The sequence below is a fragment of the Stenotrophomonas sp. YJH_SMC_36 genome (genome assembly GCF_059369935.1).
This window is the reverse complement of sequence record NZ_JCAFTD010000001.1, coordinates 574,544-631,717: the sequence shown is the minus strand read 5'-3', so window position 1 is coordinate 631,717 and position 57,174 is coordinate 574,544. Positions and strand designations below refer to the sequence as shown.

Here is a 57,174-nt window from a genome sequence, read left to right as displayed (position 1 = left end):
CAACTATGGCTCGACCGTGGTCGTGCTGCTGCCGCCGGGCGTGGCGGAGTTCGCTCCACACCTGGCTGCGGAGTCACCGGTGCAGCTGGGCCAGGCCCTGGCCACGCTGCGCTGACAATCCCGCCACCGGGTTGCTGCGCAGCGCCGGGCACGCGCCCGGCACTACGCACAGTCCCCTACTGCAGGGTGGGGGCCGGGCCGACGTCCATGCCGTCGTAGTCTTCCACACCCATCTGCGCTGCCAGCGCTGCCAGCTCCTGGTTGCGGCGATCCAGCGACGCTTCGTCGTGGACCTCCACGCGCTCCACATGCAGCACGTGGAACGGCGCGTCCCCCTCGTCCGGCTCCTGCTCGAACACCTCCACCAGGGTGTAGCCCTGCGCCTGCAGATGCGCGGCCAGTGCCTGCAGCGGCTCGGCAGTGGAATGCACGAAGAAATAGCCCCACAGCAGCGGGCCGCTGATGTCCCAGTCGGTGTTTTCGCGCAGATTGGCGAACAGGTTGCGGGTTGCTTCAAGGTCCATGGCAGTTCCAGAGGTCGTGGAGATTACTTTTCGCAGCCCTGCAGCTTCAGCACCTGGCCGTGGCGCAGGCTGTAGGCCGGTGCCTTCAGACCGTTGGCGCGTGCCAGCGTCGGCACGTCGCACTGGAACTTGGCCGCGATGCGGCCCAGCGTCTCGCCGCGGCCGACCTTGTAGCTGCGTGCCGGCTTCGGTCGCGCGGCCGGTGCCGGCCGAGGCGCGGCCACTGCCGCCACCGGTGCGGTCGGTACGCTGGTCGAACTGGCTGCATCGGCCACCGGCACCACGCCGCCCACCGCCACGCTGCCGGTGTAGCTGGCAGCGCTTGGCCGCACGATGGCGGCGTTGAGGTCGGCCGTGATCAGGGTGCGCGCCAGGTCGGCACGCGGTCCGCTCACGCAGTTGCGCTGATACAGGCTCGCGATGCGGGTGGTTGCGTTGATCAGGGTGCCGGCCGGAATCCAGCCATCGGCCTCATAACGCGGATTGAGGTTGCGCAGCGCACGCATGTAGCCATCACGGGTGCCGTGGCTGCCCAGGCAGATGGTCAGCTCGTAGATGGTGGTCGAGCGCGCCAGGCGCAGGGTGGCCGGCTGCGCGCTGATCTTCGGGAACTCCACGCCGTACTGCTGGGGGTGCAGGAAGATCCACGCCGCAGCGATCACCATCGGCACGTAATCCTTGGTTTCACCGGGGAACTGGTTGTAGACACGGTCGACCCAGAAGCTCTGCCCCGGATTCTCGCGCGCCACGCGCAGGGCGCGCCCTTCACCCCCGTTGTACCCGGCCAGCGACAACTCGATGTTGTTGTTGAGCTCGCGCATGCGCTCGTTGAGATAGGTCGCACTGGCTTCAGCAGCGCTGTGGGCATCGAAGCGGGTATCGAACCCGGTGCCGTCCGGACCGAGGCCGAAACGCCGCCCGGTGGCCGGCATGAACTGCATCAGGCCGGCGGCGCCAGCGCGCGAGGACGCATGCACGCGGCCATTGGATTCCTTGGCCATGATGCCGAACAGGAGCGCTTCGGGCAGGCCGCGCTTTTCCCACTCCGGCCACATCACGGCACGCAGGTTCTGGTAGTTCTCGTAGCTGGTCAGCAGCGCCGGACGCATGTCGGTCAGCCAGCGGCGGATGCCGGCCTGGACGGCCGGGTTGTACTCGACCATGTTGTCGAAGGCGTGCCGCTTGTCGTTGAGCAGTGCCGCTGCGCGTGCGGCTTCCGGCACGTCGGCGGTCAACGGACCGATATGGTCGGGGTCGGCTTCCAGCCGCTCGGCGGGCAGTTCACCGCCCTCGTCTTCCGCGGCCGCATCGGCATCGCGCTTGAGCAGGCGCTTGTAGGTGGCCAGCATGTTGCTCATCTGACAACCCTTCTGCTTCACGCACTCACTGATGACATCCTCCATGTCCTCCAGCGCCGCGTCGGCCTCGTTGCTGCCCTTGGGGTCGGCGTTGGCCACCAGCAGCAGCGCATCGCTGTAACGCTTCTCGGCAGCCGTCATGCGCTGCTGCAGGGCATCTACCTTCACTTTGTCCCGGGCGGAAACCCGCTGGGCGTGGGCATCGGGGGCCAGGGAAACCAGGCCAGCCAGGGCCAGCAACGGCCAGGTGCGGGAAATCAGGACAGGAACGGGCATTTTTGGCACTGTGTGCGAAACAGGCAGGCAGAGTAGCGGCGCCGCCAAGGTCGGGGCAAGCCGACCTTCGGGCCGTCATCGCTGCCGGTTAACATTGGGCGCATTCACCACAAGGGCTGGACCATGGATCCGATTCTGCTCGGCAAAGGCATCACCGACGATGTGGCCGTCACCCTGCTGCCGAAACTCGGCAACCGCCACGGGCTGGTGGCGGGCGCCACCGGCACCGGCAAGACCGTGACCCTGATGACCCTGGCCGAAGGATTCTCGCGGCTCGGGGTTCCGGTGTTCCTCGCCGATGTAAAGGGCGATGTGTCCGGCCTGGCCGTGCCCGGCACGGGCAGCGAAGCGCTGCTGAAGCGCGCTGCGGACATCGGCGTGGCCGACTATGCGCCGGCGGGCAGCCCGGCCATCTTCTGGGACCTGTACGGAAAACTCGGCCACCCGGTGCGCACCACCGTCAGCGAGATGGGGCCGACCCTGCTCGCGCGCATCCTCGAATTGAACGACACCCAGGCCGGCGTGCTGGACATCGTGTTCAAGCTGGCCGACGACCGCGGCCTGCTGTTGCTGGACATGGATGATCTGCGCGCCCTGCTCGGCCTGGTCGCCGAAGAGCGCAAGGACATTTCCACCGAGTACGGACTGGTCAGCGCGCAGTCGATCGCAGCGATCCAGCGTGCCGTGCTGCGGCTGGCGCAGGACGGCGGTGAGAATTTCTTCGGCGAGCCGGCACTGGAACTGGCCGACATCATGCGGGTCAATCACGACGGCCGCGGTGTGATCGGCATCCTCGCCGCCGACCAGCTGGTGCTCAAGCCCAAGCTGTACTCGACCTTCCTGCTCTGGCTGCTGTCGGAACTGTTCGAACAGCTGCCGGAAGTGGGCGACCTCGACAAGCCCAAGCTGGTGTTCATCTTCGACGAGGCCCACCTGCTGTTCGACGATGCGCCTTCCTCGCTGGTGCAGCGCATCGAGCAGGTGGTGCGGCTGATCCGCTCCAAGGGCGTGGGCGTGTACTTCTGCTCGCAGTTCCCCGACGACGTGCCCTCCAACATCCTGGGCCAGCTCGGCAACCGCGTGCAGCACGCGCTGCGGGCCTTCACGCCGCGCGACCAGAAGGCGGTCAGGACCGCCGCCGAAACCTTCGTGCCGAACCCGAAGCTGGATGTCGCCAAGGTGCTGAGCCAGCTCGGCACCGGTGAAGCACTGGTTTCCACGTTGCAGGACAAGGGCGTGCCGATGCCGGTCCAGCAGACGATGATCGCGCCGCCCCGCTGCCGGATGGGGCCGGTCACCGAGGCCGAGCGCGCACAGGTGCGTGCCGGCAGCCCGGTCGGCAGCCGCTACGACACGGCGGTCAACCGTGAATCGGCCGCCGAGCTGCTGGCCCAGCGGGCGCAGAAGAGCGTGGAGCAGGCCCAGACCCCGGCCGCGCGCAGCCGCGAGCAGGACGAGGCACAGGAAGGTGGATTCGGCCAGGCGATCAAGGATGCGATCTTCGGCACCAAGCGTCGCCAGGGCATGATTGAAACCATGGCCAAGCAGACCACGCGCACGGTCGGGACCAAGCTGGGCAACCAGATCGTGCGCGGCATCCTGGGCGGCATCTTCGGCGGCAAGCGCTGAGGCCCTTTCGTATTCCTGAGAAGAAGCTGTATTACATGTCCCGTTGGCGTCCGCCCGCAGAGAAAAGCACCGCCCTGATCACCGCCGCCGGCCACGCCCGGCTGAAAGCCGAGCTGGACGACCTGTGGCGGGTACGCCGGCCCGAGGTGGTGAAGGCGCTGGCCGCTGCCGCCGCCGAGGGCGACCGCTCGGAGAACGCCGAGTACACCTACCGCAAGAAGCAGCTGGGTGAAATCGACCGCCGCGTGCGCTACCTGACCAAGCGGCTCGAATCGCTGCGCGTGGTCGATACCACGCCGACCGATCCACAAGCGGTGTTCTTCGGTGCATGGATCGAACTGGAGAACATCGACAGTGGTGAGACCAGCCGTTACCGCATCGTTGGGCCGGATGAAACCGACGCCGGCCTGGGCTGGATCAGCATCGACTCGCCACTGGCGCGGGCCGTGCTGAAGAAGCGCCTGGACGATGAATTCTCGGTGGAACTGCCGGGCGGCCGGTTCACTTTCGCGGTGATCAGCGTCGAGTACCCGTCTTCGTAACACCGAGCCCTCCCCGCGTTGCTGTCAATCCAGCGCCGGGCATGGCCCGGCGCTACCGGGGCAAGAGCGGCGGCGGGTACAGGCGGCCCTGCCGCAGCGGGCGGAAGTAGTCGGCGTTGCCATGGAAGGCGGCGTCCTGCTGCGGGTGCCAGCCGGGGATTCCGGCCAGTGGCAGCGGGCGCAGCTGCAGCGGATCGGTCACCGTCGCGCCCTGCTCGATCGCCCGGGCCACGGTCTCGATGCAGGCACCCTCATCATCGCCGCGCACCACCACGCACTTGCCGACCAGCAGGCGCCCCGGCAGCAACGCCTGTTCCATCAGTGCATGGCCGAACACCGCGGCGATGGTGATGCGACCGGCCTGCCAGTGCGGCGGCGCGAACAGCATCGGCCAGTCGTGGGCGTCCCACGCAGCGATCAGCGCATCGTCCTGGACGCACACGATCACGCCGGTCTCGTCGAACTGGGTCAGCGCCGCCTGCGCGCGATTACGTTGACCCGTTGGCATCGTGGCGACGTGCAGGCATTGCCGCCTGTTGAGCGCGTGCTTCAGCTGCGGGTGACACGCCCACATCAATGCATTGAACAGATCGTGCCAGCTCGCCGCACGGGTGGCGATACGCCCCTGCGCGATGCGCGTTTCGTAGTGCAGGCCATCGGCCAGCAACGCCGCATCCTGCTCGACCAGTCGCCGCCCGCGCAACGCCAGCCGCGCATCCAGCTCGGCAACGGTCGGCCAGCGGTCGCCGGACAGAAGATCGCGGAAGGCACGCACCCGGGCAAACAGCGGATGATCGAACACCGCCGGGTCCACCGCCGCGCGCGGCGGCGGCACGAATCGCCGAGGGCTGCCAGCGTGGCCGGCAGCACCCTCGGCCATGATCAGAGCACCTTCAGGTCGAAGGCCGGGCGCGTGGTCGGCGGCAGCGCGTCGCCATACAGATCGTGTTCGTCGCTCTCGGTGATTTCCACGTTGATGAATTCGCCTACGCGCAGCGGCACCTGGTCGGCATTCTGGATATGCACCAGTCCATCGATTTCCGGTGCATCGGCCCTGGAACGGGCCACGGCGATGTCACCTTCGATGGCATCGACCAGGCACTGCTGCACCGTGCCGATCTTGGCCTCCAGACGTGCGGCCGAGATCTGTGCCTGCTTTTCCATGAAGCGCGCCAGGCGCTCCTGCTTCACCTCTTCCGGGACAGGGTCCGGAAGAGCGTTGGCGGTAGCACCCTCGACCGGCGAATACGCGAACGCACCCACGCGGTCCAGCTGCGCCTCATCGAGGAACGACAACAGCTCCTCGAACTCCGCTTCGGTCTCGCCCGGGAAACCGACGATGAAGGTCGAACGCACGGTGATGTCCGGCGCGATGCGACGCCAGTTCTGCACGCGCTCCAGCGTCTTCTCCACCGCACCGGGGCGCTTCATCAGTCGCAGGATACGCGGGCTGGCGTGCTGGAACGGAATGTCCAGGTACGGCAGGATGCGGTTCTCGGCCATCAACGGCACCACGTCATCCACGTGCGGGTACGGGTACACGTAGTGCATGCGCACCCACGCGTCCAGTTCGGACAGGCCCTCGCACAGCGCTTTCAGGCGGGTCTGGTAGGCCTTGTCGCGCCACATCTTCTCGGCGTACTTCACGTCCACGCCGTAGGCGGAGGTGTCCTGCGATACCACCAGCAGCTCACGCACACCGCCCCGGACCAGGCGCTCGGCTTCGCGCAGCACTTCATCGACCGGGCGCGAGACCAGCTTGCCGCGCATCGACGGAATGATGCAGAAACTGCACGCGTGGTTGCAGCCTTCGGAAATCTTCAGATAGGCGTAGTGGCGCGGGGTCAGCTTGATGCCGTAGTCGGGCACCAGGTCCACGAACGGATCATGCCGGGGCGGTAGCGCCTCATGCACCGCCTCCATCACGCTCTGGTAGTCCTGCGGGCCGGACACCGCCAGCACGTTCGGGTACGCCTCACGGATCTGTTCGGGGCGCTTGCCCAGGCAGCCGGTGACGATGACCTTGCCGTTCTGGTTCATCGCCTCGCCGATGGCGTCCAGCGACTCCGTCACCGCCGAATCGATGAAGCCACAGGTGTTGACCACCACCACGTCGGCCGAGTCATAGGACGGGACGATGTCGTATCCCTCCGACCGCAGCTGGGTCAGGATGCGCTCGGAATCGACAAGGGCCTTCGGGCAGCCAAGGCTGACGAAGCCGACTTTGGGGTTCAGCTGGGACATGGAATCGCGGGACTCTGGGGGCCTGGGCCCCTGCCGGAGTGGCAGGGGTTCCTGGGGGCCGGGGCCTGAAAGGGCGCCAGTATACCGGGGTTGAGGGCCGCGCTCTGAACGGCCCCGGGGTGTACTGAGGGGAGCGTCCCGGATTCGGCCCCACGTGCCATCTCCATCAGCGGGGTACCCGTGAACGCGTCAAGGCCCCCGGCGGCTTGAGCTGGAGCTCCGGCTCGACCCGGCGGAACACGCTCCGACGGCTCGACGCTCACGGAGCGGCAATCGTCTCACGGCCCACCGTCGCAACGGACGCACAGAAGCGTTGGTTGCGACATCAATAGACGATGATTGGTCCGTTGTTTGTTGAGCAAACCCGCGGAATGCATGCTGACGCAGCAGTTGGGATAACGCCTCGCCTCACACCAATACACACCACCTGAAGGGTGTAAGAACCCGTGAATGGGCCCGCGTATTCATCACTCGCGGAGGTCATGCAGCGCCCATTATCAAGCGAGAGAGCTCCTGTAGATTTCCCTGCCAATGAACTCTGGAAACGAGCAGTTCCTACCGAATTGAAGTTGACTCCGATTGGCGCACTCCCACTGGGCGCCAATGCAAAGACGTAGTACCCCGCCTTGGGCTGCGTCATGTCGCTGGAGGCTGGATTCGAATCCTCCGCCGGATCTGAATCACCCTCACAGGACCAACCAACGACGGCCGACTCGCCAGATATCACGGTTTCGCCACGGCGCGCCTTGGAGTTCATGACTTCGCAGGCGGCCTGGTGGTAGAGCTTTGTGGCTTCATTCTGATCATCGTAACGATATACAAAACCGCCCTTTCCATTCTTGAAAAGGCGCACCTGGACAGCCACGTCGCCGCCTTCGAAATCAGAGAGGCGCACCGTCCGCTCAACCCACTGCCTGCCATCCGATGACGCCATCTGGCGGTCCTGGTACGACGATTGGTTGGCCATAGCCACCGTGTGCATTGTTGCCATCCCCAATGCACACAGAAGGCGAAATTCCTTTTTCATTTCATGAAACTCCATTTATCGGGCGCCTGCGCCTTCACGCCGCGCCCCGGAAACATGCCGAGATATGATCAGCCCCACATCGCCCCTCCAGACTGGAGTTCCGCGAACGAAACGCTATCTGCTCGCCCTCTTGGCTTCAGCAGGTGCTTTACTGAATCTACTGTCAGAGCCAGGCCGGATCAGATGTCAGAATCCCTGGCAGGATCGTCCGCGACGCATTCGGTCAAGTCGCGATCCGACGTCGCTCGATGCATCAGCCGCCCGATCACGCACAGCCGCAGACGCCGCGCTAACCCGCCCAGCGCCGACAATGCAGGCCTGTCCACTGCTATGAGGAACCCGACGATGTCCGAATGGATCACCCTGGATACGCATCATGGCCCGGTCCGGGCCTGGCAGGCCCTGCCGGCGGGCACGCCGCGTGGCGGCCTGGTGGTCGTGCAGGAGATCTTCGGCGCCAATCCGCACATCCGTGGCGTGGCCGAGCGCTTCGCCGCCGAAGGCTATGCCGTGCTGGCGCCGTCGTTCTTCGACCTGGTCGATGGCCCGGACGCCGACCCCGACGCCCTGCCCTATGACCCTGAAGGGGTGAAACAGGGCCTGGAACGGGTAAGTGCGCTGGGCATTGAACGGGCACTGGAAGTGGTGCGCGCCGCAGCAACCCGGCTTGCCCCCTTCGGCAAGGTCGGCACGGTCGGCTACTGCTGGGGTGGAACGGTGGCGATGCTGTCCGCGCTGCGCCTCGGCCTGCCCTCGGTGAGCTATTACGGCGCACGCAACGTGCAGTATCTGGACGAGACACCGAAGGCGCCGGTGATCTTCCACTTCGGCGCGCAGGACCGCAGCATCCCACCTGAGGCCGTGGAGGCACATCGCCAGAAGCTGCCGCAGATGGCGACCTATGTCTACCCGGCCGACCATGCCTTCAACCGCGAGGTCGGACATGCGTATGATCCAGACAGCGCCACCCTGGCGCTGCAACGCACCCTGGACTTCTTCACGGAGCATCTTGGATGAGCGATTTCGAACTTGATTCCCGCCTGGCCACCGACAGCGTTCTGGTGGCGCAAGGCCCGCTGTCGCAAGTGCGGTTGATGAACGACGAACGGTTTCCCTGGCTGATCCTGGTGCCGCGTCTGGCCGGGGTAACGGAGTGGATCGAACTGGACGGCGACCAGCAGGACAAGCTGCGCACCGAACTCAACCGCGCCTGCAAGGCCCTGAAGGGCTCCGACGGGGTGGAGAAGATCAACATCGGCGCATTGGGCAACATCGTGCGCCAGCTGCATTTCCACGTGATCGGCCGCCACGACGGCGATCCGGCGTGGCCGGGACCGGTGTGGGGCAGCGGTCCTGCGCACCGCTACGAACCGGACGCGCTGCAGCAGCATGTCGCCTACTGGAAGGAACGGCTAGGATATCCGGCCCACTCCTGAGACCGTGCCGACACGATGCGATTCAACCTCGTCGCCGCCATCCTGCTGATCCTGATCGGGCTGTTCATGCTTGCCAGCAACCTGGGCTGGACGCACCTGAACCTGTCCAAGCTGCTGCTGACCTGGTGGCCGGTGGCCCTGGTCGGCGTCGGCATCGCCATGCTGTTCGGCCGCGGCAAATAAGCGAAGGCGGCGCAAGCGCCGCCTTCGATCGAGCGACGCCGGGCATGACCCGGCGCTACCGGTCCGTCAGGTGCGCGGCAGGGTGACGCCGGTCTGGCCCTGGTACTTGCCACCACGGTCCTTGTAGGACGTTTCGCAGATATCATCGGCCGCCGCCTGGAAGAACAGCATCTGGGCCACGCCTTCGTTGGCGTAGATGCGCGCCGGCAGCGGCGTGGTGTTGCTGAACTCCAGGGTCACATGGCCTTCCCACTCCGGCTCGAGCGGAGTGACGTTGACGATGATGCCGCAACGCGCGTAGGTGCTCTTGCCCAGGCACACCACGAGGGTGTCGCGCGGAATGCGGAAATACTCCACGGTACGCGCCAGCGCGAAGCTGTTGGGCGGGATGATGCATTCGTCGGCGGTGATGTCGACGAAGCTGCCCGAATCGAAGTGCTTCGGGTCCACGATGGTCGAGTTGATGTTGGTGAACACCTTGAACTCGCGCGAGCAACGCACGTCGTAGCCGTAGCTCGAGGTACCGTAGCTGACGATGCGCTGGCCGTTGACCTGCTTCACCTGCCCGGCCTCGAACGGCTCGATCATGCCGTGCTGTTCGGACATGCGGCGGATCCAACGGTCACTCTTGATGCTCATGCTCTGTCCTGGGTGCGAGGGGGCGCGAGGATTCTAGCAGGGGGCCGGGCGCCACCGCCCTCCCCGCCCGGTCCCTACAGCAGCGACGACAGGATCGGGATCGAGGCACGCGGGCGCTTGCCCACTTCCTCGATGAGCCGCTGCGCGGCGTGGCGATAGGCCTGGGCCGGCAGGGAATCCGGCTGCGCGGCGGTGATCGGTGTGCCTGCGTCACCCTGCTCACGGATGCCGATCTGCAACGGCAGCGATCCCAGCAGCGGCACGCCGTACTGCGCCGCCATGCGCTCCCCGCCCCCCTCGCCGAACAGGTGCTCGACGTGGCCGCACTGGCTGCAGGTATGTACCGCCATGTTCTCGACGATGCCCAGCACCGGCACTTCGACCTTCTCGAACATCTTCAGTGCCTTCTTCGCATCCAGCGTGGCGATGTCCTGCGGCGTGGTGACGATCACCGCACCGGCCAGCGGAATCTTCTGGGTCAGCGTCAGCTGGATGTCACCGGTGCCGGGCGGCAGGTCGATCAACAGGAAGTCGAGGTCGTCCCACAGGGTGTCGTTGAACAGTTGGGTCATTGCCGAGGTCGCCATCGGCCCACGCCAGATCATCGGCGTGTCTTCCTCGATCAGGTAACCGATCGACATGGTGTCCACGCCGAAGGCACGCAGCGGTTCGATGCTCTTGTTGTCCGGGCTTTCCGGGCGGCCGGACAGGCCCAGCATGGCGGGAACGCTGGGGCCATAGATGTCCGCATCGAGCACGCCCACCCGCGCGCCCAGCTGCTGCAGCGCCACCGCCAGGTTGACGGCCGTGGTGGACTTGCCGACACCGCCCTTGCCCGAGCCGACCGCGATCACGTTGCGGATGCGCGCGTGCGGTGCCAGCCCCTTCTGCACCTGGCTTGCATGGGGACGACGGGTCGGACTGTTCACTGCGGGCTCCGGCGGAAAGTCAGGAAGGAGAACCCGACATCATACCGCCGGAGCCTCAAGGACCGGCGCGCAGGATCGCGTTGGTCGAAGATGTGGGCGCCGCGGAGAATTTTCGCTCCCTGTTCACCCCAGCCCCCCCGTTAAGGAAGCAGACACGATTTGCGAAGGAACAGAAAAACCAGTTGAATCAATACACTGCGCGGTTTTCGACACGCCTTGATACGTTCCGACAGGAAATCGACCACAGAAAGATGACTGTGTTGTGAACGTTTGACACGCTTGGTTAATGGCGTGTTAATCTCGAGTCACTGGCTTGTGAAGCCGGTACCAAAACCGGGCGGCGGCACGCTGCCGATACCGGGGTAGGGGCACACGGAGACGCCCGCAAGGTCATGTCCCCGGTGTACGACGCAATCATTCGATTCAAGGGGATTTCAGATGATCAATCGCAAGTCGCTCGGCAGGAACCCGCTGAGCTTCGCCCTCGCCTCTGCCGTGCTGCTCGCCGCAGCCGCCCCGGCGATTGCCCAGGATGCGTCGGGCTCGACGCAGACGACACAGGACACGCCGCAGGAAGCGCCGAAGTCCAAGGCGACCAATCTGGACACAGTGACCGTCACCGGTTCGCGCATCAGTCGCGACGTGTTCAACTCGGTTTCGCCGGTGCAGGTCGTGACCCGTGAGGAGACCACCCTGGCGGGCTTCAACTCGACGGCCGCCGCGCTGCAGAGCAACAGCGTCACTGCCGGCAGCGCACAGATCAACAACTCCTTCGGCGGATACGTCACCAATGGCGGCCCGGGTGCCAACACCCTGTCGCTGCGTGGCCTGGGCGCTACCCGCACCCTGATCCTGCTCAACGGCCGCCGCGTTGCACCGGCGGGCTCGCGCGGCTCGGTCGGCTCGGCCGACCTGAACGTGCTGCCCAGCGCGATGGTCGACCGCGTGGAAATCCTGAAGGACGGTGCTTCGTCCATCTATGGTTCCGACGCCGTGGCCGGCGTGGTCAACATCATCACCCGCAAGAACGTGGACGGTGTTGAAGCCGAGTTCCAGCACAACGCCACCGAGGGCGGCGGCGGCGACGAAACCCGGTACTCGATCGTGTTCGGCAGCACCGGTGAGCGCTCGCACTTCTCTGGTTCGTACGAGAACTACCGTCGCAATGAGATGACCATTGGCGATCGCAGCTGGGCCAGCTGCCCGACCGATAACCTGCGCGACATGGACGTGGGCAACTACTTCGGCAGCGGCGACTACATCGATCCGACCACCGGTAAGCCGAAGTGCTTCACCCTCGATTCCGGCGGCGTGACCATCAACACCCTGGGCACCGCCACCTTTGGCGGGTTCAACCGCTGGCGTCCGAATCCGGCCGTCACCACCGGCCGCCTGCCGGGCTATGAGTCCGTCGGCTACTACGACCGCGACACCTACGATCCGGGCCTGCTGAAGGAATCGCTGGTGTCCCCGGCCGAAACCCACACCCTGTTCTTCCAGGGTGGCGTGGATCTGGGCGTGATGGGCGACGCCGAGTTCTACTACGAGTTCCTCGGCAACAAGCGCGACTCCACCCAGACCGGCTACCGCCAGCTGTCGTATGACTACTCGGTCGGCAATCCGCTGCTCGGTAACCTGTCCAACCTGCCGGCCTTCGCCCTGCCGACGGAAACGTCCAATGGCAAGAACGTAGCGGCCCGCACCTTCATCGGCTTCGGCAACGACCGCAGCAAGCAGTCGGTGGACTTCTTCCGCGCCACCGCTGGCGTGCGCGGCAGGCTCGGTTCGGAGTGGAACTATGACTTCATGGTCAGCCACGCCGACTCGGATGCCGATTACACCTTCAACTCGTTCCTGACCGACCGCCTGGCACAGAGCCTGGATGTTGTGTCCGACGGCGCAGGCGGCTTCAACTGCGTGAACCCGGCCAATGGCTGCGTTGCCGCACCGATGCTCAACGCACAGACCCTGGCCGGCAATCTGCCGTACGAGTGGAAGAACTTCGTCTATACCCCGGTCACCGGCAACACCAGCTACCAGGAATCGACCGCGAACCTGAACGTCAATGGTCCGCTGTTCGATCTGCCGGGCGGTACCGCCGCAGGCGCCTTTGGTGTCGAGTACCGCAAGGCCAAGATCGACGATACCCCGAGCATCCACTCGATCAACCGCAACCTGTACAACCTGACCAGCTCCGACCCGACCCGCGGCAGCGACTCGGTGTGGGAAGCCTACGGCGAAATCGAACTGCCGCTGCTGTCCGGCGTCACCGCTGCCGAAGAGCTGACCTTCAACGCCTCGGCCCGCTACACCGACTACCAGTCCTACGGATCGGACACCACCTGGAAGCTGGGTGGCCTGTGGACGCCGGTCAAGTGGCTGTCGCTGCGTGCGTCCTACGGCACCTCGTATCGTGCTCCGGCGCTGTTCGAACAGTTCCTGGGTGCCACCAGCGGCTTCCTGAACGCCTCCAGCGATCCCTGCAACAACTACGGCTCGCGCAATCCGACCAGCCCACGCTACATCAATTGCGCTTCTGAGGGCCTGCCCACCAGCTTCACCGCGACCAACTCGGTACGCGTGGACTCCATCGGTGGCGGCCTGGTCGGTGCCAACCTGAAGGCTGAAACCTCCGACGCGTTCACCGTTGGCCTGGTGTTCCAGCCGGAGTTCGGCAGCGGCTTCGGTGATCTGTCCTTCGCCGTCGATTATTACGACATCGAAGTGGAGAACGGCGTTGCCCAGATGGGTGCCACCTACATCCTGAGCACCTGCTACAACGGCACCACCGGCGACTTCGCCGCCAACAACGGTCTGTGCCGTCTGATCAGCCGTTCGCCCAACAACACGCTGACGGTCCAGAACGGCTATGCCAACCTGGCCACCGACAAGGTGCGCGGCCTCGACTTCACGACCCGCTACGTGCGCGACATCGGTCCGGGCGAGTTCCGCGCCAATGTGCAGGTCTCGCGGTTCCTGGAGCAGTCCGGCAAGGTGTTCGAGGACGATCCGCTGGTTGACTCCAACGGCCTGATCAACAACCCGAAGTTCACCGGCCAGCTCGACCTGACCTATCGTGTCAAGGAATGGCGCGTGCGCTATGGCCTGAACTGGGTGGACAACATGTCCAGCTACGCGTACTACGAGGAAGATCCCGCAACCTCGGCGTACAAGCTGGCCGTGCCGAACTACATCACCCAGGACTTCTCGGTGCAGTACACCGCCGACAAGTGGCAGGCCACTGCCGGCGTGCGCAACTTCGCCGACAAGGAACCGCCGACCATCAGCCCGGGCGCCGGCATCTACAACACCGTCGGCAACGCCCCGCTGTACAGTGGCTACGACTACTTCGGCCGTACGTTCTTCGTGAACCTCAGCAAGAAGTTCTGAGCCATGCGTCAACAGCCGCCGCCCGCAAGGGCGGCGGCTGCTTTTGGGGTGGGTGCAATGCCCGCCTTCCCATTGCACGGACACAGTGAGACGTCGCATGAAGCACTACCTGCTGCTGGCCGCGCTGGCCGTCGCCGCGCCGCTGCATCTCAACGCCAAACCCGCGGTCCCCACGATCGAACAACTGGCCGCCTTCCCGGATATTTCAAGCCTTTCCGTGTCGCCTGACGGCACGCAGATCGCCGGTCTGCAGGCCCGCGGCGAAGAGCGCGTGATCCTGGTCTGGAAGACCGATGATCTCAGCGCAGCACCGACCACGATCGGTGCGGGCCGCATGAAGTTCCAGAGCGTGGGCTTCATCAAGAACGGGCTGCTGGCAGTCACGCTGTGGCAGCCCTTCGACCTGCGCACCGACCGGGTCAACAAGACCTTCATCAGCAAGTTCTTCATCACCGATACCGAAGGCAAGCAGTGGAAGGAACCGATCAGCGTTCCGCGCGCCACCAGCCGCAACGAAGAACTGGAACAGGCGCTGTCCAATGCCACGGTGCTGGACACGCTGCCCAACGACCCCGACCACATCCTGGTGGTCAACGGCTCGGGCAGCAATTCCGGTGACGTCTACAAGGTCAACCTGCGCAGCTTCACGTCCCAGCGCATCCAGAAGACCGAAGAACGTGTCGCTGGCTACCTCACCGATCTGAACAGCGAACTGCGCGCACGCCTGCGCCAGGACGTGGACGGTACCGGCGCCTACGTCGCCACCGAGTTCCGCAACCCTGCCACCAACGCGTGGGAAGAACATTTCCGCTCGCACGTGAAGGACCGCGATATCACCCAGGTCGTCGGTTTCGCCGATGACCCGAACATCGCCTTCATCCAGAGCAACGTCGGACGCGACAAGACCATCATCTATGAGTACGACATTACGGCCCGCAAACAGAGGGAAGTACTGTTCGAGCACAAATTCTTCAATGCAGGCACCGTTCATGTGAACCGTTACAAGGACGTCGAGGGCGTGCCGTTCGGCGCACTGCTCGGCGTGACCTACAGTGGTCCGCGCGAGAACGAGGTTGAATGGACCCATCCGGTGTTCAAGGGCCTCAACCAGGGCGTCCGACAGGCCCTGGGCATCCAGTCCAGCGACGTCACCCTTGTCGATCCCGCAACGGGCCAGCGCGCGACCACCCAGGCCGACACCGGCCGCGCGGTGCGCGTGATCGACTACAGCAAGGACCTGAAGACCTTTGTGCTGGCCGTCTCCGGGCCGGCGAACCCGCCGGAATACCACCTGTTGCGCAACGGCAAGCTGACCCTGCTGGCCAAGTCCTATCCGAAGATCGATCCGGCTGCGCTGGGCGATACCAGGCTGGTCTATTACAAGGCCCGCGATGGTCTGGATATTCCGGCGTTCCTGACCACACCGAACACCGGACTATGCGGTGCCGGCCCGTGGAAGGCGGTGGTGCATCCCCATGGAGGGCCGTGGGCGCGCGATGGCATGGACTTCGACGGTTCGATGTGGGTACCGCTGATGGCCTCACGCTGCATGGCGGTCCTGCGCCCGCAGTTCCGCGGTTCGGCCGACTGGAGCCGCAAGCTGTGGATGGCCGGTGACGCCGAGTGGGGCCAGAAGATGCAGGATGACAAGGACGACGGCGCCAAGTGGATGATCGAGCAGAAGATCGCCCAGCCTGGCCACATCGCCATGTTCGGCTTCTCCTACGGTGGTTATTCCGCGTTCGCCGCCTCGGTCCGCCCCAATGGGTTGTACAAATGTGCCATCGCCGGTGCTGGCGTCTCGGACATCAAGAAGATCTGGGCACGCTTCTATACCAACCCGTTCTTCCGCCAGGCGCAGTCCAAGACCGTTGACGGCCTGAATCCACTGGACAAGGCCGGCGAGATGAAGATCCCGCTGATGGTCTACCACGGTGACCGCGACCGTACGGTGCCGATCGAGCAGTCGGAGTGGTTCGTTAATAAGGCCAAGAATTCAGGACAGCCGATCGAATTCCACGCCATCGCCGACTACGCGCATGGCCCCGCGTGGACCCGAGCGATCATGGGCGACCAGCTCAAGTTGATCGACGACTACCTGACCAAAGGCTGCGGCGGCGGCGGCCTGTAAGCCCCGTCGCTGCCAGGCAAGGGCGCCCACGGGCGCCCTTGCCCGTTCTGGCCCTTGCACCCGCCCATGACCTTCGACACCCTTGCGGGGTAGGCTGGCGGCGTATCGTTCGGCCCACGGCCGTCCCCGCGGCTCTTCCCTGACTCACTCGGCCTGGAGGCCAAACATAGTGATCACGCGTACTCCCAAGATCGTGCTGCTCAGCCTGGCCGTGTCGGCCGTGCTGGCCGGCTGTGGCAAGAACGAAACCCCGGCCAAGGAGGCCGCTGCGCCTGCCCCGGCCGCCGCCGAAGCCACCACCTACACCCTGGATGAGAGCAAGCTGCCGGCCTATAACGCCTTCCAGCCCAGCGATCTGGACACCAACCTGGACGCCTGCACCGCATTCGGCGACTACGTCAACAGCAAGTGGCTGGCCGCCAACGAGATTCCCGGCGACCGCACCAGCTGGGGCGCGTTCACCATCCTCGACGAGCGTTCGGTGGCAGTGCAGCACCAGCTGGCCGAGCAGGTCGCGCAGGTCAAGAACCCGAGCCACATCGAGAAGATCGTCGGCGACCTGTGGGCCACCGGCATGGATGAGGCCAAGATCAACGCCCAGGGCATCGAGCCGCTGAAGGCCGACCTGGCCGCCATCGACGGCCTGCAGGACAAGGCCGCCATCGCCGACTACCTGCGCACCAGCGCAGCCAAGGGCGAGAACGTGCTGTTCGGCTTCGGCGCCGAGGCCGACTTCAAGAACTCGACCATGAACCTGGCCTATGCCAGCCAGGGCGGCCTGGGCCTGCCTGACAGCACGTACTACACCGACGCCAAGAACGCCGACAAGCTCAAGGCCTACCAGGCGCACGTCGCCAAGGTGCTGGAACTGTCCGGCGTGCCGGCAGCCGACGCCGCCAAGCAGGCTGAGGACGTGGTCAAGTTCGAGACCCGCCTGGCCAAGGCGTCCAAGTCGCGCGTCGAACTGTCGCGCAATGTGGAGCTGTACTACAACCCGGTCACCCTGGCTGACGCCGACAAGCTGACCCCGAACTTCAGCTGGACCGAGTTCTTCAAGTCGCAGGGCGTTGCTGCGCCGGAGAAGTTCTCGCTGGCGATGCCGGCCTTCCATGAGGAAGTGAGCAAGGCGCTGGGCGACACCGACCCGTCGGTCTGGCGCGCCTACCTGCGCTTCCACACCGTCGATGGCGCCTCGCCGTACCTGGCCGATGCCTTCGTCCAGGAGAACTACGCGTTCTACGGCAAGACCCTCAACGGCCAGAAGGAACAGAAGCCGCGTTGGAAGCGCGTGCTGGGCACCATCGAGAACGATGCCGGCGAAGCGTTCGGCCAGCTGTACGTGAAGGTTGCCTTCTCGCCGGAAGCCAAGGCGAAGATGGAAGAACTGGTGAAGAACCTGGCTGCCTCGCTGAAGGAACGCATCCAGGGCCTGAGCTGGATGAGCGAGGAAACCAAGGCCAAGGCCATCGCGAAGTGGGAAACCTTCACTCCGAAGATCGGCTACCCGGACAAGTGGCGTGACTGGTCGGGCCTGCAGACCCAGCGCGACAGCTACCTGGCCAACGTGCGTGCGGCCAACGAGTTCAACTACAAGTTCAATCTGTCCAAGATCGGCAAGCCGGTGGACAAGACCGAGTGGGGCATGACCCCGCAGACGGTCAACGCCTACTACAACCCGCTGCAGAACGAGATCGTGTTCCCGGCCGCCATCCTGCAGCCGCCGTTCTTCGATCCGAAGGCAGACGATGCGCTGAACTACGGTGGCATCGGTGCGGTGATCGGCCATGAGATGACCCATGGCTACGACGATCAGGGCGCGCGCTTCGGGCCGACCGGCAACATGGAAGACTGGTGGACGCCGGCCGACAAGAAGAACTTCGAAGGCCTGACCGGCAAGCTGGTCAAGCAGTTCGACCAGTACAAGGTTGACGGCCAGGCCGTGAACGGCCACCTGACCCTGGGCGAGAACATCGCCGACCTGGGTGGCCTGGCCACGGCCTACGATGCGCTGCAGAAGGCCTCGGCCGGCAAGGAAGATCCGAAGGTCGACGGCTTCACCCGCGATCAGCGCTTCTTCTTCAACTGGGCCACCGTGTGGCGTACCAAGTACACCCCGGAAAACGCCAAGGTCCGCCTGGCCACCGATCCGCACGCCCCGGCGCAGTTCCGCGCGATGGGCGCGCCCTCGAACCTGCCGACCTTCGCGGCCGCGTTCCAGTGCAAGGCCGGTGCACCGATGGCGCGCAGCGGCGAGCAGCAGGTGGTGATCTGGTAAGCCACGGCTGACGCCAAGGCAGACCTGCAAGGGCCCGGGATCTCCCGGGCCCTTGTTTTTGCGCGACCCGCCACGGCCGCCAGGCATACCGTGATACGTGCATGCTGCGCCCATGCGCGGCTTGCTATAGTGCGCCCGCCCTCAATCCATCATGGATTCGTTCTACATGCCCAATTTCCGTCCGCTTGCCATCGCCCTGGGCATCAGCCTGGCGACCCTGGTCCCGAGCCATGATGCGTTCGCCGCAAAGAAAAAGGCCGCCCGCGCCCCGGCCGTCAGTGCCCAGTGCAGCGACTTCTACGGCGCCACCAACGCTGGCTGGCTGAAGGCCAACCCGGTACCGCAGACCGGAGCCACCACCGCGCTGGGCCAGCTGGTCGAGCGCAGCAGGCAGCAACAGCGCGAACTGCTCGATGCGGCCATGACGTCGCCGCAGGGCAACGTGCAGAAGCTGCTGGGCGACTTCTGGGCCAGCGGCCTGGACGAGGCGGCGGTGGAAGCCGATGGCTCCAATCCGATCGCGCCGCTGCTGACCCGCATCAATGCGATCAAGAAATCCAAGGATGTGCCGGCGTCGATCGCTGCACTGCATCAGGTCGGCATCCCGGTCGCCTTCAACTTCGGTCCGGACGTCGACCTGAAGGCACTGGACCGTCATATCGGCTACTTCATGCAGGGCGGCATGGGCCTGCCGGATCCGGCGTTCTATACCCGCACCGATGCCGATACCGTGGCGCTGATGGGCCGCTACCGCACCTACGTCAAGCAGATCCTGGCGCTGACCGGTACGCCGGCAGCCAAGCTCGATGCGGAGTCGCAGGCGGTGATCGCGCTGGAAACCGAGCTGGCGCGCAATGCACAGTCGCTGGCCGGCATCAACAACCCGTTCAACAACTACGCGCCGATCTCCACCAAGGAACTCAACAGCCGCTACCGCAACCTGCAGCTGGAGGCGTTCCTGAAAGTACAGGGTGTGAACGACGATCTGGTATCGCTGGCCGACCCGGGCCTGTTCCAGCAGCTGGATGGCATGGTCACCAAGCTCAAGCCGGACCAGTGGAAGGCCTACCTGCGCTGGCGCGTGGGCGACTCGATGGCGCCGTACCTGTCCAAGGCCTACCGGGACGCCGAGTTTGAGTTCCGCGGCCGCGTACTGCGCGGGCAGACGCTGCCGCCGCAGCGCTGGGAAGCGGTGCTCGATGCCATCAATGTGGCGGCCGGTCCGATGGTCGGCCGCGAGTACGCTGCCCGCCATCTCTCGGCCGAAGACCGCCGGCAGGCGGCATGGATCGTCGACAAGGTCCGCGAGGTGCAGATCGAGGCCGTCAGGAACAGCACGTGGATGAGTGCCGAAGCCAAGGCTGAAGCACAGGCCAAGCTGGCGGCGCTGAAGATCGAGATCGGCACCCCGCTGCGCGACCTCGACTACACCGTGCAGCCGATGGGCCGGGGCTCGTTCGGTGGCAACATGCTGATCGCCTCGACCTGGCGCCATCGCGAGGAGATGAAGCGCATCGGCAAGGGCAATGCCGACCGTCGCTGGGACGTGCTGCCGCAACAGCCGTCGCTGGCCTATGACCTGGCGCAGAACCGCCTGATCGTCACCGCGGCCATCCTGCAGGGCCCGGTGTTCAACGCCAAGGCCGACAGCGCCGACAAGTTCGGCAGCTTCGGCGGCCTGGTCGGCCACGAGCTGACCCGTGCCATCGATGCCAAGGGCGCGCTGGTCGATGCCAAGGGCGAACTGCGCAGCTGGTGGACGCCGGCCGACAAGACGGCCTGGACCCTGCTCGGCAGCCGCGTGGCCGCCCAGTACGGCGCCTATGAGTTCCCGGGCGTGAAGGGCGCCAAGGTCAATGGCACGTTGACCCAGGAAGAGAACCTGGCCGACATCGCCGGCCTGGAACTGGCCTGGGCGGCCTACACCGCACAGGAGCCGAAGGCCAAGCCGGCCCAGCAGCAGGGCTTCTTCCGTGCCTGGGCCGCGTTGTGGGCGCAGCAGCTGTCGCCCAACGAAGCCGCACGCCGCCTGACCGCCGACATCCGCGCGCCGGGCATGTGGCGCACCAACGGCACGCTGGCCAACCTCCCGGCGTTCGGCGCCACCTTCAGCTGCAAGGCCGGCCAGCCGATGCAGCGCAGCGATGCCGAGCAGATCAAGGTCTGGCGCTGAGCCAGCCGTCCGTGACACGAAGGGCGCCCTCGGGCGCCCTTTTTTTTGCGCATGCAGCACGATCCGCCATTAACACGCGGCATGCTATCGCTGCGCCTTCGTCCTGCAGCGGAGCCCGACCATGGCCCACAAGAACACGATCTGCATCTGGTACGACAGCGAAGCACTCGAGGCCGCCACGTTCTACGCCGGGATCCTGCCCGACAGCGCGGTAACGGCCGTGCATCACGCACCGGGTGACTATCCGGACGGCAAGGAGGGCAACGTGCTGACGGTCGAGTTCACCGTCTGCGGCATTCCCTGCGTCGGGCTCAACGGCGGCACCGCGTTCAGGCACAGCGAAGCGTTCTCGTTCCAGATCCAGACCGAGGACCAGGCCGAGACCGACCGCCTGTGGAACGCGATCGTCGGCAACGGTGGGCAGGAGAGCCAGTGCGGCTGGTGCAAGGACCGCTGGGGCATCTCATGGCAGATCAGTCCGCGCATGCTGATCGAAGCGGTGACCAGCCCGGACAAGGCCTTGGCCAAGCGCGCCTTCAACGCGATGATGCCGATGAAGAAGATCGACATCGCGACCATCGAAGCGGCGATCCGCACCGCATGACCGCGTGGGATGCAGTCATCGTCGGCGGCGGCCACAATGGCCTGGTCTGCGCGGCCTATCTTGCCCGTGCCGGCAGGAAAGTACTGGTGCTCGAACGCCGTGGCGTGCTCGGCGGCGCAGCGGTCACCGAGGAGTTCCATCCGGGCTTCCGCAACTCGGTCGCCTCCTACACCGTCTCGCTGCTGCAGCCTAAGGTGATCGACGAACTGCAGCTGCACGCGCATGGGCTGCGCGTCGTCGCCCGCCCGGCCAACAATTTCCTGCCGTTGCCTGACGGCCGCTATCTGCTGTCGGCACCCGGCCGTACCCAGGCCGAGGTGGCGAAGTTCTCCGAACGGGATGCGCAGCGCCTGCCAGCCTATGAGGCGAGGCTGGAGGTCTTCGCCGACGTGCTGCGCGCCTGGGCCCTGCGCGCGCCGCCGGACCTCGGCGTCGCAGGCGGCTGGCGCGCATTGCCCGCACTGTGGCGGATGGGCCGGCTCGGCCGGGAACTGGCAGCACTGTCCCCTGCCCTGCGCCAGGAGCTGCTTGATCTGTTCACGCTGTCGGCCGCCGACTATCTGGACCGCTGGTTTGAAAGCGAGCCGATCAAGGCCCTGTTCGGATTCGATGGCATCGTCGGCAACTACGCCAGTCCGTACACGCCCGGCAGCGCCTATGTCCTGCTGCACCACGTGTTCGGCCAGTGCAACGGGGTGAAGGGTGCCTGGGGCCATGCAATCGGTGGCATGGGCGCGATCAGCCAGGCCATCGCTGCATCGGCGCGCGCAGCCGGCGCAGAACTGCGCGTGGATGCCGGCGTGAAGCGGCTGCTGGTCGAGCACGGACGCGCGGTGGGCGTTGAGCTGGCCGGCGGGGACGTACTGCGCGCGCGCGTGGTGGTGGCCAACGTCAATCCAAAACTGCTCTACGAGCAGTTGCTGGAGCCGGAGCAGGTGCCCGCGGCGACGCGCGAACGCATGGCGCAGTGGCGCTGCGGTTCGGGCACCTTCCGGATGAACGTGGCGCTGTCGCGGCTGCCGGACTTCCACGCCCTGCCCGGCGCCGGTGAGCACCTCAATGCCGGCATCATCATGGCGCCCAGCCTCGACTACATGGACCGCGCGTGGCTGGATGCGCGGCGCGACGGCTGGTCGCGCGAGCCGATCGTGGAGATGCTGATTCCCAGCACGCTGGACGATTCGCTGGCGCCGCCGGACCAGCACGTCGCCAGCCTGTTCTGCCAGCATGTGGCACCGGTCCTGCCCGACGGTGGGCATTGGGACACGCATCGCGATACCGTCGCCGACCTGATGATCGCCACCGTCGATCGGTACGCGCCCGGCTTCGCCGACAGCGTGCTCGGTCGGCAAGTGCTGTCACCGCTGGATCTGGAGCGGACGTTCGGCCTGGTGGGCGGCGATATCTTCCACGGTGCGCTCAGTCCCAACCAGCTGTTCTCGGCGCGGCCGATGATCGGCCAGGCCGGCTACCGCGGTGCCCTGCCCGGGCTTTACCTGTGTGGTTCAGGCACGCATCCCGGCGGCGGCGTGACCGGCGCGCCGGGCCACAATGCCGCGCAGGTGATCCTGCAGGATCTGTAGGGGTGTGCCAACCACGGTTGGCACCTGCTGCATCAAATGACCCTGCGGATCATTTGACGCTGCGCAGATGATTCGGACGGTTCGGCGGGCCGGGGGGACGGCGCTTGTTGAACGGTGGCTGGCCGCGCCAGTAGCGGATCAGCAGCCAGCCGAACAACATGCCACCCAGGTGCGCGAAGTGCGCCACGCCCGGCTGCCAGCCGGTCATGCCCAGCACCAGTTCACCGACACCGAACAGGATCACGAACGTGCGCGCCTTCATCGGAATCGGTGGGAACAGCAGCATCACCCGCTGGTTCGGGAACAACATGCCGTACGCCAGCAGCAGGCCGAACACACCACCGGACGCGCCCAGCACCGTGGCCGGATTCTCCAGCAGCGTCCCCACCAGCAGCTGGCAGACGCCGGCGCCCGCCACGCATACCAGGTAGTAGAGCAGGAAGCGCTTCTCGCCCCAGGTCTGTTCCAGCGGCGCACCGAACATGAAAACGGCCAGCATGTTGAAGAACAGGTGGCCGAAGCTGCCGTGCAGGAAGCCGTAGGTCAGCAGCTGCCACGGCTGGAAGTTGCCACCCGGGGAGAACGCATCGAAGCCCTGCTGCAGCGGCTGCAGCATGAACGGCTCGAAGGTCTGGTTGCCGAGCAGGAACGGCTGCTGCAACAGGAACAGGATCGCGTTGGCGATCAGCAGGGCCTTGGTGACGGTTGGCAGTCGCGGGAACATGGGGACACCGGCATGGAACGGTCTCCATCATAGCCGCACCATCGTGTCGTGTCGGCGTCTGCCGCGTGCGGCCCGTTCAGACCCCGGTCGCGCTCAGCCCGGTCCCCACACGGCGGCATCCAGCGCCGCCGCCGGGTCGGACGCCGGCATCCGCACCCGGCCGTTCTCCACCACCACGCCTTCCGCGCGCAGCCGCTGCGACTGTTCCCGCCAGCCCGCCGACCCCTCCGCCATGGCGATGCGTCCGTCAGAACGCAGCACGCGGTGCCAGGGCAGTGTCGGGTCATCGTTCTGGCCGAGAATGCGTGCCGTCAAGCGTGCCCGCCCCGGCAGGCCCGCGCGCATCGCCACCTGTCCATAGCCCATCACGTGTCCCGGCGGGATCGCGTGGATCACCGCCAGGATGCGCGCGCGCGCCTGGTCCGGCGTCAGCGGCGCAGACGCGTCACCAGCAGCACGCCGAGCAGGACCAGCACGGTGCCGGCGATCTGCGCCGGCCCCATCGGTTCGTCGAGCAGCCATAGGCTCATCACGATGGTGGAAACAGGCCCCAGCATACCGACCTGCGCTGCCAGCGAGGAACCCACGCGCTGCACCGCCAGCATGATCGCCAGCACCGGCAGCACGGTGCAGACCGTGGCGTTGACCAGCGACAGCCACTGCACCGGTGCAGGTGCCTGCCACAGCAGTGGCAGCGGATGGGTGATGGCGAAATGCAGCAGCACCAGACCGCTGGCCACGCAGCTGGCATAGGCGGTCAGGCGCACCGCGCCGATCCGTGCCACCACCTGGCCGCTGCCGAACAGGTACAGCGCATAGCTGAGCGCGCTGCCCAGCACCAGCAGGCTGCCGACGATGATCTGCCCGCCCTCCCGCTGCAGATCGTGGCCGAACGCCAGCAGCACCCCCAGGTAGCTCAGCACCAGCGCGGCGACCTGCCAGCGCCCTGGCCGCTGCCGCGCCAGCAGCACGTTGATCAGCAGCACCAGCGTCGGGTTGAGGTAGAGGATCAATCGTTCCAGCGTGACGCTGATGTACTGCAGACCCTGGAAATCCAGCAGGCTGGACAGGTAGTAGCCGGTGAACCCCAGCCACAGCACGCGCGCCCGGTCTGCCCACGACAGCGGCTCGACACGGCGCGAAGCCCACACCGCCATCAGTGCGAACAGGGGCAGTGCCATCAGCATGCGCAGCGCCAGCAGCGTGGTCGCATCGACACCGTGGCGCAGGCCGAGCTTGACGATCACCGCCTTGCCGGATGCGGCAACGGCGCCGATCGCCGCCAGGCCGATTCCCCCCAGGGCGATGCGTGGGGATGCGGTGGCGATGCGCGGGGAGGAGCTTGACATGGGAACAGCGGCGGGCCGCGCAGGGCGGCCCGGGGGTGCGTGTGGACGCCCATTGTCGCATGGCCCGACGCGGCAACCGCAGCGTCAGCGCATCAGCACCACTTCCTCTGCGGAGGTCGGGTGGATCGCCACCGTGTCATCGAACTGGGCCTTGGTCGCTCCCATCTTCACCGCCACCGCGAAGCCCTGCAGGATCTCGTCCGCGGCCTCGCCCAGCAGGTGCACTCCCACCACGCGCTCTTCCGGCCCGGCGCAGACCATCTTGAACAGGCTGCGCTGGGTACCGTTGGCCAGTGCCTGCAGCATCGGCCGGAAACGGCTGTGATAGACCGTCACCTGCTTGAAGCAGGCACGCGCCTCCTCCTCACCCATGCCCACCGCCCCCAGCGGCGGATGCGAAAACACCACGCTGGCCACATTCTCATAGTCCATCTTCGACTGTGGGCGGCCACCGAACAGACGGTCCATCAACCGACGCGATGCAGCCACCGCCACCGGGGTCAGGCCCACCTTGCCCGCGATATCCCCCACGGCATGGATGCTGGGTACCGCCGTGGTCTGCCATTCATCCACCTGCACCTGCTCGTGCTCGCCGATGTCGATGCCCAGCGCCTCCAGGCCCAGGCCCCGGCTGTTGCCACGGCGGCCGGTGGCGAAGAACACCGCGTCGAACACGCTGTCCATGGGGCCATCATGGCCGAAGGCGCGGACGCGCTCACCGTCGCGCTGCAGTTCGCGCAGGCGGTAATCAAAGTAGATGCGCACGCCCTGCTGGCGGAGGTTTTCCGCCAGCTGATCGGTCAGCTCGTAGTCGAAGCGTTCCAGCAGGCGCTTGCCGCGTACCAGCAGGCTCACCCGGCTGCCCAGCGCCTGCAGCAGCCCGGCCAGCTCCACCGCGATGTAGCCGCCGCCGATGATCGCGACCTCGGCCGGGGCCGCACGCAACTCGAAGAAGTCGTCGGATACCAGGCCCAGCTCCGCGCCGGGGATGTCCGGACGCTGCGGGTGCGCTCCGGTGGCGATCAGGATGTGGTCGGCGGTGTAGCGCACCCCGTCGCTGCAGGCCACCGTGTGCGCGTCGAGCAGGTGGCCGCGCGCCGGGATGCGGACGACGCCGGTTTCATCCAGACGCTTGTGGTAGCTGGTATGGATGTTGCTGATATAGGCCTGGCGATGGATCACCAGTTCCTTCCACGACAGTGCCGGTCGTGGCGGCACATCGAAGCCCATCGCGCTTGCCAGGCCGATACGCTCGTGCAGATCGGCGGCCAGCCACATCGCCTTCTTCGGTACGCAGCCAACATTGACGCAGGTCCCGCCCAGTTCACCGGGTTCCAGCAGCGCTACGCGCTTGCCGTACTGCGCGGCGCGGATGGCGCCGGCCAGGCCGGCAGAGCCGCCGCCAAGGACGATCAGGTCGTAATCATGTGAAGCCGTGTTCATCGGAATCGCTCGGGTCGGTAAGGGGCAGGATCGATCGCTGGCGTGCGGCCACAGACGAGATCGGCGATCAGCTGGCCGGTGCCGGCACTCATGCTGATGCCGAGCATGCCATGCCCTGCCGCAAGCCAGACGTGAGGATGCGCAGGCGCGCGGCCGATCAACGGTACATCGTCCACGCTCATCGGACGCCAGCCGCACCACTGCTCCTGCAGCTGCTCGCCACGAGGCATGCGCAGGTGGCGATCAGCGGCCAGCTGCAACGCCTGCAGGCGCTGCGCACGCAGCTGCGGGTCGGCACCGGCGAATTCCATCGTGCCCCCCAGTCGCAGCGCGTCGCGCCAGGCGATCACGAACACGGAGTGATCTTTCAGCACCACCGGACGGGCCGGCACCAGCGGCGGGCGTGACCAGGTCAGCGAGTACCCCTTGCCGGGCTGGATCGGCACCCGCAGGTCGAGCAGCCGTGCCCATCGCGGCGACCACGGGCCGGTGGCCAGCACCAGTTCGCGCGCGCGCAGCGTGCGTCCGCCGGCCTGTACCCGGACCCCGTGTACGTCGCCGCTGAAGCCCTGCATCTCGACCTGCTCGTCGATCTCGACGCCCTGCGCACGCAGTACCCGCGCCAGCTCCGCAGTGAATCGGTCCGGGCGCAGCTGCGCGTCGCCGGGGAAATGGATCGCACCGGCAAGCCGATCATGGAACGCCGGATTGTCGCGTGCGTAGTGGCCGCCATCGATGCAGCGGGTCGCAATGCCGTGCGCATCCAGCGCCTCGCACTGGGCGATATGCTGATCGAAGCTGCGTGCATCACCGAACACGTAATCCAGGCCGCGCGTCTCGAATTCACAGTCCAGCCCATGGGTTCCCACCCATTCGGCCAGGCGCACGCGGGAATCATTCAACAGCGCAGCGCGCGCGCGCGTGGCCTGCAGCCAATGCCGCGCATTGCAGCGCGCGCTGAACTGCAGCAGCCAGCGCCACAGTGCGGGATCGAGGCGGCTGCGCACATACAGTGGCGCGCGTGGGTCGAGCATCCAGCGCAACGCACGCAGCGGCACACCCGGCGCGGTCAGGGGCGGTGCATGACTGGGCGTGACGGTGCCGCAGTTGCCGTACGACGTCGCTGCGCCCACGCGGCCACGATCGATCACCCGTACCTGCCGTCCCTGTCCGCACAACGCCAGCGCAGTCGCCAGGCCGATGGCACCGGCACCGATCACGATCACGTCATCGCGCGCCCCCTGCATCGGTCAGCCCCTTCCAGCCTCGCGGCGCATCGGCGGCCACTGGCGATAGGTCATCGCCCGCCACAGCCACTCCATCGGTCCGAAGCGGAAGCGGCGCAGCCAGGCATGGGAAAGCGCGACCTGCGCGGCGAACAGCAGCACAGCGAAGAGCAGCTGCACGCTGCGCGGCATCACGTCGAAATAGCCCAGGCCATGGTGGTAGAACACCCAGGTGCACAACAGCGACTGCCCCAGGTAGTGGGTCAGCGCCATCCGGCCGACCGGCGCCAGCCAGCCCAGCCGCGCGCGCCACTGCACGATCCAGGCGAGGTAGCCCAGGCACATCGGCAGCGCGCCGATCGTCACCAGCGCCATCGCCGAGGTCACACCAAGGTCGTAGGCACCGGGTGCCAGGTAAGGTTTCCAGGCCACACCCAGCACGGTGACCAGCAGGCCCAGCGGCAAGGCGACCCAGCGCAGCGCCGCGAACAGGCGCGGATGGCGTTCCGGCGCGGCCAGGGCACCACTGCCGGCCAGTCCACTGCCGATCAGGAACATGCCCAGTACCGCCGGGCCGGTGATCAGCAGCGCCCCCATCGACGAACCAAACTCATGCAGGCGCTGGATGCAGGCCTGGATCCAGTTGCCGTGTCCGTAGACCATGCGCTCCCGGGCGATGCTCTGCTGCGCGTCGACCAGCATCTGCTGCGCGTCCTGCGGCGTCGCCAGTGAAACCATGGCACCGAGCAGCATCATCATCGCCGCGCCACCGAGGTAGACGATGACGCCCATCCACGGCAGCCAGCTGCGCGGTGCCTCGCGGCACGCAAGCAGGGGCAGCGACGCCAGCGCGTAGAGCACCAGGATGTCGCCGGACCAGACCAGCAGCGCGTGGCACAGGCCGATCAGCATGAGCCCGGCGCTGCGGCGCAGATAGAACGGAGTGAACTCGCGGCCGGCGGTCTCGGCGCGCTGTACCATCACTGCGAATCCGGCGCCGAACAGCAGCGAGAACAGGGTGAAGAACTTGCCCTGCACGAACACATAGACGAAGGCGTCGGCCCAGTAATCGATCCCCTGCCAACGCACGTCGATACCGGTGAATGCCAGGTCCAGCGGTCCGCTGAAGGCCTCCATGTTCATCAGCAGGATGCCCAGCAACGCCGCCCCGCGCAGTATGTCCAGCACGGCGATGCGGTCGCCGGAGGCGACCGGCTGCAGGGAAGACGAAGCGCTGTTCACAGGACATCCGGCGGGCAGGTCCTTCATTATGCAGCCCGCTTGCGCGCCGTGGACGAGCGCGCGGTGTTCCAGACATGCAACGGCCCGCCGAAGCGGGCCGTTGCTGCCGTCACGATCGCAGGGCGATCAGTGCGCGTGACCGCCGTCGCCGTGAACGTGGCCGTGCTCGATCTCTTCCTTGCCGGCTTCGCGGACGTCGACGATTTCCACGTCGAAGTGCAGGTCCTTGCCGGCCATCGGATGGTTGAGATCGACGTCGACCACGCTCATGCCGACCTTCTGCACGGTCACCGCACGCGGGCCGAAGTTGGTCTGCAGCACGACCTGCTGGCCCGGCGCCAGCTTGGTATTGCCGAAGTGCTTCTTCGGCACGCGCTGGGACAGGCCTTCGCGGCGCTCGCCATAGGCGTCGGCCGCCGTGACGTCGACACTGAAGGTGGCGCCGGCTTCCTTGTCCATCATGGCGTTTTCCAGGCCCGGGATGATGTTGCCGTGACCGATCAGGATCGCCAGCGGCTCGCCGCGGTCCTTGGACGATTCGATCGGCTCCTGGCCGACTTCGGAAACGGTGTAGTGGAAGCGGACAACGCGGTCTTTTTCGATCTTCATGCGCGACTCTGTCTGGTTCTGCCGGAGGCAGACGGGTTGGGGCGGGTTGTCGCCCGGCGGGGACGCCGCCATCATGACGGCCAATCCAAGGTGGCGCATTATCCGGAGAACATGCACATCACGCCAGTTTCGTCCGGCCCGCGCCGGCTGTCCGTGCCCGCCCTGCTGCTGGTCCTGCCCCTGCTGCTGACCGCCTGCGGCGGCGGCAAGGCCACGCGGACGGCGGCGCCCCCGCCGTCGGCGCACTGGCCGGCGACCACCCCGGACAATCCCGAGGCCGCCAATTCAGTACTGATGCGTGCCATCAGCCTGGTCGGCACGCCCTACCGTTACGGCGGCAACACCCCCGAATCGGGCTTCGACTGCAGCGGCCTGGTCGCCTATGTCTACCGCGAGATGCTGGATCTGAAGCTGCCGCGCACCTCGCGCGACCTGGCCGCCGTACAGGGCCCGAGGATCGATCCGAAGCGTCTGGCCACGGGTGACCTGGTGTTCTTCGGCAGCCGCGGCAACGTCACCCATGTCGGCATCTATGTCGGCGAGGGGCGCTTCGTCCACGCCCCCAGCACCGGCGGCACGGTGCGCCTGGACTCGCTCAGCGGGCCCTACTGGAAGGACCACTACACAGGGGCCAAACGCGTCCTTCGCTAAAATGAACAGGCGACATGTTCAAAATTGAGAATTACGTCACAGTGGAAATAACGGTTTTATAACGGAATTTTTAACTTATCAGTGCTTTTACAGGGCATGATGCCCCATCGTTTTTTTTCTGTGACCGACGCGTGACGACTGACGACCTGACGTGCAAAGGCCAGACCGCCGCTTCCCCGTGTAGTGTCCGCCCTGTTCTTCTCGGCTTGGCACTGTGCCTGACCAGCCTCCCCGCCTGGTCGCAGACCGTTCCCTCACGCGCCGACGCTGCTCCGGTCCCGGCGACCGACAATGGCGTACGTGTGACGGGCAAGACCGACACCGCGGCCCCCCAGCGCAGCCGCACCGATGCAGCCGCCAGTGCCACGCTGGCCGCCCTGCTGCCGCACCTGGCCGCCAACGACACCATTCCGCTGATGGACCGCTCGGCCATGGTCGCCGGCGATCTGAGCCGCCTGCTCGCCAACTACGACACCAGCAGCGCTGCCAATGGCAGCGTTGTCGGCAGCGCCGCCGACAATGGCAAGGTGCAGTCGCTGCTGCGGCGGGCGATGACCCTGCTCGGCACCCCCTATCGCTGGGGTGGCAGCAATCCGGACAGCGGCTTCGACTGCAGCGGCCTGGTCGGCTACGTCTTCCGTTCGGCGCTGGGCATCGAACTGCCGCGCGTCTCCCGCGAGATGGCACACGACAACAACGCCGAGCTGATCAACGACCGTGCCGCCCTGGCCGCGGGTGACCTGGTGTTCTTCGGTCGCAAGGGCCGGGTCGACCACGTCGGCATCTATGTGGGTGACGGCCGCTTCCTGCATGCCCCGAGCGCAGGCAAGGATGTCCGGGTGGACACCCTGCTCAGCGGCTACTGGGGCAACAAGTTCATGCAGGCGCGCCGCGTCGAGCTCTGACGCCGCCTTTCCAGGCACCGCCTGATAGCTGAAAGCCGCTGCCCTGCAGCGGCTTTTTCGTTGCCCGCGGAATGCCTGGGATGCGTCTTCCCTTCCCTGGCCCGGCGGGCACGCCCCCAACGAAAAGGCCCGCCAGTCCGGCGGGCCTTCATCTCTCGCATGACAGGCCGCTGCGCGGCGTCTCAGCTGCGTGGCGGCGTAGGGTCCGGGTCATCCACGCCCACGTTGCTGGAGGGATTGTCGTACACCGACTGGTCGAGCAGGCCGGTCTCCTTGGCCACCAGCACCGGCACCAGCATCTGACCGGTCACGTTGGTCATGGTGCGCATCATGTCCAGGATACGGTCGATGGCATACAGGTAACCGATGGTCTCCAGCGGCAGATTGGCGGCACTGAGCACCACGGTGGCCATGATCACGGCCGTACCCGGCACACCGGCAGTACCGAAGCTGCCCAGCACCGAGGCGATCAGCACCACCACGTACTGCTCCGGCGTCAAAGGCACGCCGCTGTACTGGGCGATGAAGACCGCGCACAACGCGGGGTAGATCGCGCCGCAGCCGTCCATCTTGATGCTCGCACCCAGTGGCACCGCGAATGCACCGTAGTCCTTGTTGACGCCCAGGTTGTGGGTGATCGAACGCAGCGCCACCGGCATCGCGGCGAAGCTGGAGGAGCTGACGAAGGCGACCTGCATGCCTGGCGCCGCGCCGCGGAAGAACTTCAGCGGATTCAGCCCGTGCGCCAGCAGCAGCGCGCTGTAGACGACCACGATGTGCAACGCACAGGCCACGTACAGGGCCAGCACGAAATGCCCCAGCGGCAGCAGCTTTTCGAAACCGTAACTGCCCACCAGGCCGGCAATCAGGCCGAAGGTACCGATCGGGGTGACTTCCAGCACGAAGCGGGTCACCTGGATCATGATGTCGCTCATCTGGCCGACCAGCTTCCGCGCCTCGGTCACCTTCTCGCCCAGCTTGACGATGGCAAAGCCCACCAGGCCGGCGAAGAAGATCACCGGCAGGATCGAGCCCCTGCCAGCGGCCAGCACGGTCTCGCCGGCGGCATTGACGCGGGTGCCGATGCCGGACAGTGCATAGAAGACGTTGGCCGGCACCACATCCAGCAGCACCTGTACCACGCTGGGAACCTCGCGCGGTACATAGTTGCTGGCCATGGACAGCTGCAGGCCACCAGCACCGGGCTGCAGCACGGTGCCCACGCCCAGGCCCACGCACACCGCCAACGCCGCGGTAATCACGAACCACAGGAAGGTGCGGCCACTGAGCGCTGCAACCGACTTCTGGCCATGCAGTGACGAGATCGCGTTGATGACCGCGAAGAACACCAGCGGCACCGCGATCATCTTGATCAGGGTGACATACAGCTCACCGAGCGGACCGAACCACGTTTCCGCAGCGGGGCCGAGCGCCCAGCCGGCCAGCGCACCAAGCACGAAGCCGCCGACCACGCGCTGCCAGAATGGAATCCGCAGCCAGGCAGAGACCAGCGTCATAGGCAATCCAGAGGGGAAGGAAGGGATGCTGGCACGATAGCCCAAGGCGGCCCGCAGAACGACCGTCCGCCCGGCAAATCAGTGTGTCATCGGCGTGCCTTGCGAGGGCGGGCATAATGAACGTCCCGTTACAGTTTGTGAGATCCCAGCGTCCATGCGCCGTTCCGTCTCCCTGTTGGCCACGTGTGCCACCACCCTGCTGCTCGGCGCCTGCGCCAGCACCACCCCCGCTTCCGCGCCGGCAGGCCTGAAGGTCGCCGTCGAGCCGGTTGCACACCCGGCCGGCGAGACGCCGCAATGGTGGTACCGCAGCGGCGCCGCCCAGGCCGCCGCCAATGGCGCGATGGCCGGCAAGGCCCGGAATGTCATCCTGTTCCTCGGCGACGGCATGAGCCTGACCACCGTGGCCGCTGCGCGCATCTACGAAGGCCAGAAGAAGGGCGGATCGGGTGAAGAGAACCTGCTGTCCTGGGAACGCTTCCCCGCCACCGCGTTCAGCAAGACCTACAACACCGACTCGCAGACCCCTGATTCGGCGGGCACCATGACCGCCATCACCACCGGCGTGAAGACCCACATGGGCGCGATCGGTGTCAGCGCAGGCGCCCGCACCGATTGTGCCGACAGCCTGTCCAAGGGCCTGCTCACCTGGCTGCAGCTGGCCGACAGCGCCGGCCTGGCGACCGGCATCGTATCCACCGCGCGCCTGACCCATGCCACCCCGGCGGCCACCTACGCGCACTCGCCGGAGCGCAACTGGGAGAACGACACCGATCTGACCGAAGCGGCCAAGGCCGCCGGCTGCAAGGACATCGCCCAGCAGCTGCTGTCCACGTCGCGCTATGGCCGCGGCCCGCTGGTCGCGCTCGGCGGTGGTCGCGGTGAATTCACCACCGTGGAAGAGCGCGATCCGGAATACGACGACAAGGTCGGCCAGCGCCTGGATGGCCGCAGCCTGGTACAGGAATGGCAGCAGGCGCATCCGCAGGGTGCCTACGTGTGGAACAGCAGGCAGCTGGCCGCCGCCGCGAATGCGCCGGCCATCCTCGGCCTGTTCGAGCCGGACCACATGCGCTACGAATACGAGCGCCCACAGGATCCGGCCGGTGAGCCGAGCCTGGCCGAGCTGACCGCTGCTGCGATCACCAATCTGTCGCGCCATCAGGAAGGTTACGTGCTGATGATCGAAGGCGCCCGCATCGACCATGCCAACCACAGCGGCAATGCCTATCGCGCACTGACCGAAACCGTGGCGATGTCCGATGCGGTGCGGGTGGCGTCGGAAATGACGTCGGCCGACGACACGCTGATCATCGTCACCGCCGACCACTCGCACACCCTGAACTTCGTCGGCTACCCCGCACGCGGCAACCCGATCCTGGGCAAGGTGAAGGACAAGGGCGGTGAGGACGGCGCCGGCAAGCTGGACTACGCGCTGGACGGCAACGGCCAGCCTTACACCACCTTGAGCTACGCCAATGGACCGGGCCACACCGGCAGCACCAACCAGCAGCCGGCGGGCAGCAAGCGCTACCCGCACAACCCGAGCAGCTTCGAGCCGGCCAAGGGGCGTCCGGACCTGCATGATGTCGACACCGAGCATCCGGACTACATGCAGGAAGCGCTGGTGCCGATGAAGTCCGAATCGCATGGTGGCGAGGACGTCGGCATCTGGGCGCGCGGTCCCGGCAGCAAGGCGATCCGCGGCACGCTGGAGCAGAACACGATCTATCACATGATCGTGCAGGCAACGCCGGCGCTGCGCGATCGCCTGTGCCAGGCGGGCACCTGCGATGACAAGGGCGTACCGGTGCAGCTGCCGGCGCCCAAGGCCTTCGAACGCAGCGTCGACGGAAAGTAACGGCACGGCGGACGCAGTGTGCAGCCGGGCCATGCCCGGCTGCATCCCGCCCGTGAGTCGAAGGCGCGGCGCGACCCCGCCGATCACCCTACACTTCACCCGTGACTGCCTTCCCCGCCCTGGTTTCCCTCGATGCACCGCTGCTGGTCGGCTACAGCGGCGGCTTGGATTCGACCGTCCTGCTGCACTGGCTACGGCGCTGCACGCAGGCGGCCGGCGTGGGACTGCGCGCTGTACACGTACATCACGGGCTGCAGCCCGACGCCGATGCCTGGGTCCAGCATTGCCAGCAGCAGTGCGCGGCCCTGGGAATCGAACTGGTCGTACACCGCGTGCAGGTCGAGACCGGCACCGGTCTGGGCCTGGAGGGTGCAGCCCGGCAGGCGCGTCGCGCTGCTTTCGTCGCCTCTCTGCGCGACGGAGAGACGCTGGCCCTGGCCCAGCATCAGGACGATCAGGCTGAAACTTTCCTGCTGCGCGCGTTGCGCGGTTCCGGTGTTGATGGCCTGGCGGCAATGAGCAGGGACAGCATGCTCGCCGGCCACCGGCTGTGGCGGCCGCTGCTGCAGGTCCCGCGCGACGCTCTGCATGACTATGCGCGGGCCCACGATCTGCACTGGATCGAAGACCCCAGCAACGACGACGCGTACGCCGACCGCAACTTCCTGCGCCTGCAGGTGCTGCCGCTGCTGCGCCAGCGCTGGCCGCACGCCGCAGCGGCCCTGGCCGGCAGTGCCGATCATTGCGCGCGCACCCGTGGCCTTCTGCAGGAAGAGGACACCGAGCTGCTCGCGCACCTGGAAGCAGCCCCGCGCGTGCTGTCCTTGCAGCTGCTGCGGCAGGTCTCGCCGGAACGCGCCGCACGCGTCCTGCGCACCTGGGTGGCCAGCCATGGCGCGGCACCGCTGCCGGGGCGGGTGCTGCAGCAGATGCTCGAGGAAATGCTGCCCTCCGCTTGCGACCGGCAGGCGCAGGTGCGCTGGCAGGATCACGTCATCCAGCAATGGCGCGAGCATGCCTATCTGCTGCCGGCCGAGCTGCCTGCCCTGCCCCTGGACTGGCAGGAGGAGTGGGACGGCCGGGTGCCTCTGGCCTTGCCAGATGGCGGCCAGCTGCGCCTGCTGGGCGCCGCGATGTTCCAGCAGCCGATGCAGGTGCGTGCACGGCGTGGCGGCGAGCGCATCGTGCTGCCGGGACGCAGCCACGCACATGCCTTGAAGGACTGCCTGCAGCGTGAACATCTGGCCCCCTGGCGGCGCGCGCAGCTGCCGCTGCTGTTTGCTGACGGCAACCTGCTGGCCGCCGCCGATGTGGTGATCGCCGCACCGCTGCAGGCCTGGCTGCACGCTCACGACGCCCAGCTGCGGTGGCAGCCGGGTGGCTGGTGAATTGACCCCTGCGCGCGTGCCGTCCACACTTGCCGCATGGCCAAGAAGTCCCCCGAAAACGCCTCCCCTGTTGCCCAGTTCGAGCAGTCGCTCGAATCGCTGGAGCAGCTGGTGGAGCAGATGGAAACCGGCGAGCTGAGCCTGGAAGCGTCGCTCAGTGCTTACGAGCGTGGCGTGGGCCTGTACCGCCAGTGCCAGCAGGCGCTGGAGCAGGCCGAACTGCGCGTCCGGCTGCTCAGCGATCCGGCACAGCCCGATACGGCAGAACCCTTCGATCCGCCCAGCCATGACGGCTGAGGCGGCGTTCGCGCGCTGGCGCGACCGGATCGAAAGCCTGCTCGATGCCGCCCTGCCCTCGCCGGCCGATGCACCGCAGCGGCTGCACCAGGCCATGCGCCATTCCGTCCTCGGCGGTGGCAAGCGCATGCGTCCGCTGCTGGTCTATGCCACTGGCCAGTTGTTCGGCGCTCAACCGGAAAGGCTCGACGCGGCCGCGATGGCGGTGGAACTGATCCATGCCTATTCGCTGGTGCACGACGACCTGCCGGCAATGGACGACGATGCCCTGCGCCGTGGCAAACCCACCACCCACATCGCCTTCGACGAAGCCACCGCGATCCTGGCCGGCGACGCCCTGCAGACCCGCGCCTTCAGCCTGCTGGCCGAGGCACCACTGCCGGCAACACTGCGCGTGGACTGCCTGCAGGCGCTGGCACACGCCTCCGGTGCCGCCGGCATGTGCGGCGGCCAGGCGCTGGATATCGATGCCACCGGACAGCAGCAGTCGCTGGCCGCGCTGACCCGGATGCATGCGCTCAAGACCGGCGCGCTGATCCGTGCCGCGGTACGCATGGGCGCATTGTGCGGCGATGCGCCAGAGCCGCAGCGGGTGCAGCTGGACGCATTCGCCGATGCACTCGGCCTGGCGTTCCAGGTCCGCGATGACATCCTCGATGTCGAAGCCAGCTCCGAGCAGCTGGGCAAGACGGCAGGCAAGGACCAGGCGCAGGACAAGAGTACCTTCCCCGCCCTGCTCGGCATGGAGGGAGCGAAGGCGCAGCTGCGCGAACTGGCGGCCCGCATGCAGGCTGCTCTGGCGGGCTACCACGAAGAGGCCGATGCGCTGCGCGCGCTGGCCAGGCTTGCGGTGGAGCGCGATCACTGACGTGGTGCGCAACGAAAACGCCCGGCAATGCCGGGCGTTTTCATGTCCGCATGCAGCCGGTCTTACTTGATCAGGCGCAATGCGAACGGGTAGCGATAGGCTTCGCCGTTGTTGGCCTTGACCGCGGCAATGATGCAGAACACCAAGCTGACCAGTCCGACGATCGGCATCAGGATCGCGCCGATGACCACGATGGTCAGGATGATGCAGACCACCATCGCGATGGCCACGGTGATCTGGAAGTTCAGCGCTTCCTTGGCCTGGTCGGTGACGAAGGACTTGCCGGCGTCGTCCTTGTTGATCAGCCAGATGATCAGCGCGCCGATGAAGCCGGTGAAGATGCCCAGCAGGTGCGCGGCCAGGGCCATGGTGCGCTGGTCTGCCGGGACATCGGCGGTGACCGGCGGCGGCGGCGGGACGTTATCGAATTCACTCACGACAAAACTCCTTTTCATTGGGTGGTCTTGACCCACCGGCATCAGGCCGGTTGCGTCAGGCGGCCATAGCTTACGCCATCGACGCCATCAATCATTACCGGCGATGGTCATCCGCCCCACCAGGATCGAACCGGTCCGGATGTGCGAGCGCGGATCGACATCGCTGCCCACCGCTTCGATCGCCATGAACATCTCGCGCAGGTTGCCGGCAATGGTGATGCCGTCCACCGGGTACTGGATCTCCCCGTTCTCGACACGGAAGCCACCGGCCCCCCGCGAGTAGTCACCGGTCACACCATTGACACCCTGCCCCATCAGCTCGGTCACCAGCAGGCCGCTGCCCATCTGCCGGGCGATGTCTTCCAGCGGCCCGGCGTTGGCCGCCAGCTGCAGGTTGTGCACGCCGCCGGCATTGGCCGTGGTCTGCAGGCCCAGCTTGCGGGCCGAGTAACTGCCCAGTACGTAGCGCTGCAGCACGCCATCGCGGACCAGTGGCGACGCGCGGGTCGCCACGCCATCGCCGTCGAAGGCAGCCGAGCGCAGGCCGCGGCGCAGGTGCGGCAGCTCGTCGATCTGCATCCAGTCCGGGAACAGTCGCTGCCCGGCGCTGTCCAGCAGGAAGCTGGCCTGGCGGTAAAGCGCGCCACCGGACACGGCCGACAGCAGATGGCCCACCAGACTGCGCGCCACTTCCGGGGCGAACAGCACCGGCATGCTGCCCGTAGCCAGCGAGCGCGGTTGCAGGCGGGCGACGGTACGCGCGGCGGCCTGGCGGCCGACCTGGGCCGGATCTTCCAGGTCCTGCCTGGCCAGCGCACTGGTGTACCAGCCGTCGCGCTGCATGCCATCGCCTTGGCCGGCAATCAGCGCACAACCGATCGAATGGTGGGTGCCGCGCTCACGGCCAATGAAACCGTGCGAATTGGCGTACACCGACAGGCTCTGCGAGGTGGACACCGCCGCGCCATCGGAGTTGCGGATCTGCGCGTCGGCCTCGCGCCCGGCGGCCTCGCAGGCCAGCGCCAGGTCCACCGCCTCGTCAGCCTGCAGGGCCCAGGGATGCCAGCCGTCCAGGTCGGGAAAGTCCTTGGCCATCAGGCCGGCATCGGCCAGTCCGGCGGCCGGATCATCCTCGGTGTGGCGGGCGATCGCGCAGGCCTGCTCCACGGTGGCCGACAGGCTGGCCTCGTTCAGGTCGCCGGTGCTGGCGCTGCCCTTGCGCTGGCCGAAGTACACGGTCACGGCAATGCCGCGGTCGCGGGTGGACTGTACGGTTTCCACTTCGCCCAGGCGCACATTGACCTCCAGGCCGCGGTCCTCGCTGCAGCTGACCTCGGCTTGGCTGGCCCCCAGCGCACGGGCACGCTCGAGCAGCTGCTGGGAAAGGTCGGCCAGCCGTTCCAGGCGGGCCGGGCTGTCGTCGCCGACAACCACTTCAGGGGCGATCACGTTCAATGCTTTATCCTGTACAGGTTGGGCCCGGCATCACGCCGGGCGACTTTTTTGAAAGCAGGTGTGGACGATGCGCGGACGCGACGAAGAAACCGGTGAATTCCTTGACAAGAGCCGCAAGCAGAAGCGCGGCGAAGCCCTGGAAGTCCTGGCCCTGGGTGAGAAGCTGGTGTCGCTGACCCCGGCCCAGCTGGCGCGCCTGCCGATTCCGGAGGATCTGCTGCCGCATATCGCCGAGTGCAAGCGCATCACGGCCCACATCGCCCACAAGCGGCAGCTGGCGTTCCTGGCCAAGCACATGCGCCGCGAGGAAGACGAAACCCTGGAGGCGATCCGCGATGCGCTGGACGCCAACAGCGAAACCTCGCGCCGCGAAGTGGCGATGATGCACCGCGTGGAAGACTGGCGCGAGCGCCTGCTGGACGACGGCGACAAGGCGCTGGCCGCGCTGCTGGACGAGTATCCGCAGGCGGATCGCCAGCAGCTGCGCACGCTGGTGCGCAACGCCCAGGCCGAGAAGGCGAAGAACAAGCCGCCGCGCGCCTACCGCGAGATCTACCAGGTGCTGCGCGGGCTGATGCTGCCGGCCGCGCTTGGCCTGAAGGTCGCCACCGACGACGACACCGGCGCCGATCTGGACGACGCGACCGACGAGGACTGAGTCCCCGCCGGCCGGGGCGCTGGCCGGGGCCGTTGCCATGTTCAGGCCTGGGTGCCGCCGACGGTCAGGCCCTCGATCAGCAGCGAGGGCTGGCCGACACCCACCGGCACGCTCTGCCCGTCCTTGCCGCAGATGCCCACGCCCTCGTCCAGGGCCAGGTCGTTGCCGACCATGCGCACCTTCTGCATGGTTTCCGGGCCGTTGCCGATCAGGGTCGCGCCCTTCACCGGCGTGGTGATGCGGCCATCCTCGATCAGATAGGCCTCGGTGGCCGAGAACACATACTTGCCACTGGTGATGTCGACCTGGCCACCGCCGAAGTTGACCGCGTACAGCCCCTTCTTCACCGAGCGGATCATCTCCTGCGGATCGTGCTGGCCGGCGCGCATGTAGGTATTGGTCATCCGCGGCATGGTCAGGTGCGCGAACGACTCGCGGCGCGCGTTGCCGGTCGGTGCCATGCCCATCAACCGTGCATTGAGGCTGTCCTGCATGTAGCCGACCAGGATGCCGTCCTCGATCAAGGTCGTGCACTGGGTCGGATGGCCCTCATCATCGACGTTCAGCGAGCCGCGACGGCCGTCCAGGGTGCCGTCATCGACGATCGTCACCCCCGGGGCCGCCACGCGCTCGCCGATGCGACCGGCGTAGACGCTGGTGCCCTTGCGGTTGAAGTCGCCCTCCAGCCCATGGCCGACCGCTTCATGCAGCAGCACGCCAGGCCAGCCCGGGCCGAGCACCACCGGCATCACACCGGCCGGCGCCGGCACCGCGTCCAGGTTCACCAGCGCCTGGCGCAGCGCCTCGCGGGCGAACGCTTCCGGCCGGCCATCGGCGAACAGTTCTTCGTAGCCATAACGGCCACCACCGCCGGCATAACCGGACTCGCGGCGACCGTTCTGCTCGACGATCACCTGCACGTTCAAGCGCACCAGGGGGCGGACGTCGGCACCCAGAACGCCGTCGCTGCGCGCGATGAGCACGGTGTCAACGCCACCGGACAGGCTGACCATCACCTGCTTCACCCGCGGATCGGCGGCACGCAGATAGCCATCCAGGCGCTTGAGCACTTCAACCTTGGCCTCGTTGCCGAGCCCATCGATCGGATCCAGCGCCGGATACAGCGCGCGTGCATTGCCGCGCAGCAGCGAGCGGCCCGCCTGGGCACCGCCCTCGCGCGAAATCGCGCGTGCCGACTGCGCCGCCGCCAGCAGCGCATCGGCATGGATGTCATCGGAATAGGCGAAGCCGGTTTTCTCGCCGGCAATGGCACGCACGCCGACCCCCTGCTCGATGGAATGGGCACCGTCCTTGACGATGCCGTCTTCCACGCTCCAGCTCTCACGCCGGGCGTGCTGGAAATAGAGGTCGCCGAAATCGACACCGGGGCCGAGCAGCTGGCCGAAGGTGCGCTCCAGTCCAGCGGTATCCAGGCCGCCGGGGCGCAGCAGGCGGTCTTGGGCAAGCGTCAGGGCGATATCAGTCATGGCTCTCGATCTGGGGATGCAGGGGCACTCAGGCAAGCCCCGGGGAATGGGAGGCCGCGCTCAGCGCGACCGCGGCAGGTCGGTCACGGCCGGTGGAAGGGTCGGCGCAGGTGCGGGAGCCGGCGGGGTCCGTTCGCGGCTGCGTTCGATCACCTCCACCTTCGGCTCCTTCCAGGGACCGGTCACCTTGTAGGTACGGGCGCCGATCTCACCCAGCGGCTTGGACAGCACCGCATTGGTCGCCGCCCCCAGCGCCGCCCCGACCGGGCCACCGGCCACTGCGCCGACCACGGTCAGCAGATTGCCGGCACGCGGATTGACGTCGATGGTCTGGTCGAACTGCTGCTGGCGCAGGTCGGCCTGACCGCGGATGGTGATGTTCGCCGCAGGCCCTTCGATCAGCACCTTGTCGGTGCGGGCCACGCCCTGGCCGAACTGCAGGCTGCCCTCGATCTGATTGAACGCGAAGCCCTTGGAGAAGAAATCACGGAAGTCGAACATCAGCCGCCGCGGCAGCTGGGCCACGCTGAGCAGACCCAGCACGCGACCGGCACCGGGGTCCAGTTCCAGCAGCTGACCGTTGCGCGCATGGATATCCAGCTGGCCCTGCAGATTGCCCAGCTGGAAGTCCGACGGCCCGCCATTCCACGACGCCTGCAGCTGCGCCTGGCCGGCGCCGCCACGCAGTTGGCCACCGTAGTCGAGATTCTGCATCAGCGCGCCGAGATCCTCGCTGCGCACCTGCGCGTTCAGCTCGGTGCGGGCGCCGCTGCTGCTGCCCAGCCAGCGGCCGGTGATATCGATCTCCTGGTCGGGCGCGCGGAAGCGCAGGGTCTGCACCTCCAGGCCGTTGCCCCGCGGGCGGGTGCGCAGCACGGCCTGGCCGAGCGCCACCTTGCCGAACTTCAGGTCGGCGATGTCCAGCGCGAACGGCGGCAGTCTGGCCGGATCCATGTCGTTGGCGCCGGCCTGCACCCGGGCCGGTGCCGCTGGCGCACCGGACGCGGCCGGCGGTGACTGCCAGTACACCCGGTCGAGCTGGCCGCTGATGGTGCCGCCCTCGGCATTGGGCACGCTCAGGCGGCCAGCCAGCGAAGGGCCGTCCAAGCGCACATCCAGCGCCTGCGCGCCCGGGCGCAGTTGCAGGCGGGTCTGCTCGAACACCCCTCCGATCAGCATCAAGCGGCCGACCTGCACGTCGATCGCCCGCAACGGCATCGGATCGCCGTCGCCGTCTCCGCCGCGGGCCAGGCCGATCCACTCCAACGCGTCCAGGGTCGGGCTGTGACCGTTGACCGCCAGCCCGCTGGAAGGCGGCTCGCGGTCGACCTGGCCGCTGCCGAGGGTCACCTGCACGCCGGTCTGATTGTTATGGCTGCGCGCGGCCAGGGCCAGGCGCTGGCCAAACGCCACGTCGATACGGCCATCCCCCATCGGCAGCTGCGCAGTCACGGTGGTGGCCAGTGGCTCGTCGGCGGGCTTGTCCAGCGGGGCGGGAAGATCCAGGCGCGTGCCTGCCAGATCCGAGCGCAGGCGCAGTTCGCTGGGAGGAGCGGGCGCGCCTGGCGCGACCTTCGGCAGGTTGACGGCGATGGTCCAGGGCGAGGTACCGGTGATGTAGGGCTTGAGCCAGGCCATTTCCGGCGCGCGGTCAATCAGCACGCCTGCATCAAGGCGCGCCGAAAGCTCCGACTCGAAGGCCAGCTTCGGGTCACGCACGAACCCACCCGCGCGCAGGCTCAGTTGGCCGTCCTGGCCCAGATGGCGCACCGCCAGTTGCTCGGCGGCAAAACCACCGTTGCCGTAGCGGGCCAACCCACGCATGTTGTCGAATTCCAGCGCGAAGCGCTTCTCCACCAGCTTCACGCCGGCCAGATCGACCGTGCCCTGCAGGTGCCCCCCCCCTTCGTCGGCATGCAGCGGCTTCAGCAGGTCGAAGGTCACCTGCGCCGGCCCGGTGGCGGTCAGGTTGTCCAGCGTCTCGCCGTATTCCTGGTGCAACGGGCTTTGCCGCAGCAGCGCCAGCAGCTTTCCGGCTTCGCTGCGGGTATCGGCACGCACGTACAGCGGCTGCTGGCCGAAATCCTTGATGCCGGCCTCGAAGTGCTGCACCGGCACGCCTGCCAGGTCACCGCGCCCCTGCATGTGGAAGCCAGGACCGATGAAGGCGATGTCGGCGTCAACCTGGCTCATCAGCGGCCAGTCGCGCTGGAAGCGGATGTCGCCGCGGGTGATATGGCCGGTGGCCTCGAACCGCCCGTCGTTGTTGTCGAAGGGCCAGTCGTCGAGGTCACCGGTGACCAGGCCGATACCATCACGCACCTGGCCGCCGGCCAGCGCCATGTCCAGCCAGTCGGTGGCACCCTTGCTCATCCTGGAATGGATCCAGAAGCGCTTGGCGGCCGTCATCGGTACATCGTCCAGCTTGGCCGCCAGCTGCAGCCACGGACGCGTGCCATTGCCCTGGAACCAGACACCACCGCGCAGATCGGCTGCGTAATCCGTGCCTTCCACACGCAGGGCGGCCGTGCCGATGCGCCAGCCGCCGCCTTCGTCGCGCCACCCCACCACCTGGCCTGCCAGGTGCAGGTCATGGCGCACGCCGAAGCCGGTTGGCCAATCGAACTGAAGCTCGCGCTGCGGCTGCAGCTGCAGGCGGAAGCCATCGGCGTCGCCTTCGAAATGGCCGCCCAGCCCACGCAAGCCAGGTGCGTCACCGACGCTGGCAAAACCCAGCGACTGCAGCTCGCCCTGGGCCCACAGCGGACCGTTGCGCTTGCCGGCCAGCTGCAGTTCCCGCAGATCCAGCTGCGGCTTTGACAGGAACAGCCAGCGCCGCAGGCCAGGGTCCAGGCGGTCACTCAGCGCCAGCGCACGCAGCGCGGTGCCGGCCTGCACCGCCCCGCTGCGGATGCCCAGTTGCGTGCCGACCTGCAGTTGCAGTCCATCAAGCTGCTGCGCGCCGGTGTCGTCCACCAGCCGCAGGCGCGGTACCTGCATCGCCCATCCGTCCGCCTGCCGCTGCCAGCGCAGCAGCGCCTGCATGCGCTGCAACTGCAGCCGCGGCACTGCCAGCCCCGGCATCGGTGCGCCGTCGATGCGCAGATCCCGCAGATCCGAATCGGTGGTCAGCGCCACGGGGACGAAATCGCGCAGGGTCAGCCACACATTGAGTTCGCCGCGTCCTTCACGCAGGCGCACGCCGCCGGCCGCCAGCAACGGCGACCAGGCGCGGAAATCGATGGGATCGGCGCCCAGCCATGCCTCGCCGTCGCCACGCACACGGTCCACATCCAGCACGGCGGTCAGCGGCAGTGCGTCGGTCTGGGCCCAGGCCCGCACGCCTACCCGCAGGCGGTCGCCATTGACGCGCAGGCGCAGATCGACGCGCGGCAATACGGTGTCGATGCCGAGTGCCGGGGCCTGCACGCCCAGCCGGCCGCCGATCACCTGCAGCTCGCCCAGCCGGCGCAGCGCCTCCAGCGGGTCACCACCGCTGCTGGGCTGCGGCAGGCCACGCACCGACCAGCGACCGTCCTCGCTCTGCTGCAGATCCAGGGCCAGGCCGCGCAGACGCAGCTCGGTCAAGGAACGGCCCGGCAGCAGGCCGCTGTACATCGACACCAGGATTTCAGCCTCGCCGACCGCCAGGCCCTGCCCGGCGCCGATGCGCAGGCCCTTCAGCTGCAGCAGCGGGCCACGACGGGTCCACGCCGTGTCCAGCTGGTCGAAACGGACCGGCTGGCCTGCGCGCTCGCTCAACCAGGCGGCGATCCTGTCGGGGTGTCGCTCGGCCAGCGGCAGCAGCTGGCTGAAGGTGCCCACCAGCAGCGCCAGCCCGACCAGGGCCACCGCACAGGCAGCAATGAGATGACGGCGGATCCTTCGCAGTCGCAGGCGCGGCGGCGCGCTCATCGGCCGCCGCCGACCTTCGGCCGGCGTGGATCAGAGCAGCACAACATCGAACTGCTCCTGCAGGTACTGCTCATCCGCCTGGAAGCGGATGCTCTTGCCGAGGAACTCTTCCAGCTCGGCCACCGCCGCGGATTCCTCATCGGTGATGCGCGCCACCACCTTGGTCGACGCGATCACCAGCAGGCGCGCGGCATCGAACTGGCGCACCGCGCGGGTGATCTCGCGGAAGATCTCGTAGGTGACCGTTTCGGTGGTCTTGATGGTGCCGCGACCGCTGCACTGCGGGCAGGTCTCCGACAGCTGGCGCTCCAGGCTTTCGACCGTGCGCTTGCGGGTCATCTCCACCAGGCCCAGCGGCGAGAAGTCGTAGACCGTGGTCTTGGCATGGTCCCGCGCCAGCGCCTTTTCCAGGGTTCGCAGCACCTGGCGGCGGTGCTCGGCATCGTCCATGTCGATGAAGTCGATGATGATGATGCCGCCGAGATTGCGCAGCCGCAGCTGCCTGGCCACGGCCTGCGCCGCCTCCAGGTTGGTGCGGAACACCGTCTCCTCCAGGTTGCGCTGGCCGAGGAACGACCCGGTGTTGACGTCGATGGTGGTCATCGCTTCGGTCTGGTCGATCACCAGGTAGCCACCGGACTTCAGCGGCACCTGCTTGTCCAGCGCGCGGCCGATCTCGTCCTCCACGCCGAACATGTCGAAGATCGGGCGATCGCCGGAGTACAGCTCCAGCTTCTCGGCCAGCACCGGCATGTACTTGGCCACGAAAGCCTGCAGCTGCGCGAACGTTTCCTTGGAATCGACCTTCACCTTGTCCACGTCCTTGCGGATCAGGTCGCGCACCGAACGCAGCGGCAGGCTCAGGTCTTCATAGATCACGCTGCAGGGGGTGGCGTCGCGGCCGCGGCGCTCCACCACGTTCCAGACCCGCGACAGATAGGCGATGTCCTCGGCGATGGCTTCGGCCGGCTGCCCTTCGGCGTTGGTGCGCACGATGTAGCCGTAGCCGCCGTGCTGTGCCGACAACTCGGTCACCAGCGCCTTCAGGCGCGCGCGCTCCGCCTCGTCCTCGATGCGCGCGGAGACGCCCACCACTTTCGATTGCGGCAGCAGCACCATGTAGCGCGACGGGATGCTGATCTGCGTGGTCAGCCGCGCGCCCTTGGTCCCGATGGGATCCTTCACCACCTGCACCACGATGTCCTGGCCGTCGCGCAGCAGCTCGACGATCGGCACGCTGGCCGGTGGTGGCAGGGTGGTGTTCTCGGTGTCGGCACTGGCCACCGGCGCTGGCCGCACCACGTCGTTGGCATGCAGGAACGCAGCGCGCTCAAGGCCGACCTCGACGAAGGCGGCCTGCATGCCCGGCATCACCCGCTGCACCTTGCCCTTGTAGATGTTGCCGACCACACCCCGGCGCCAGCCGCGCTCGATGTGCAGTTCCTGCAGCATGCCATTCTCGATCACCGCGACCCGGGTCTCGCGTGGGGTCACATTGACCAGGATTTCCTCAGACATCTGCAGCCTCCCTGGCGGCGTTGGCAATGGGAGCCGGCACGCCGCAGCGCGCCAGCAGACGATCGGTGTGCAGCAGCGGCAGCCCCATCACACCGGAGTAGCTGCCGGACAGGTGTTCGATCCAGCGCTCGGCCCCACCCTGGATGGCGTAGGCCCCGGCCTTGTCCAGCGGCTCACCGGTGGCCACATAGGCGGCGATGTCGGCGGCGCCGATCGCAGCGAACGTGACCTCGGACACCACCAGTTCGCTGTCCAGCCCGGCCGCGCCGACCACCACCACGGCCGTCATCACCTGGTGCGTGCGTCCGGCCAGGCGCGTCAGCATTGCCCGGGCATCGGCGGCATCGACCGGCTTGCCGAACACCTCGCCATCAAGCACGACCTCGGTATCCGAGCCCAGCACCCGTGCGTCCGGGTCATCGGCCAGCACCCGGGCCAACCCGGCGCGCGCCTTGTCGGCCGCAACCCGGCAGACGTACTGTTCGGCGCTTTCACTGGGCGCGCGCTGCTCGACAACCTCCAGGTCAAGCGCCTGGAAGGGGCGTCCGAGTCGGGCCAGCAGCTGGTTGCGTCGGGGGGAGCGGGAAGCAAGATAGAGCATCGGCACAGCATAACCTGAGGCCGCCGCCTGAATCGTCGGCAACCTGCTCCCGCGTGCCTTCAACCCCGAACGGACTCACAGCGCGTTCATCGCTACGACACCACCCTCACGCCACAACAAGGAGATCCCATGCGCCTGACCGCCTCCCCGCTGCTGCTTGCCCTGTCCCTCGCCCTTGGAGCCTCGATGTCCGCCCATGCCGCCCCGCCGCCGCCGATCGCCGCCCCGGCCGAGGGCACCCTGCTGAACATTTCGGCCAACGCCGAAGCGACCCGTGTGCCGGATGTGGCCACCCTGTCGGCCGGCGTGGTCACCCAGGCCGCCGACGGCAACAGCGCCATGCGCCAGAATGCGCAGCAGATGGACAAGGTGCTGGCCGCGATCAAGGCGGCCGGCATCGCCGAGCGCGATGTGCAGACCAGCGGCGTCAGCCTCAACCCGCAGTACCGCTATGCCGACAACGAAGCGCCGAAGATCACCGGCTACCAGGCCAGCAATACCGTCAGCCTGAAGGTCCGCGACATCGCCAAGCTGGGCCGGGTGCTCGATGCGCTGGCCGCCCAGGGCGCCAACCAGATCAACGGCCCCAGCTTCGAGATCGACCAGCCGGAGCCGGTCTATGACGAAGCCCGCTTGGCCGCGCTGAAGAAGGCACAGGCGCGCGCCCAGACCTATGCCAAGTCGCTGGGCCTGCAGGTGCGCCGCATCGTCAGCATCTCTGAAAACAGCAACGGCGGCTTCCGCCCGGTGCCGATGATGCGGGCACAGATGGCCTCGGCCGCCATGGACAAGGCCACGCCGGTCGCGCCGGGCGAATCCACCGTTTCGGTCAACCTGGACGTGGTGTTCGAGCTGGGTCGCTGACGACCCGGCACGGCGGGGGCACTGTCCGCCGGACAGCGCCCTGCCCTGATCTGCTGCCCACGGGGCCGGATGCCTTTCCAGCGGAAAGGTCTCCGGCCCCGTTGCGTAGATGAAGGCCAGTTCAACATCGCCTGACATGCCTCTAGGCAATGGCGGCCACGACGCGCTAATGCTTGGCTGCCAGCCGCGTGCGGCAAACCCCGATGGCGGCCCTGGTGCGTTGACGTCTTTCGACACTGGCACGGAGGTGGACCATGGTTCGTACGTATCCCGTTGCATCCGCGCACTTCGACCCCGCCCGCATCGCCGCCTGGAGCGCGGCCATCGCACTGCATCTGCTGGCGTTGCTGCTGCTGCTCATCCCCGCCACCTACCAGGCGGTACAGGCCCCGCGTGACACGACCACGGTCCGCTGGATCGAAAAGGTCGAGACACCGGAACCTCCGCCGATCCTGCCCACCGAACCCGAACAGGTGAAGGTCGCCTCCCGCTCCCAGGCGGTGCCGACCGCACCGGCGCTGCCAGCCCCCACCGCAACGGTCGAAGACGCGCCGGGCATCGTCCTGCCGGCCGCCGAACCGACCGCCGTGATGGCGCCGCCGACGATGGCGGCAGCTACGCCGCTGGCGGGAGCCCAGCTGCAGTACCGCAGTGCGCCGCCCCCGGCCTATCCCATCCCCGCGCTGCGCAACCGCGAACAGGGCACGGTCCTGCTGCGCGTGGAAGTGGACAGCAACGGCCAGCCTGTTGCGGTCAGCATCGAACGCAGCAGCGGTTCGCGCAGCCTGGACCAGGCCGCACGCCAACAGGTGCTGCGCCACTGGCGGTTTGAGCCCGCCCAGCATGACGGCGTGGCGGTGCCTGCCATCGGCATGGTGCCGGTGCAGTTCTCGCTGCCCGACTGACCGCTGCACCGGCCCGGCCCCAGGCCGGGCCGGAATCCGCGACCGGGTTTGCGAATCCGCACACCGCCCGTCCGCGCGCTGCCGATTAAGCAAAATTTCACGACTCCGTCACCTGCCGGAAACCTAGATTGGCCCGTCCCGGACCTGATCCGGCGACAGCCCTCAACGCAAGGTTTTCCAGTTAGGAGAGAAGCTGTGAAACACCCGATCCATCGGCCCGCCAGCCGCCGTGACACCCTGGCATCGTCCATCACTCACATCCTTACCGGCAGCACCCTGCTGCTGGCCGGCGCCGTGGTTTCCTCCTCCGCCTTCGCCCAGGAGCAGGCCACCAATCTCGACCGCATCACGGTCACCGGCTCGAACATCCCGCGCACCAATACCGAGACACCGTCCCCGGTGCAGGTGGTGACCCGCCAGGAGATCGACCGCACCGGCAAGACCACGGTCGCCGAATACCTGCAGACCCTGACCGCCGACGGTTCCGGCTCGATTCCCAAGACCTTCGGCAACGGCTTTGCCGGCGGCGGCGCCGGTATCTCCCTGCGTGGCCTCGGCGCCGGCTCGACGCTGGTGCTGTTGAATGGCCGCCGCATGGCCACCTACGGCCTGGCTGACGATGGCCAGAAGGTCTTCACCGATCTGAGCACCATTCCGCTGGATGCGGTGGAGCGCGTGGAAGTTCTGAAGGACGGCGCATCGGCGATCTATGGCTCCGACGCCATCGCCGGCGTGGTCAACATCATCCTGCGCAGCGATTTCCAGGGCGCGATCCTGCGCGGTTCCTACGGCGTCTCCGGCGACGGCGACGGCGATGCCAAGAAGGCGACGCTGACCGCAGGCACCGGCGACCTGGCCACCGATGGCTGGAACGCATTCTTCAGCCTGGACGTCGGCAAGACCGACGCGATCAAGATCGGCGATCGCAAGAACCGCAAGTGGATCGGCACCGGTGACATCCGTCGCTGGGGGTATTCCGCCGCCGACGCGCAGTTCCTGGGCGGTGCCTACCTGTCCGGTGGTACTGCCGGTGGCGTGGGCCCGAACGGCTCGGTGTTCGACGACCGCAATGTCGACGACGACAATCCCGCGTTCCTGGTGGCGCTGCCGGGCTGTGCCAATCTGACCAGCATTCCCGGCCAGACCGATGCGACCGCACAGCAGCAGGGCTGCCTGTGGGATCCGGCGCAGAAGTTCCGTGACCTGAGCCCGGAAGAGAAGTACATCAACGTGTTCGGACGTGCCAGCTTCGCCTTCGGCGAAGGCGGCGAGATCTACACCGAGATCGGCTACTCGAAGAAGGAAACCACCTTCAGCAACACGCCCTCGGGCGTGTCCGGCGGCTGGGGCTACCCGGAAGGACCGGTCAACGCCAACAGCGGTTCCGGTGCCACCGTGCTCGGCCCGGATCATCCGGACAACCCGATTCCCGGCCAGGCCTCGCGCCTGCGCTATTCGGCCTGGGACGTTGGTCCGCGCGTGACCAACAACACCAACGAGTTCAACCGCTTCCTGGTGGGCGTCAAGGGCAACTGGGGCGACTGGAACTATGACACCGCCTACCTGCACTCCGGCACCGACCTGATCAACCGTCGTACCGGCTTCCTGCACTACGACAACGTCCGCTGTGCACTGGCCAACCCGAACTGTGCCGGTGGCGTATGGCGCATCGGCGACAACGCCAACCTCAACTCGCAGGCGCTGTACGATTTCATCTCGCCGGAGATCAGTGCACGCGCCAAGTCCAGCCTGGACATGTTCGACTTCACCGTGTCGCGCAGCCTGATGGACCTCAAGGGTGGCCCGCTCGGCCTGGCGATGGGCACCGAGTGGCGCAAGACCAGCAACAGCCTGACCCCGCAGACGTTCACCGACACCGGCGACATCATCGGCCTGGGCTACTCGGCCTATGACGGTACCCAGAACGTGTACGCCGGATACGTCGAACTGTCCGCGCCGGTGCTGGAACAGCTGGAGCTGTCCGGTGCACTGCGCTACGACAAGTACGAGAGCGGTGAAGGCAAGGCGACGCCGAAGCTGGGCGTGAAGTGGACCCCGGCCGACTGGATCGCGCTGCGCGCCAGCTACGCCGAAGGTTTCCGCGCGCCGAACCCGGCCGAGAACGGCGACGGTGGCCTGGCCGCCTTCTCCAACGCCCGCGACCCGGTGCGCTGCGCCATCAGTGAAGCCGAATGCACCGCACGCTCGGTGGCGATCATCACCCGCCCCAACAGCGACCTGAAGCCGGAGGAATCCAAGAGCTATTCGGTGGGTATCGTGCTGCAGCCGACCTCCTCCACCTCGATGACGGTGGATGCGTGGCAGATCAAGCGCACCAACGAAATCGCCCAGGGCAGCACCGCCGACGCCATTGCCGCCGGCAACGTCCTGCGCGACACCAACCTGCTCAACGGCATTGCCGGCACCGGCAGCATCCTGGCGGTCAACACGCAGTACATCAACGCCGCTTCCACCCGCGTGCGCGGTATCGACACCGATATCCGCCAGACCTTCGATATCGGTCCGGGCCAGCTGGAAATGGATCTGCAGTGGAGCCATGTGCTGAAGTTCGAGCGCACCGATGCTGACGTGACGGTCGACTACGCCGGCACCCACGGCAACTGCGACGTCACCAACTGCATCGGCACGCCCAAGGACCGCATCAACTTCGGCACCACCTGGAGGCAGGGCCCGTGGAGTGTCAGCGGCGTCGCCAACTACATCAGCAAGCTGGAGAACAAGGACCGCCGTGGCGGCGACTACCTGGCGTTCTACGAGGATGGCTCGCCGGTCGAGAAGATCTCCTCGTTCACCACCTTCGACCTGTCCGGCCGTTGGAACATCACCGAAGCCTTTGAACTGAACGCATCGGTGCAGAACGTGTTTGATCGCATCGCACCGCTCGATCCGACCACCTATGGCGGCGTGAACTACAACCCGCTGCACTTCAGCGGAGCCATCGGCCGCTACTTCACGGTCGGTGCCAAGTACACCTTCAACTGATCGTCGCTGCAGCATCACCTTCGGAGGCCCGGGCACATGCCCGGGCCTCCGTCGTTGCAGATGTTGCATGCGGCTTCACGGCACTGCCGCTACTGTGCCCCTGCGGCCGCGCTGCCGCAGGGGAGATTCATGGCTGCGACCTCACAACGGCTGGGCCTGGCTGCACTGACCGCTCTGGTGGTCGGCTCGATGGTCGGCGCCGGCATCTTTTCCCTGCCACAGAACGTGGCGCGCAGCGCCGGTCCGGCCGCCGCGATCATCGGCTGGGCGGTGAGTGGCGCCGGCATGCTGATGCTCGCCTTCGTGTTCCAGGCCCTGGCCAACCGCCGGCCGGACCTCGATACCGGCATCTACGCGTATGCGCGGGAAGGCTTCGGCAACTACATCGGCTTCTCCGCGGCATGGGGCTACTGGGTTGCCTCGGTACTCGGCAACGCAAGCTTCTTCGTGCTGATCTTCAGTGGCCTCGGCCACTTCATGCCGGTGTTCGGTGAAGGCAATACGCCGGCAGCGGTGGCTGCCTCGTCGCTGTTGCTATGGACCGTGCACCTGCTGGTGCTGCGCGGACTGCGCACTGCCGCCATCGTCAACGGCCTAGTCACGGTGGCCAAGCTGCTGCCCATTGCGTTGTTCCTCATCCTGGCCGCCGGCGCGTTCCGCATGGACGTGTTCGGCGCCGATTTCCTGGGTACGCCCGCACTTGGCGACCTCGGCCAGCAGCTGCGCGGCATGATGCTGGTGACCGTATGGGTGTTCATCGGCATCGAAGGCGCCAGCATCTATTCCCGGCGCGCTGCGCGTCGTGCCGATGTAGGGCGCGCGACCGTGATCGGCTTTCTCGGCGTATGGCTGCTGCTGGTCCTGGTGAGCCTGTTGTCGATGGGCGTGCTGTCGCAGGCCGAGCTGGCTGCCCTGCCCAATCCATCGATGGCCTACGTGCTGCGCGCCATCGTCGGCGAATGGGGCGCGACCGTGATCATCATCGGTTCGATCATCTCGGTGCTTGGCGCCCTGCTGGCCTGGGTACTGCTGTGCGCCGAGGTGCTGTATGCGGCTGCCGGCGACGGCACCATGCCCGCGTTCCTTGGCCGCGAGAATGCGCGCGGCGTGCCGGCCAATGCGCTCTGGCTGAGCAACGGCCTGATCCAGTTGTTCCTGCTGCTGGTGCTGGTGAATTCCGGCAGCTATACCGGCCTGGTACTGCTGGCTGCATCGATGAGCCTTGTGCCCTATTTCCTGTCCACGGCATTCGGCGTGCAGCTGGCCTGGCGTGGTCAGGCCTATGCGGGCGGCGAAGCAGGAATCCGCTGGCGCGACTTCAGCGTCGCGCTGCTGGCAAGCGCATACGCGCTGTGGCTTGTGTATGCCGGTGGCCTGCACAACCTGCTGCTGTCGGTGCTGTTGTATGTACCGGGCGTAGCGCTGTTCGCGCTGACCCGTCGCCAGCGTGGCGAACAGGTGTTCACGCCTTGGGAGTGGGTGCTGTTCGGCGCCATCCTGGCCGTTGCGATCGCCACACTGGTGGCGTTCTGGCGAGGAGCGCTGACTCTGTAGAGCAAAAAAAAAAACCTGCATCTCGCGATGCAGGTTTCTGAAAGTGGCGCCCGAAGTTGGACTCGAACCAACGACCCCCTGATTAACAGTCAAGTGCTCTAACCGGCTGAGCTATTCGGGCAGACGAACAGTATAACGGCTCTTCACGCGCGATGGTAGGGGTGATTTGCAATCATTGCGGCGGCCCGGTACAGCTGTTCCGCCACGACCAGCCGCACCAGCATGTGCGGCAGCGTGAGCGGACCAATCGACCACTTCTCGTCGGCCAGTGCCGAAACTTCGGGCGAATGCCCCTCGGGACCGCCGATCAGGAACGCCAGGTCCCTGCCCTGTCCCCGCCAATGCTCCAGGCGCTGCGCCAGCTGTTCGGAACTGAGCTGGCGGCCGGGCACATCCAGCGCCACGACGTAGGCATTCTTCGGCAGCGCGGCGATCACCCGCCGGCCCTCGTCCTCGGTGGCACGGCGTGGATCGCGGCCTTTGCCGCGCAGGCCGGGCTCGATCTCGACCAGCTCGAACGGCAGCCAGTGCGAGAGCCGCTTCTGGTACTCGGCGAACCCCTGCGCGACCCAACTGGGTGCGCGTTCACCGGTGGCGATCAGGCGGGCTTTCATCAGCGCTCCTCGAAAACGTCGACGGCGCCATCGGCGCCGTCGAAGGGATGCATCAACGTGCGGCTCAGGCCACTTCGTCGTCGCTGGACGGCGGCTGGTCACCGACCGTCCACAGGCGCTCGAGGGCGTAGAACTCACGCACGCGCGGCAGCATCACGTGGACGATCACGTCGCCCAGATCGACCAGTACCCACTCGGCTTCGCGCTCGCCCTCAACCCCGAGCGGCATCACGTCGATCTTCTTGGCGAAGCGCACGACCTCGTCGGCGATCGACTTGACGTGGCGGGTCGAAGTACCCGAGACGATCACCAGGTAATCGGCAACGCTGGACCGGCCGCGCACGTCGATCTCGACCAGGTCCTTGGCCTTCAGGTCTTCGGTGGCTTGACGGACACTGGCCAGCAGTTCCGGCACGGACGGCGGCGGGCTGGGCAGATCGACCTTGATGGTCTGGGGCTGGGTCTGGTTGCTCAAAGTGGATCGACTCGATAAACGTGGGGGCGATTATACGGGGATGGCGCGGTCGCGGCATTCACGGTGTTGCCGGATAGTACAGCCGCTGCGCGGCCACGTAGTCGGCCACCGCCGGCGGCAGCAGGGCACGCCAGGGCCCTGCCGCGGCGATCTGCGCGCGCACGGCGCTGGCCGATTCCCCGCGCAACGGATGGTGCAGGCGCAGGATGCGGCCGGCCGGACTGGCAAACAGGTCCTGTTCGCTGTCGGCCCACCGCCCTTCCAGGACACGGCCGAGCTCGCCGTCGACCGAGGCCTGCAGTGGACTGCCCGGCCGCTCCGCCACCACGAAGTGGGCCAGGCCGAACAGCGCCTCCCACTCATGCCAGCCGGGCAGGCCCAGCAGGCTGTCGGCGCCGACCAGCCAGGCCAGGGGCCGGCTGGGACCGAGCTCGCCGCGCAGTTCGCGCAGGGTATCGACGGTGTAGGACGGGCGACCGGGAAAGCGCGCGGCCCGATCCAGTTCGTGCCGGTCCAGCAGCAGCCCCGGCTCGTCGCCGATGGCCAGCGACAGCATCGTGCAGCGCTGTTCGGCGGTCGCGCCGGGAACCGGGCGGTGCGGTGGATCGGCCGCCGGCAGCATCCGCACCGCGACCTGCAGCTCATCGCGCGCGGCGCGCGCGATCGCCAGGTGCCCCAGGTGCACCGGATCGAAGGTGCCCCCGTAATAGACCCGCAGGCTCATCGATCAGGCCCGGGCCAGCAGCCGCACGGCGCGCGGCTCGGCCACGGCCACCAGCAGGCGCTCCAGCGCCAGCCAGGCGTCGCCGTCGGCGCGCCCCTTGGCGATGCGGTCGACCAGCCCGGCCTCGGCCACGAAACGTTCCCAGCGCTTGCCTTCCGGATGCCGCTGCAGCGCACGCTTGTACGGTGCCTGCCGCGACTCCCAGATGCCGCGCGATTTCATCTCGGCGGCAAGGTTGCCACCGCGCGCCTGCACCCGTGCCAGCCCGGCACCTGCCAGCAGTTCCCGGATCACGATCGGCATCAGCGCGGCCACCGCCTCGCCTTCGCCGCGCAGGCCGGCAAGCATGCGCAGCACCGCCGCCGGTTGCCCGGAGAACGTGGCTTCCACCAGCCGGAATACGTCGTAGCGGGCGGCATCGGCCACCAGCGATTCCATCCGTTCCACGTCCAGCGCGTGCCCATCGGCCAGCAGCGCCAGCTTGTCGATCTCCTGCGCCGCGGCAAGCAGATTGCCTTCCACGCGCTCGGCCAGGCGCTGCACTGCGGCCGGATCCGCGCGCAGGCCTTTGCTGCGCAGGCGACGCTCGATCCAGTCGGGCAGTTCATGCGGCTTGATCGCCCAGGCCACCGACAGCACGCCGACCCGGCCCACCGCTTCAGCCCACTTGCCCTGGTGCGCCTTGCTCCATTCGTTGGCGGTGATCATCAGCACGACGTCCGGTGCCGGATCGGCGCAGAACCGGCTGATCACCTCGGCGCCGTCCTTGCCCGGCTTGCCACTGGGCAACCGCACTTCCACCAGGCGACGGGCACTGAACAGGCTCGGCGCGTTGAAGCTGGCGTCGAGCTGGCCCCAGTCGAAGTCGCGACCATCGGCGTCGAACACCTCGCGCTCACCGATGCCGGCGGCGCGCGCCCGCGCACGGACCGCGTCGGCGGCTTCCAGCACGCGCAGCGTCTCAGGACCGGCGATCAGGTACACCGGCGACAGCGGGGTATCAGCGCCCTGGCTGGCCAGCTGCTCCGGACGCAGTTCCATGCCGGTCCCGGTCAGGGCTTGATGGCCGGTGCCGGTGTCGGCTCGGCCGGAACCGCAGGATCGACCGGCTTCGGCGAGGACAGGCTTCCCCCCTTCGCGACTTCGGCACGGACCACGCTGTCGATGCGGCGGATGATCGAGGCCGACATTTCCCGGCGCAGTTCATCGGCCAGGATCTCGCGCTCGGTGGTGGTACCGGTCGCGTCGGTGGGCGGCGACACGTAGTCGCGCGACAGTTCGATCACCTGCTGCGGCACCAGTTCGCTGCCATCCTCGCGACGGAAGATGAAGATCACCGCGTAGCGCAGGCTGTATTCCTGCGCACGACCCTGCGAGTCGATCGCGATCGGCAGGTCGCCCCAGCGTTCGGACAACACCTGCAGCTGGGTGCTGGGTTCGTTGCCATCCTCGCTTGCCAGCTTGGCGCCGGACGCCTGCAGACTGCGGTTGAGCAGCTTGACCAGTTCACTGTACGGGGCCGTGGAGACCACCTTCACCGGCGCGGTGTCGGTCGGCAACATCAGCTTGTTGCGCAGATGGAAGCCACAGCCGGCAAGGCCGAGGACAAGAACGAGGGCAAGCAGGAGTCGGGTCATGGAGAACAGTCTGGCGGAGCCGGGCGATCACGGCAACAGACAGCGTGCCCGAGACCGCGTGAACGCAGGGCCATCAACCGCATGCCCCCCGCGTTGCTGGAACACCGGCCGCCGGGAGGGCGGCCGGTGCGGGTACATCAGGCGGCGACGATGTTCACGATCTTGCCCGGGACGATGATGATCTTGCGCACCGTCAGGCCTTCCATGAACTTCGCTGCGTTCGGCTCGGCCAGGGCCAGCGCCTCGACCTGCTCGCGAGCGGCATCGGCGGCCACTTCGATGGTGCCGCGCAGCTTGCCGTTGA

At 67.0% G+C, this 57,174-nt stretch carries 50 protein-coding genes and 1 tRNA gene (2 of these 51 only partly in view); 23 read left to right on the top strand and 28 right to left on the bottom strand.

The features are described from left to right. A protein-coding gene (asd, locus tag AC5P76_RS02710; RefSeq protein WP_053516850.1) for an archaetidylserine decarboxylase crosses the window boundary here: on the top strand, window positions 1–115 show its final stretch. It extends 728 nt beyond the left edge of the window; 115 of the gene's 843 nt are visible here — the last part of the coding sequence; its start codon lies off the left edge, out of view; it ends in the stop codon at window positions 113–115. A gap of 61 nt (window positions 116–176) precedes the next feature. Here the strand turns inward: asd and AC5P76_RS02705 are convergent, their stop codons facing one another. Together AC5P76_RS02705 and AC5P76_RS02700 are read right to left on the bottom strand one after the other, a co-directional pair. Further along, a complete protein-coding gene (locus tag AC5P76_RS02705) occupies window positions 177–524 on the bottom strand; it encodes a ribonuclease E inhibitor RraB (protein ID WP_053516848.1) in 348 nt (115 codons plus the stop codon). A gap of 23 nt (window positions 525–547) precedes the next feature. Next, window positions 548–2,158 carry a transglycosylase SLT domain-containing protein gene (locus AC5P76_RS02700; protein ID WP_065174896.1) on the bottom strand — a complete coding sequence of 537 codons (1,611 nt, stop codon included), beginning with the start codon at window positions 2,156–2,158 and terminating at the stop codon, window positions 548–550. Between the two features lie 123 nt (window positions 2,159–2,281). Here AC5P76_RS02700 and AC5P76_RS02695 point away from each other — a divergent pair, with 123 nt between their 5' ends. Beyond that, window positions 2,282–3,787: a helicase HerA-like domain-containing protein gene (locus AC5P76_RS02695; RefSeq protein WP_053516846.1), complete on the top strand. Its 1,506-nt coding sequence runs from the start codon at window positions 2,282–2,284 to the stop codon at window positions 3,785–3,787. Between the two features lie 35 nt (window positions 3,788–3,822). Then, window positions 3,823–4,329, top strand: coding sequence for a transcription elongation factor GreB (greB, locus tag AC5P76_RS02690; RefSeq protein WP_053516845.1), 507 nt, complete (start codon window positions 3,823–3,825; stop codon window positions 4,327–4,329). A 52-nt stretch (window positions 4,330–4,381) separates the two neighbouring features. On the opposite strand, the gene AC5P76_RS02685 is transcribed toward greB, so the two are convergent. From AC5P76_RS02685 to AC5P76_RS02675, 3 genes are all read right to left on the bottom strand, one after another. After that, complete coding sequence (locus tag AC5P76_RS02685) at window positions 4,382–5,215, bottom strand: DUF3025 domain-containing protein (RefSeq protein WP_429000963.1); 834 nt, start codon at window positions 5,213–5,215, stop codon at window positions 4,382–4,384. Beyond that, on the bottom strand, window positions 5,212–6,573 hold the full coding sequence (gene rimO, locus AC5P76_RS02680) for a 30S ribosomal protein S12 methylthiotransferase RimO (RefSeq protein ID WP_053516842.1): 1,362 nt from the start codon (window positions 6,571–6,573) through the stop codon (window positions 5,212–5,214). The genes AC5P76_RS02685 and rimO overlap by 4 nt, the downstream gene beginning before the upstream one ends. 325 nt (window positions 6,574–6,898) lie before the next feature. After that, window positions 6,899–7,600, bottom strand: a complete 702-nt coding sequence (locus AC5P76_RS02675) for a hypothetical protein (protein WP_253118677.1) — start codon at window positions 7,598–7,600, stop codon at window positions 6,899–6,901. Between the two features lie 345 nt (window positions 7,601–7,945). Here AC5P76_RS02675 and AC5P76_RS02670 point away from each other — a divergent pair, with 345 nt between their 5' ends. From AC5P76_RS02670 to AC5P76_RS02660, 3 genes are read left to right on the top strand one after another with little or no spacing between them, the layout of a single operon-like run. Next, complete coding sequence (locus AC5P76_RS02670) at window positions 7,946–8,617, top strand: dienelactone hydrolase family protein (RefSeq protein ID WP_065174892.1); 672 nt, start codon at window positions 7,946–7,948, stop codon at window positions 8,615–8,617. Further along, window positions 8,614–9,036, top strand: coding sequence for an HIT domain-containing protein (locus AC5P76_RS02665; RefSeq protein WP_053516834.1), 423 nt, complete (start codon window positions 8,614–8,616; stop codon window positions 9,034–9,036). The genes AC5P76_RS02670 and AC5P76_RS02665 overlap by 4 nt, the downstream gene beginning before the upstream one ends. Window positions 9,037–9,051: 15 nt before the next feature. Then, window positions 9,052–9,219 carry a LiaI-LiaF-like domain-containing protein gene (locus AC5P76_RS02660; protein ID WP_005410498.1) on the top strand — a complete coding sequence of 56 codons (168 nt, stop codon included), beginning with the start codon at window positions 9,052–9,054 and terminating at the stop codon, window positions 9,217–9,219. 66 nt (window positions 9,220–9,285) lie between these two features. Here the strand turns inward: AC5P76_RS02660 and dcd are convergent, their stop codons facing one another. Then, complete coding sequence (gene dcd / locus AC5P76_RS02655; RefSeq protein WP_065174891.1) at window positions 9,286–9,858, bottom strand: dCTP deaminase; 573 nt, start codon at window positions 9,856–9,858, stop codon at window positions 9,286–9,288. A gap of 74 nt (window positions 9,859–9,932) precedes the next feature. Continuing rightward, the gene (gene apbC, locus AC5P76_RS02650; RefSeq protein ID WP_053516830.1) at window positions 9,933–10,787 is read right to left on the bottom strand and encodes an iron-sulfur cluster carrier protein ApbC; all 855 of its coding nucleotides are present in this window, start codon (window positions 10,785–10,787) and stop codon (window positions 9,933–9,935) included. Between the two features lie 438 nt (window positions 10,788–11,225). On the opposite strand from apbC, the gene AC5P76_RS02645 reads away from it, so the two are divergent. The 6 genes from AC5P76_RS02645 (at window position 11,226) to AC5P76_RS02620 (ending at window position 22,943) form a co-directional block, all read left to right on the top strand. Further along, window positions 11,226–14,177, top strand: coding sequence for a TonB-dependent receptor plug domain-containing protein (locus AC5P76_RS02645; protein WP_053516828.1), 2,952 nt, complete (start codon window positions 11,226–11,228; stop codon window positions 14,175–14,177). Between the two features lie 97 nt (window positions 14,178–14,274). Next, window positions 14,275–16,308, top strand: a complete 2,034-nt coding sequence (locus AC5P76_RS02640; RefSeq protein ID WP_253118676.1) for an alpha/beta hydrolase family protein — start codon at window positions 14,275–14,277, stop codon at window positions 16,306–16,308. A 172-nt stretch (window positions 16,309–16,480) separates the two neighbouring features. Then, the gene (locus tag AC5P76_RS02635) at window positions 16,481–18,583 is read left to right on the top strand and encodes a M13 family metallopeptidase (protein ID WP_180876129.1); all 2,103 of its coding nucleotides are present in this window, start codon (window positions 16,481–16,483) and stop codon (window positions 18,581–18,583) included. Window positions 18,584–18,749: 166 nt separating this feature from the next. Next, window positions 18,750–20,756, top strand: a complete 2,007-nt coding sequence (locus AC5P76_RS02630) for a M13 family metallopeptidase (protein WP_053516862.1) — start codon at window positions 18,750–18,752, stop codon at window positions 20,754–20,756. Window positions 20,757–20,877: 121 nt separating this feature from the next. Next, window positions 20,878–21,360 (top strand): VOC family protein, encoded by a 483-nt coding sequence (locus tag AC5P76_RS02625; RefSeq protein ID WP_053516822.1) that lies wholly within the window; start codon window positions 20,878–20,880, stop codon window positions 21,358–21,360. Further along, the gene (locus tag AC5P76_RS02620; protein ID WP_253118675.1) at window positions 21,357–22,943 is read left to right on the top strand and encodes a phytoene desaturase family protein; all 1,587 of its coding nucleotides are present in this window, start codon (window positions 21,357–21,359) and stop codon (window positions 22,941–22,943) included. The genes AC5P76_RS02625 and AC5P76_RS02620 overlap by 4 nt, the downstream gene beginning before the upstream one ends. A 49-nt stretch (window positions 22,944–22,992) precedes the next feature. Here the strand turns inward: AC5P76_RS02620 and AC5P76_RS02615 are convergent, their stop codons facing one another. The 7 genes from AC5P76_RS02615 to AC5P76_RS02585 form a co-directional block, all read right to left on the bottom strand. Then, window positions 22,993–23,667: a rhomboid family intramembrane serine protease gene (locus AC5P76_RS02615; protein WP_053516819.1), complete on the bottom strand. Its 675-nt coding sequence runs from the start codon at window positions 23,665–23,667 to the stop codon at window positions 22,993–22,995. 93 nt (window positions 23,668–23,760) lie between these two features. After that, window positions 23,761–24,189, bottom strand: a complete 429-nt coding sequence (locus AC5P76_RS02610; RefSeq protein ID WP_253118674.1) for an MGMT family protein — start codon at window positions 24,187–24,189, stop codon at window positions 23,761–23,763. Beyond that, window positions 24,096–25,016: a DMT family transporter gene (locus AC5P76_RS02605; protein WP_065181839.1), complete on the bottom strand. Its 921-nt coding sequence runs from the start codon at window positions 25,014–25,016 to the stop codon at window positions 24,096–24,098. The genes AC5P76_RS02610 and AC5P76_RS02605 overlap by 94 nt, the downstream gene beginning before the upstream one ends. 84 nt (window positions 25,017–25,100) lie before the next feature. Beyond that, window positions 25,101–26,459, bottom strand: a complete 1,359-nt coding sequence (gene gorA / locus AC5P76_RS02600) for a glutathione-disulfide reductase (protein ID WP_065181838.1) — start codon at window positions 26,457–26,459, stop codon at window positions 25,101–25,103. After that, the gene (locus tag AC5P76_RS02595; protein ID WP_253118673.1) at window positions 26,456–27,706 is read right to left on the bottom strand and encodes an NAD(P)/FAD-dependent oxidoreductase; all 1,251 of its coding nucleotides are present in this window, start codon (window positions 27,704–27,706) and stop codon (window positions 26,456–26,458) included. The genes gorA and AC5P76_RS02595 overlap by 4 nt, the downstream gene beginning before the upstream one ends. Window positions 27,707–27,709: 3 nt before the next feature. Next, a complete protein-coding gene (locus AC5P76_RS02590) occupies window positions 27,710–28,954 on the bottom strand; it encodes a DUF418 domain-containing protein (protein ID WP_253118672.1) in 1,245 nt (414 codons plus the stop codon). A 99-nt stretch (window positions 28,955–29,053) separates the two neighbouring features. After that, entirely contained in the window at window positions 29,054–29,536 is a 483-nt protein-coding gene (locus tag AC5P76_RS02585; RefSeq protein ID WP_053516805.1) for an FKBP-type peptidyl-prolyl cis-trans isomerase, read from the bottom strand. 111 nt (window positions 29,537–29,647) lie between these two features. On the opposite strand from AC5P76_RS02585, the gene AC5P76_RS02580 reads away from it, so the two are divergent. Both AC5P76_RS02580 and AC5P76_RS02575 read left to right on the top strand, forming a co-directional pair. Beyond that, window positions 29,648–30,187, top strand: a complete 540-nt coding sequence (locus tag AC5P76_RS02580; protein WP_053516860.1) for a C40 family peptidase — start codon at window positions 29,648–29,650, stop codon at window positions 30,185–30,187. 131 nt (window positions 30,188–30,318) lie between these two features. Next, window positions 30,319–31,092 (top strand): C40 family peptidase, encoded by a 774-nt coding sequence (locus AC5P76_RS02575; protein ID WP_495205528.1) that lies wholly within the window; start codon window positions 30,319–30,321, stop codon window positions 31,090–31,092. A gap of 182 nt (window positions 31,093–31,274) precedes the next feature. Here AC5P76_RS02575 and AC5P76_RS02570 read toward each other — a convergent pair whose 3' ends face one another. Continuing rightward, on the bottom strand, window positions 31,275–32,609 hold the full coding sequence (locus AC5P76_RS02570; RefSeq protein WP_065181834.1) for a dicarboxylate/amino acid:cation symporter: 1,335 nt from the start codon (window positions 32,607–32,609) through the stop codon (window positions 31,275–31,277). 154 nt (window positions 32,610–32,763) lie between these two features. Between AC5P76_RS02570 and AC5P76_RS02565 the strand changes: the two genes are divergently transcribed. The 4 genes from AC5P76_RS02565 (at window position 32,764) to AC5P76_RS02550 (ending at window position 37,023) form a co-directional block, all read left to right on the top strand. Next, the gene (locus AC5P76_RS02565; RefSeq protein WP_053516800.1) at window positions 32,764–34,470 is read left to right on the top strand and encodes an alkaline phosphatase; all 1,707 of its coding nucleotides are present in this window, start codon (window positions 32,764–32,766) and stop codon (window positions 34,468–34,470) included. Between the two features lie 101 nt (window positions 34,471–34,571). Next, entirely contained in the window at window positions 34,572–35,858 is a 1,287-nt protein-coding gene (gene tilS / locus AC5P76_RS02560) for a tRNA lysidine(34) synthetase TilS (protein ID WP_197572518.1), read from the top strand. A gap of 36 nt (window positions 35,859–35,894) precedes the next feature. Continuing rightward, the gene (locus AC5P76_RS02555) at window positions 35,895–36,155 is read left to right on the top strand and encodes an exodeoxyribonuclease VII small subunit (protein ID WP_065174877.1); all 261 of its coding nucleotides are present in this window, start codon (window positions 35,895–35,897) and stop codon (window positions 36,153–36,155) included. Continuing rightward, a complete protein-coding gene (locus AC5P76_RS02550) occupies window positions 36,145–37,023 on the top strand; it encodes a polyprenyl synthetase family protein (protein ID WP_053516794.1) in 879 nt (292 codons plus the stop codon). Before AC5P76_RS02555 ends, AC5P76_RS02550 begins: the two co-directional genes overlap by 11 nt. Before the next feature lie 62 nt (window positions 37,024–37,085). On the opposite strand, the gene AC5P76_RS02545 is transcribed toward AC5P76_RS02550, so the two are convergent. Beyond that, window positions 37,086–37,460, bottom strand: a complete 375-nt coding sequence (locus AC5P76_RS02545) for a DUF4870 domain-containing protein (RefSeq protein ID WP_053516791.1) — start codon at window positions 37,458–37,460, stop codon at window positions 37,086–37,088. Between the two features lie 87 nt (window positions 37,461–37,547). Continuing rightward, window positions 37,548–38,915 (bottom strand): metalloprotease PmbA, encoded by a 1,368-nt coding sequence (gene pmbA / locus AC5P76_RS02540; RefSeq protein WP_460255902.1) that lies wholly within the window; start codon window positions 38,913–38,915, stop codon window positions 37,548–37,550. A 67-nt stretch (window positions 38,916–38,982) separates the two neighbouring features. Between pmbA and yjgA the strand changes: the two genes are divergently transcribed. Beyond that, window positions 38,983–39,573 carry a ribosome biogenesis factor YjgA gene (gene yjgA, locus AC5P76_RS02535; RefSeq protein WP_065181832.1) on the top strand — a complete coding sequence of 197 codons (591 nt, stop codon included), beginning with the start codon at window positions 38,983–38,985 and terminating at the stop codon, window positions 39,571–39,573. 41 nt (window positions 39,574–39,614) lie between these two features. Here yjgA and tldD read toward each other — a convergent pair whose 3' ends face one another. Genes tldD through AC5P76_RS02515 form a run of 4 tightly spaced genes read right to left on the bottom strand, consistent with a single transcriptional unit; the run spans window position 39,615 to window position 47,094 of the window. Next, window positions 39,615–41,060, bottom strand: coding sequence for a metalloprotease TldD (gene tldD / locus AC5P76_RS02530; protein WP_065174873.1), 1,446 nt, complete (start codon window positions 41,058–41,060; stop codon window positions 39,615–39,617). Between the two features lie 60 nt (window positions 41,061–41,120). Continuing rightward, complete coding sequence (locus tag AC5P76_RS02525; RefSeq protein WP_180876092.1) at window positions 41,121–44,975, bottom strand: YhdP family protein; 3,855 nt, start codon at window positions 44,973–44,975, stop codon at window positions 41,121–41,123. 30 nt (window positions 44,976–45,005) lie between these two features. After that, on the bottom strand, window positions 45,006–46,493 hold the full coding sequence (gene rng, locus AC5P76_RS02520) for a ribonuclease G (RefSeq protein ID WP_053516779.1): 1,488 nt from the start codon (window positions 46,491–46,493) through the stop codon (window positions 45,006–45,008). Beyond that, the gene (locus AC5P76_RS02515) at window positions 46,486–47,094 is read right to left on the bottom strand and encodes a Maf family nucleotide pyrophosphatase (protein ID WP_065174871.1); all 609 of its coding nucleotides are present in this window, start codon (window positions 47,092–47,094) and stop codon (window positions 46,486–46,488) included. Before AC5P76_RS02515 ends, rng begins: the two co-directional genes overlap by 8 nt. A gap of 129 nt (window positions 47,095–47,223) precedes the next feature. Between AC5P76_RS02515 and AC5P76_RS02510 the strand changes: the two genes are divergently transcribed. From AC5P76_RS02510 to AC5P76_RS02495, 4 genes are all read left to right on the top strand, one after another. After that, the gene (locus tag AC5P76_RS02510; protein ID WP_053516775.1) at window positions 47,224–47,958 is read left to right on the top strand and encodes an SIMPL domain-containing protein; all 735 of its coding nucleotides are present in this window, start codon (window positions 47,224–47,226) and stop codon (window positions 47,956–47,958) included. Window positions 47,959–48,212: 254 nt separating this feature from the next. After that, window positions 48,213–48,863: an energy transducer TonB gene (locus tag AC5P76_RS02505; protein WP_460255903.1), complete on the top strand. Its 651-nt coding sequence runs from the start codon at window positions 48,213–48,215 to the stop codon at window positions 48,861–48,863. A gap of 195 nt (window positions 48,864–49,058) precedes the next feature. Continuing rightward, window positions 49,059–51,866, top strand: coding sequence for a TonB-dependent receptor (locus AC5P76_RS02500; protein WP_065174869.1), 2,808 nt, complete (start codon window positions 49,059–49,061; stop codon window positions 51,864–51,866). Window positions 51,867–51,995: 129 nt separating this feature from the next. Next, window positions 51,996–53,420 carry a basic amino acid/polyamine antiporter gene (locus AC5P76_RS02495; RefSeq protein ID WP_065174868.1) on the top strand — a complete coding sequence of 475 codons (1,425 nt, stop codon included), beginning with the start codon at window positions 51,996–51,998 and terminating at the stop codon, window positions 53,418–53,420. A gap of 44 nt (window positions 53,421–53,464) precedes the next feature. Here AC5P76_RS02495 and AC5P76_RS02490 read toward each other — a convergent pair. The 7 genes from AC5P76_RS02490 to leuS form a co-directional block, all read right to left on the bottom strand. Next, window positions 53,465–53,541: transfer RNA gene (locus AC5P76_RS02490), tRNA-Asn, on the bottom strand. A 22-nt stretch (window positions 53,542–53,563) separates the two neighbouring features. Further along, window positions 53,564–54,034, bottom strand: coding sequence for a 23S rRNA (pseudouridine(1915)-N(3))-methyltransferase RlmH (gene rlmH / locus AC5P76_RS02485; RefSeq protein ID WP_019662111.1), 471 nt, complete (start codon window positions 54,032–54,034; stop codon window positions 53,564–53,566). A 64-nt stretch (window positions 54,035–54,098) separates the two neighbouring features. Next, complete coding sequence (rsfS, locus tag AC5P76_RS02480) at window positions 54,099–54,509, bottom strand: ribosome silencing factor (RefSeq protein ID WP_053520119.1); 411 nt, start codon at window positions 54,507–54,509, stop codon at window positions 54,099–54,101. Between the two features lie 58 nt (window positions 54,510–54,567). Next, window positions 54,568–55,233: a nicotinate-nucleotide adenylyltransferase gene (nadD, locus tag AC5P76_RS02475; RefSeq protein ID WP_495222614.1), complete on the bottom strand. Its 666-nt coding sequence runs from the start codon at window positions 55,231–55,233 to the stop codon at window positions 54,568–54,570. A 3-nt stretch (window positions 55,234–55,236) separates the two neighbouring features. Further along, window positions 55,237–56,274 (bottom strand): DNA polymerase III subunit delta, encoded by a 1,038-nt coding sequence (gene holA, locus AC5P76_RS02470; RefSeq protein ID WP_053520121.1) that lies wholly within the window; start codon window positions 56,272–56,274, stop codon window positions 55,237–55,239. A gap of 11 nt (window positions 56,275–56,285) precedes the next feature. After that, window positions 56,286–56,870, bottom strand: a complete 585-nt coding sequence (locus AC5P76_RS02465; protein ID WP_460255904.1) for an LPS-assembly lipoprotein LptE — start codon at window positions 56,868–56,870, stop codon at window positions 56,286–56,288. 137 nt (window positions 56,871–57,007) lie between these two features. Then, window positions 57,008–57,174: the 3' end of a leucine--tRNA ligase gene (gene leuS, locus AC5P76_RS02460; RefSeq protein ID WP_065181980.1), read on the bottom strand. It continues 2,476 nt past the right edge of the window; the window shows 167 of its 2,643 coding nt (coding positions 2,477–2,643); the start codon falls outside the window, past its right edge — the gene reads right to left on this strand; the stop codon is at window positions 57,008–57,010.

What these genes read in the sequence shown, in the direction of transcription:
- AC5P76_RS02590 (WP_253118672.1), bottom strand. Translation starts at nt 28,954, where the DNA reads ATGAAGGACCTGCCCGCCGGATGTCCTGTGAACAGCGCTTCGTCTTCC.
- rng (WP_053516779.1), bottom strand. Translation starts at nt 46,493, where the DNA reads ATGTCTGAGGAAATCCTGGTCAATGTGACCCCACGCGAGACCCGGGTC.
- gorA (WP_065181838.1), bottom strand. Translation starts at nt 26,459, where the DNA reads ATGAACACGGCTTCACATGATTACGACCTGATCGTCCTTGGCGGCGGC.
- AC5P76_RS02525 (WP_180876092.1), bottom strand. Translation starts at nt 44,975, where the DNA reads ATGAGCGCGCCGCCGCGCCTGCGACTGCGAAGGATCCGCCGTCATCTC.
- yjgA (WP_065181832.1), top strand. Translation starts at nt 38,983, where the DNA reads ATGCGCGGACGCGACGAAGAAACCGGTGAATTCCTTGACAAGAGCCGC.
- greB (WP_053516845.1), top strand. Translation starts at nt 3,823, where the DNA reads ATGTCCCGTTGGCGTCCGCCCGCAGAGAAAAGCACCGCCCTGATCACC.
- AC5P76_RS02670 (WP_065174892.1), top strand. Translation starts at nt 7,946, where the DNA reads ATGTCCGAATGGATCACCCTGGATACGCATCATGGCCCGGTCCGGGCC.
- AC5P76_RS02630 (WP_053516862.1), top strand. Translation starts at nt 18,750, where the DNA reads ATGCCCAATTTCCGTCCGCTTGCCATCGCCCTGGGCATCAGCCTGGCG.
- AC5P76_RS02700 (WP_065174896.1), bottom strand. Translation starts at nt 2,158, where the DNA reads ATGCCCGTTCCTGTCCTGATTTCCCGCACCTGGCCGTTGCTGGCCCTG.
- AC5P76_RS02550 (WP_053516794.1), top strand. Translation starts at nt 36,145, where the DNA reads ATGACGGCTGAGGCGGCGTTCGCGCGCTGGCGCGACCGGATCGAAAGC.
- holA (WP_053520121.1), bottom strand. Translation starts at nt 56,274, where the DNA reads ATGGAACTGCGTCCGGAGCAGCTGGCCAGCCAGGGCGCTGATACCCCG.
- AC5P76_RS02695 (WP_053516846.1), top strand. Translation starts at nt 2,282, where the DNA reads ATGGATCCGATTCTGCTCGGCAAAGGCATCACCGACGATGTGGCCGTC.
- AC5P76_RS02640 (WP_253118676.1), top strand. Translation starts at nt 14,275, where the DNA reads ATGAAGCACTACCTGCTGCTGGCCGCGCTGGCCGTCGCCGCGCCGCTG.
- AC5P76_RS02625 (WP_053516822.1), top strand. Translation starts at nt 20,878, where the DNA reads ATGGCCCACAAGAACACGATCTGCATCTGGTACGACAGCGAAGCACTC.
- dcd (WP_065174891.1), bottom strand. Translation starts at nt 9,858, where the DNA reads ATGAGCATCAAGAGTGACCGTTGGATCCGCCGCATGTCCGAACAGCAC.
- AC5P76_RS02465 (WP_460255904.1), bottom strand. Translation starts at nt 56,870, where the DNA reads ATGACCCGACTCCTGCTTGCCCTCGTTCTTGTCCTCGGCCTTGCCGGC.
- AC5P76_RS02510 (WP_053516775.1), top strand. Translation starts at nt 47,224, where the DNA reads ATGCGCCTGACCGCCTCCCCGCTGCTGCTTGCCCTGTCCCTCGCCCTT.
- AC5P76_RS02515 (WP_065174871.1), bottom strand. Translation starts at nt 47,094, where the DNA reads ATGCTCTATCTTGCTTCCCGCTCCCCCCGACGCAACCAGCTGCTGGCC.
- AC5P76_RS02615 (WP_053516819.1), bottom strand. Translation starts at nt 23,667, where the DNA reads ATGTTCCCGCGACTGCCAACCGTCACCAAGGCCCTGCTGATCGCCAAC.
- nadD (WP_495222614.1), bottom strand. Translation starts at nt 55,233, where the DNA reads ATGAGCCTGCGGGTCTATTACGGGGGCACCTTCGATCCGGTGCACCTG.
- AC5P76_RS02675 (WP_253118677.1), bottom strand. Translation starts at nt 7,600, where the DNA reads ATGAAAAAGGAATTTCGCCTTCTGTGTGCATTGGGGATGGCAACAATG.
- AC5P76_RS02505 (WP_460255903.1), top strand. Translation starts at nt 48,213, where the DNA reads ATGGTTCGTACGTATCCCGTTGCATCCGCGCACTTCGACCCCGCCCGC.
- AC5P76_RS02495 (WP_065174868.1), top strand. Translation starts at nt 51,996, where the DNA reads ATGGCTGCGACCTCACAACGGCTGGGCCTGGCTGCACTGACCGCTCTG.
- AC5P76_RS02570 (WP_065181834.1), bottom strand. Translation starts at nt 32,609, where the DNA reads ATGACGCTGGTCTCTGCCTGGCTGCGGATTCCATTCTGGCAGCGCGTG.
- AC5P76_RS02580 (WP_053516860.1), top strand. Translation starts at nt 29,648, where the DNA reads ATGCACATCACGCCAGTTTCGTCCGGCCCGCGCCGGCTGTCCGTGCCC.
- rlmH (WP_019662111.1), bottom strand. Translation starts at nt 54,034, where the DNA reads ATGAAAGCCCGCCTGATCGCCACCGGTGAACGCGCACCCAGTTGGGTC.
- tldD (WP_065174873.1), bottom strand. Translation starts at nt 41,060, where the DNA reads ATGACTGATATCGCCCTGACGCTTGCCCAAGACCGCCTGCTGCGCCCC.
- AC5P76_RS02595 (WP_253118673.1), bottom strand. Translation starts at nt 27,706, where the DNA reads ATGCAGGGGGCGCGCGATGACGTGATCGTGATCGGTGCCGGTGCCATC.
- AC5P76_RS02565 (WP_053516800.1), top strand. Translation starts at nt 32,764, where the DNA reads ATGCGCCGTTCCGTCTCCCTGTTGGCCACGTGTGCCACCACCCTGCTG.
- AC5P76_RS02665 (WP_053516834.1), top strand. Translation starts at nt 8,614, where the DNA reads ATGAGCGATTTCGAACTTGATTCCCGCCTGGCCACCGACAGCGTTCTG.
- AC5P76_RS02555 (WP_065174877.1), top strand. Translation starts at nt 35,895, where the DNA reads ATGGCCAAGAAGTCCCCCGAAAACGCCTCCCCTGTTGCCCAGTTCGAG.
- AC5P76_RS02660 (WP_005410498.1), top strand. Translation starts at nt 9,052, where the DNA reads ATGCGATTCAACCTCGTCGCCGCCATCCTGCTGATCCTGATCGGGCTG.
- rimO (WP_053516842.1), bottom strand. Translation starts at nt 6,573, where the DNA reads ATGTCCCAGCTGAACCCCAAAGTCGGCTTCGTCAGCCTTGGCTGCCCG.
- AC5P76_RS02705 (WP_053516848.1), bottom strand. Translation starts at nt 524, where the DNA reads ATGGACCTTGAAGCAACCCGCAACCTGTTCGCCAATCTGCGCGAAAAC.
- AC5P76_RS02585 (WP_053516805.1), bottom strand. Translation starts at nt 29,536, where the DNA reads ATGAAGATCGAAAAAGACCGCGTTGTCCGCTTCCACTACACCGTTTCC.
- AC5P76_RS02645 (WP_053516828.1), top strand. Translation starts at nt 11,226, where the DNA reads ATGATCAATCGCAAGTCGCTCGGCAGGAACCCGCTGAGCTTCGCCCTC.
- AC5P76_RS02620 (WP_253118675.1), top strand. Translation starts at nt 21,357, where the DNA reads ATGACCGCGTGGGATGCAGTCATCGTCGGCGGCGGCCACAATGGCCTG.
- AC5P76_RS02605 (WP_065181839.1), bottom strand. Translation starts at nt 25,016, where the DNA reads ATGTCAAGCTCCTCCCCGCGCATCGCCACCGCATCCCCACGCATCGCC.
- AC5P76_RS02610 (WP_253118674.1), bottom strand. Translation starts at nt 24,189, where the DNA reads ATGGCTGCTCGACGAACCGATGGGGCCGGCGCAGATCGCCGGCACCGT.